Consider the following 57671-nt stretch of genomic DNA (forward strand, 5'->3'; position numbering starts at 1 on the left):
GGCGTGTGGTGCCCACCAGGCGGAGGCGTGTGGTGATCGCCCGGTGGAGGCGTGTGGTCGCCGTAGCCGCCGCCCTCCTCGTGCCCGGGATTGTCGCCGTACCCGCCGCCCCCCTCCTGCCCGGAGTCGTCGCCGTAACCCGAATCGTCGCCGTGCGACGCGCTACGGGAACCGTGTCTGCCCGAACTCGGCTTTACGGCACAGGAGTTGCCGAACGCAGGGTTGAGCGCGGCGACCACGTCGACGGAGTCGCCGCAGGCGTTGACGGGGATGTCGACGGGCGCCGCCACACTGTCGCCGGACAGGACGCCGGCCGAATCCGTGGCGACGCCGCTCGCGTGCGTGTCGGCGAGGACAGGGCTGCTGCACAGGGACAGAATGCTTGTCGCGGCGGCGGCCGCGACCATTCCCCTACTCAGGGTCTGTCGCAATCTCGTTGTCTTCCTGCTTGTAGAAGTGGGAAAAGCCGGCCTCGGACGGAATCGAGCGGTCCAAGGCCGGCCAGGACAGCCGGTACGGCTGAGGTGTTACGTGGTCAGTCGTTCACGCACACGTTGCCGAACGCCGGGTTCAGCGCACCGATGACGTTGACCGTGTTCCCGCACACGTTGATCGGCACGTGGATGGGGACCTGGACCACGTTGCCCGAGAGGAAGCCGGGGGAACCGATGGCGGCACCCTCGGCTCCGGCGTCCGCGAAGGCCGGGGCGGCCACGCCGAAGGCCATGATCACGCCCGCGGCGACAGCGGCGGTCTTCTTCATGAGATTTCCCTTCTCTGCGGTCATGCCCCTTTGTCGGCGTGTGACCGAGCGAGCACAGACGGAGCGGCTCGCGCCATGACCTGCAGGCTGTAGAACGAGGGATAGCCGATGGAGAAACTACCGAACGCGTGGCGCGGGTGAATTCACTCGATTGCCCTGTGCCGTCACTCATTTCACCCTCGACCAGGCGGGGAAAGGCCCACGCAAAAAACCCGGACGGCCCGTAGACAATGCCACGGGCCGCCCGGTCGGTCGGATTCGCCTTAGTCCTCGGTGGCGGACGACAGAACCGACAGGTCCTCGAGAACGTGCGACAGCGCGCCGTCCCGCTTGGACTGGGTCGAGTTGTCGGAGCACTGCTGGGTCAGCTGGTCCGACAGGATCGGCACGTCCTGGACGTTGACGATCTGCAGGACGCCGACGTTGGTGTCGCTCAGGCCGAGGCACGGCTTGTTGAGCGTGCCCTGGACCAGCGAGAGCTGGGGGCTCATGTCACCCTTGGTCGCCGAATTGCCGAACGACGACGTGGCGCCGTTACCGTTCTGCACGGTCGGTCCGTTGTCGTTGCCGATGGCAAGCGCCGTCGGAGCTGCCGCCACCGACATTCCAACGACAGAAGCGGCGGCCGCCGCGGCGGCCATTGCCTTCTTAAGCACTTCGCGTTCCTTTCCTCGTAGCGACACAATGCCCTACGGCCACATCAACCCGGCACGTGAGGAATGGTTGCGGGCGTTCACTCCATTGGCCCTGTCGCCGACTTGGGCGCCCCTCGGCCACCAGGGTTCCGGCGAGGCTCTCGACCGCCCGCCGCTATCGGCCGTCGGAGTGAACGGGAGAAACCTCGTCGCGGGCGCGCAGTTAGCCAGAACGCTCCGGTCCACGGGGCTTCCTCAGAAAGGACTGGCCAGTGATCAAGAAGATTGTTGCCACCGCGGCGATCGCCGCGTCAGCCGTGGGTGCCTCCGCCGCCGCGGCTCCGCAGGCACTCGCGATCGGCAACGACCAGGGACCGACCGCGGCGAACGGCAACGGTTCTTGGCAGAGCTTCGGCAATTCGAGCACCTACGGGAACATGAGCCCGCAGATGGCGCTGATCCAGGGGTCCTTCAACAAGCCCTGCCTCGCTGTCAGCGACCTGCCCATCGGTGTGCTTCAGGTCGTCAACGTCCAGGACGTGCCGATCCTGTCGGACCAGCAGACCCAGCAGTGCGCCGAGAACTCGACCCAGGCCAAGCGGGACGGTGCGCTGGCCCACCTGCTGGAGGACGTGTCGATCCTGTCCACCGCCCAGGAGTCCGCCGACAAGAAGTCCGACGACTGATTCCGGGCTTCACCGGTCGAGGCCGAAGGGGCCGCCGAGCATCTCGGCGGCCCCTTCGGCGTGTCAGCGCCGGTACAGCGCCTCGACCTCCTCGGCGTAGGCCGCAGTCACCACGTGCCGCTTGACCTTCAGGGACGGGGTGAGCATGCCGTTGTCCTCGGTGAACTCCCCCTCGACCAGCCGGAAGGCGCGGATCGACTCGGCGCGGGAGACGGCCGCGTTGGCGTGGTCGACGGCCTTCTGGATGTCGGCGCGCAGCCGTTCGTCCTCGACGAGTGCGGAGTGCGGGGTGTCGGCGGGCAGCCCCCGCACCGACAGCCAGTGGGTCATCGCCTCGGGGTCGAGGGTGATCAGGGCGGCGACGAAGGGACGGTTGTCGCCGACGACCAGGCACTGGCCGATTGGGGCCCGGCTGCGCAGGCGGTCCTCCAGGACGGCCGGGGAGACGTTCTTGCCGCCGGAGGTGACGAGGAGGTCCTTCTTGCGGCCGGTGATGGTGAGATAGCCGTCCTCGTCGAGGGCGCCCAGGTCGCCGGTGGCGAACCACTCGTCCTTCAGGACGGCGTCGGTGGCCTCGGGGTTGTTCCAGTAGGCGCCGAAGACGATCCCGCCCTTGATGAGGACCTCGCCGTCGTCGGCGATGCGGATCGCGGTGCCGGGAACCGGCTGTCCGACCGTGCCGGGGCGGGGGCCGAGGGGCGGGACGACGGTGGCGGCGGCGCTGGTCTCGGTGAGGCCGTAGCCCTCGTAGATGATGATCCCGGCCGCGGAGAAGAACAGGTTGAGTTCGCGGTCCAGGGGGGAGCCGCCGCTGATGGCGTAGCGCATGCGGCCGCCGAGTTCCTTGCGGATACGGCGGTAGACCAGCAGGTCGTACAGGCCCCAGGCGGCGTAGAGGCCGGGGCCCGGCCCTTTGCCCTGGCCCAGGAACTTGTCCAGGTACGCCTCGCCGAAGCGGACGCCGATGCGGTGGGCGCGGTCGAAGGAGGCGGCGCGGCCCAGCTTCTCGGCGGTGGCGCGGCCGGTGGCGTGGATCTTCTCGAAGAGGTACGGGACGCCGACGAGGAAGGTCGGGCGGAACTCCTTGAGCGCGGGCCGCAGTTCGTCGGGCTTGATGCTCGGGCAGTGGCCGATCTCGATGCGGGCCATCAGACAGGCGATCTGGAGGGTGCGGCCCATGATGTGGGCGAGCGGGAGGAAGAGCAGGGTGGAGGCGGTCTGGTCGGTGACCTCCTTGAAGATGGGGTGGAGCAGTTCGACGGTGTTGGCGGCCTCGGCGTGCAGGTTGGCGTGGGTGAGGACGCAGCCCTTGGGGCGGCCGGTGGTGCCGGAGGTGTAGCAGACGGTGGCGATGGTGTCGGGGCTCAGGGCGGCCCGGCGCTTGGTGACCTCCTCGTCGGGGACGCCGAGCCCCTTGCTCTTGAGGGCGGCCAGGTCGTGGCTGTCGATCTGGAAGTAGCGCACGAAGTCGGGCGAGGGGTGGTCGGCGGCGGTCGCGGTGGCCAGGTTGTCGTCGGTCTCCACGAAGAAGTGGCGCACGCCGGAGTCCCGGACGATCCACTCCACCTGCTCGGCCGATGAGGTGGCGTAGACGGGGACCGTCTGGCCGCCGGCCGCCCAGATCGCGAAGTCCAGCACCGTCCACTCGTAGCGGGTGCGGGACATCACCGCGACCCGGCCGCCCGGTTCGAGGCCTTCGGCGATCAACCCCTTGGCCACGGCGGTGACTTCGTCGGCGAATTCCCGGGCGGTGACCGGGCGCCAGCCTGTCGTCTCCCGGCGGCGCAGCACCACGGTGTCGGGGGTCTCTGCCGCGTTGGTGAAGGGGAGGTCGGCGATGCTGCCGGTCGTCGGGCGCGGGGCGAGGGGCGGTGTCCGTGCCTCTCGTACGGCACCGTCCTCGCCCCTGATGACCTCGACCGTGGTGCGAGTCGCCAGGTCGGTGCGCTGTTTCGCGCGCTTCAGGTCCTTGCGTACGCCCATCGTGGCTCCCCGGTCGGCTCCGACTGGGTGGTCAACTTACTCGCAAGTAAGGAAAGGTCAATGGGTCGGGCCTCAGTCCGCGAGGTGGCGTGCCTCGCGGATGGTACCGGCGAGCTGCCGTACCGCGCTGTCCTCGGTGCGGTCCCCCAACGTGTCCGCCCAGTCGGCGAGTTCGTTCAGGGACGGTCGGCCCGGCAGCCGGTCGTCGTCGTAGGTGTCGCGCAGGGCGTCGGCGAAGTAGGCGGCCACCGCGTCGACCTGGAAGCGGGGGTTCGCGTCGCGCAGCGAGTCGTCGAAGGTCTCCAGCCCGGCCGACTTCTCGTGCGGGGCCCGGGTCCTGGGGTCCTGCCAGCGGACGGTGGCGGTGGCGAGGTGGCCGTCGGCGCCGGGGCGGGTGCGTACCGCGTAGAGCGCGGTGACCGTGTGGCCGGGGCCGACCTCGCCGCCGTCCACGCGGTCGTCGCGGAAGTCGTCGTCGGCGACGCGGCGGTCGTCGTAGCCGACCAGGCGGAAGGAGGCGACGGTCTCGGGGTCGAAGGCGACCTGGGCCTTGGCGTCGCGGGCGGTCAGGTCGATGTTCTGCGGGAGCTGTTCGCAGAAGACCTTCTCGGCGTCGTCGCCGGAGACGTAGACGGTGTGGCCGTCGCCCTTGTCGGCGAGGCGTTCCATGAGGGCGTCGCCGTAGTCGCTGCCGACACCGACGCCGAAGAGGGTGATGCCGTGCTCGCGGCGGGCGGTGTCGATGCGGTCGAGGATGGCGTCGGGGTCGGTCTCGCCGTCGTTGGCGAGGGCGTCGGAGATCAGGACGACCCGGTTGGTGGCACCCTCGCGCAGGCCCTCGACGGCCGTCCGGTAGCCGGTCTCGACGCCCGCGCCGAGGTTGGTGGAGTACGTCGGCTCCAGGCTGTCGATCGCCTCGCGGATCCGGTGGCGGTGGTCGCCGAGGCGGGTCATCGGCAGGACCGTCTCGGCCCGGTCGCTGAAGGTGACGAGGGCGACCGAGTCGTCGTCGCGCAGCCGTTCCGTCATGGTGTCGAGGGAGCGCTGGGCGAGGTCGAGGCGGCCGGGTTCGGCCATCGAGCCGGAGATGTCGATGACGAAGGTGAGGGCGGCGGGCGGGCGTTCGTCCGTGTGCTCCTCGGCGCTCCTGGTGGCCAGGCCCACCCGGACCAGGGACCAGTCGTCCTTGTCGGTGCGGGCGCCGTCGACGGTGACCGTGAAGCCGTTGCCGTCGGGGCGGTCGTAGTCCTGGCGGAAGCTGTTGACGAACTCCTCGGGGCGGATCGTCGAGGGGTCGGGGCGGCGGCCCTCGGCGAGGGTGCGGCGGGCGTAGCCGTAGGAGGCGGTGTCGACGTCGAGGGCGAAGGTGGAGAGGTAGTCCGGGGACGGGGTGACGTAGTCGCCGCGGGACTCCTCGGAGTTCTGCTCGCCCTGGGGCTGGTTCGGGGCGGGGAAGGCCGGGGCGTTCGAGCCGCCCCTCGCTCCGTCCGCGCTGCTCTTGCTTCCTTCGTCACCCCCGCCGCATCCGGTGAGCAGCAGGCCGCCCGCCAGTGCGAGGGCGAGCATCACCTGTCGTGTCCGCTGTCGCTCCATCGTCCGTACCCCCTGGGCCTGTTGACGTCGGCTTCTGCGACTGTGACGGGCCGGGGGGCCGGAATGTGCGCTACGGAGCGTTGCGGATGGGTATCGAAGGGGGCACGGAGACGGGCCGTCGAGACCGGTGGGAGATCTTCCGTTGACCTAGGAGACCACGTCCTTGCGGGCGAAACCCCGGAAGGCCAGGGCGAACAGCACCAGAGCGAGCGTTATCGACAGGGAGGTGCCCTGGATCATGTCGGACCACTGCACCTTCGGCTGTACGGCGTCCAGCCACGCGTACTGCCAGTGCGAGGGGAGGAAGTCGCGCCAGTCGCCGAGGGCCGTCACCTGGTCCAGCACATTGCCGACGATGGTCAGGCCGACGGCGCCGCCGACCGCGCCGAGCGGTGCGTCGGTGCGGGTGGAGAGCCAGAACGCCAGGGCGGCGGTGACGAGTTGGGAGACGAAGATGTAGGCCACCGTGATCAGCAGACGCTGGGCCGCGGTCCCGGGTTCCAGTGCGCCGCCGGTGGGGAGCTGGAGCGGGCCCCAGCCGTAGGCCGCCGTGCCGACCGCGAGTGCGACCAGCGGGAGCAGGAGCATCGCGGCCAGGCTGAGAGCGAGGCCGACGACGAGCTTCGACCACAGCAGGCGGGCCCTCGGAACGGGTGCCGCCAGCAGGTAGCGCAGGGAGGACCAGCCGGCCTCCGAGGCGACCGTGTCCCCGCAGAACAGCGCCACGGGGATGATCAGCAGGAAGCCCGCGGAGGCGAACAGGTTCACCGCGGCGAAGTTGGCCCCGGACACCGTCGCGGTGTCCATCAGGTTGACGCGGGTGTTGCCCGAGCCCGGTCCGCCGCCCAGCTGGAAGGCGATCAGCAGGACGAAGGGCAGGGCGACCAGGATGCCGAACATGACGAGGGTGCGGCGGCGCTTCAACTGCCGTACCAGCTCGACCCGTATCGGCAGCGTACGGCCGGCGCGGTAGCCGTCGGCGACCTCCGCGCGCCCGGTCAGCGTGCTGCTGCTCATGCGGAGTCTCCGATCAGGGTGAGGAAGGCGTCTTCGAGGCGGCGGTGGGGCCCCACCGTCTCCACGGGGACCTCCAGCCGGACGAGGTCGGCGACCAGGCGTGCCGCGCTGCCGTCCGTGTCGAGTCGTACGAGGAGACCGTCGTCGGTGGTGAGCGCCGATGCCACGCCCGGCAGGGCCGCGACCTTCTCGGCCAGGGGCTCCTCGACCGGTACGGCCGTGCCGACCAGGAGGGTGTCGCCGGAGCCGACGATCTCGGCGACCGGGCCGGCCTGGACCAGCTTGCCGTGGTCCATGACGACGAGGTGGGTGCAGGACTGCTCGACCTCCGAGAGGAGGTGGCTGGAGACGATGACCGTGCGGCCGGCCGCCGCGTAGCGGATCATCACCTCGCGCATCTCGCGGATCTGCGGCGGGTCGAGACCGTTGGTCGGTTCGTCGAGGATGAGCAGGTCCGGCAGGCCCAGCATGGCCTGGGCGATGGCCAGGCGCTGGCGCATGCCCTGGGAGTAGGTGCGCACCGCGCGGGCCAGCGCGTCGCCGAGACCGGCGATCTCCAGCGCCTCCTCCAGATGGGCGTCCTCGGGCGGGCGGCCGGTGGCCCGCCAGTACAGCTCCAGGTTCTCCCGGCCCGACAGGTGCGGGAGGAAGCCCGCGCCCTCGACGAAGGCGCCGACACGGGAGAGCACGGGGGCGCCGGGCGCGATCGCGTGGCCGAAGACGCGTACCTCGCCGCCGTCCGGCCTGATCAGGCCCATCAGCATGCGCAGGGTGGTGGTCTTGCCCGCGCCGTTCGGGCCGAGCAGGCCGAGGACCTGGCCCTTCTCGACGCGGAAGGACAGGTCGCGGACCGCGTAACGGTCGGCGGACTTGGCGTACCGCTTGCTCAAGCCGGTGATCTGCAGGGGGACTTCGGCCAGCTCGGGCTCGGGGGCGGCGGGGGCGGTCGTACGGCGGCGGCCCGTCACCACGAGGATCAGGGCGAGCACGGCGCCGGCCAGCGGGAGCCACCAGACCCAGGCGGGCAGGGGGGCCTGGGCGTTCTTCTCGCTGAGGGCGGTCGGGACGTTCAGGTCGCTCTTCAGGGAGACGCTGTACGTCGCCGGGGCCGTCGGTGAGGCGTAGCCGAGGTCCGTGGAGGCGAGGACCAGGCGGAGGCGGTGACCGTCCTCGATGTCGTGGTCGATCGCCGGGAGGGTGATCGTGACGTCCTTGCCGGCCTTGGCTCCCTCGCCCCTGATGGGCTCGACGAGTTGGGAGGGCAGCGTCTGCCGGCCGTTCGCGCCGACGTCGTACAGCTTGGCGAAGAGGACCGCGGCGTCGGTCGTCGACTTCACGTGGACGGTGACGGTGGGCGAGCCGGTGATCTGGAGGTCGTCCCTGACCGGGGCCGACTCGAAGGCGGCGTACTGGCCCGGGAAGTCGAGGGAGACGCCGACGCCGAGGGAGGAGAGCTGGGAGAGGCCGCCCCCGCCGAGGCCGGGGAGAGCCGAGACGGCGGGCGGACTGGCTCCGGCCGGGTTGGCGAAGTCCTGCTCACGGCCGGTCAGGGCGATCCTGTGGTCGTCGCCCTCCAGGCCCGGGTAGGTGTCGGCGGTGACGCCGGTGAGGCGGGTCTCGCCGTCGCCGGTGTCGGTGCCGAGGGTGCGGGTGACACGGAAGGCGGGGCCGGTGCCGGCGCTCTTGTCGTCCTTGAGATAGCGGTCGAACCAGTGCGTCACGCGGGACTGGACACGGCTCGTCTCCAGGTCGCCGCCGTCATGGCCGCCCGCGATCCAGTCGACGTCGACGGGGGCGCCGTTGGCGCGGATCGCCTTCGCGGCGGCGTCGGCCTGGTTCAGGGGGAAGAGGGAGTCCGTCTGGCCCTGGACGAGGAGGGTGGGGACCTTGATGTCCTTGGCGACGGCAGACGGGGAGCGCTCCTCCAGTATCTTCTCGGCCTGCGCGTCCGGGACGCCGGACTGGGCCACCCGCTGGTACATCGCGCAGATCTGCGGCTCGAACTTGGCGCAGCCGCCCGCCGAGTTGACGAAGATGCCGGCCCACAGCTTCTTGAAGACGCCGTTCGGGAAGAGGGCGTCCGAGAGGTTCCAGTACGTGATCGACGGGGCGATCGCGTCCACGCGGTCGTCGTGGCCGGCGGCGAGGAGGGAGATCGCGCCGCCGTAGCTCGCGCCCGCCACGCCGACCCTGGGGTCGCCGGGCTTGTCGAGCTCGACCTGGGGCTGCTTCGCGAGCCAGTCGATGAGCCGGGAGACGTCGGCGACCTCGCCCTTCGGGTCGTTGAGGCCGACCTTGCCCGTCGACTTGCCGAAGCCTCGCGCCGACCAGGTCAGGACCGCGTAGCCGTCTCTCGCGAGGTCCTGTGCCTGTTGGCGTACGTCGTTCTTGCTGCCGCCGAAGCCGTGGCCCAGGAGGACCGCGGGGCGCCTTCCGGTGCCGTTCGTCGTGAAGTACGAGGTGTCGATGCGGACGCCGTCGATCGCCATGATCTGGTCCGCGCGGTGCACCGGGGGTGGGTCGTCTGAAGCGGCGGCCGTCCATGTCCCGGCGGCGGCGAGCACGACGACGGAGGCCGCGGCGGCGATCCACCGTGGCCTCCGGAGGCGTCGAAGATCCATGATTCAACGGTACGGGGTGAAGCTGTCGGGGACTTATCTACTGGGGGCTGAACTCGGGGCCATCCTGGGGGTGGATGGGGGTGCGTGGTGTACAGCAGGTGCGGTACGGCTACGAGCTCGGGGGGTCCTGCTTTTGGCCGTCTGCTGCGCCGTTGTGGCTGGTCGCGCCCACGCGGCGGAGCCGCAAATCGATACAGCCCCGCGCCCCTTTTCGCCCCTGCGGGGCGATCAAGGGGCGATCAGTCCTGCGGAATTGAGACCAGCCACCTGGTGTCCCGGCGGGGGCGGAGGTAGAGGGCCCAGTAGATAGTGGCCGCTGCCGTGATCCCTCCCGTCCATACCAAGTACTCCGTCTCCTGCTGGGTCAGGATGTAGGCCAGTACCGCTATCAGGAGGATCGGCATGGCCGGCCAGAGCGGCATGCGCCAGGCCGGGGTGTGCTTGTGGTGGGGGCGGCGGGAGAGAAGGGCCGCCACCGCGACCAGCAGGTACATGCCCGTCACCGAGACGCCGGTGACGCCGTACAACGTGTCCAGGTTCACGAAGCACAGGGCCGCTCCCGGGATGCCCACCGCAAGGGTGGCGACCCACGGGGAGCCGAAGCGGCCGAGCTTGGCGAAGACGGTGTTGACCGGGGAGGGCCAGGCCTTGTCCCGTGCCGAGGCGAAGAGGACGCGGGAGTTCTGGATGACCATGACGATGCCGGCGTTGATGATCGCGAGGGCGACGCACAGGCTGACGAAGGTGCCGACCGCGGAGTTGGACCAGGCCGTGACCATGGTGCTGATGTCGCCGCCGGTCAGTTCGGTCAGGTCGGAGGCGCCCAGGGTGATCGCGGCCACCGGCACCAGGATGATCACGGTGGAGATGGCGAGGGTGGCCAGGACCGTGCGGGCCACGTTGCGGCGGGGGTTCTCCAGTTCCTCCGAGAGGTAGACGGCGGTCGAGAATCCCTGGGTGACGAAGAGGGCGATGGCCAGACCGGAGACCACGAGCATGGCCGTCACCGGGTCCGTGCCGCCGTGCGCGTCCGCCACCTGCAGGGACAGGAGGCTGCTCGGGCCGCGTACCGCGTGAGTGAAGCCCAGCAGCGCCACCACGGCCGCCGCGATCACCTCCAGGACCAGGAAGACGCCGGTGATCCACGCGTTGGCGCGCAGGTCGAGGAGGCCGGCGAGGGTGGCCAGGAGCATGACTCCGGCGCCCGCCAGGGAGGGGTCGAGGTGGATCACCGGGGCCAGGTAGTCCGCCGTGCCCATCGCGATCACCGGCGGGACGATCATGACGACCAGGAGGGAGAGCACGAAGACGAGCCAGCCCGCGAGTCGTCCCGCCAGCGTCGAGACGATGGCGTACTCACCGCCCGCGCTGGGGATGAGGGTGCCCAGCTCCGAGTAGCAGAACGCCACGGCGATGCAGAGCAGGGAGCCGATGGCGATCGTCAGGGCGGTGGCGGTGCCGAGCGAGCCGAAGAGGTCGGGGACGACCACGAAGAGGGTCGAGGCCGGGGTGACGCACGACAGGGTGAGGAGGGTGCCGCCGACCACGCCGATGGAACGGTTGAGCTTGGCGTGGCCGTGCTCCGGTGCCTGGGCGACGACGGTGTCGGCGGGGCGGAGGGTGTCGGTCATGGTGCTGCATGCAACCCCGACGAAACCAGCACGTCAATGGCCCTCCTGCTACGGATTTCGTAGCTGGAGGGCCATTTAGTTGCCGTTTACGTCAGAAACTGGCCGTCACTGCCGCGCTTCGGTGTCCTGCGGGAACCGCAGGACACCGCCGGGAAAAAACCTCAGTGGTTGCGCGGGAAGCCCAGATCCACGCCGGTGGGGGCGTCGGCCGGGTCGGGCCAGCGGGTGGTGACGACCTTGCCGCGGGTGTAGAAGTGCGTGCCGTCGTTGCCGTAGATGTGGTGGTCGCCGAAGAGGCTGTCCTTCCAGCCGCCGAAGGAGTGGTAGCCGACGGGGACCGGGATCGGGACGTTCACGCCGACCATGCCGGCCTCGACCTCCAGCTGGAAGCGGCGGGCGGCGCCGCCGTCCCGGGTGAAGATCGCGGTGCCGTTGCCGAAGGGGGAGGCGTTGATCAGCGCCAGGCCCTCCTCGTAGGTGTCGACGCGCAGCACGCTCAGGACCGGACCGAAGATCTCGTCCTGGTAGGCCTTGGCGGTGGTGGGGACCTTGTCGAGGAGGGAGATGCCGATCCAGTGGCCGTCGTCGAAGCCCTCCACCGTGTGCCCGGTGCCGTCCAGGACGACCTCGCAGCCCTCGGCGGCCGCACCCTCGACGTAGGAGGCCACCTTGTCGCGGTGCACCTTCGTGATGAGCGGGCCCATCTCGGAGGCCGGGTCGTTGCCCGGGCCGATCTTGATCTTCTCGGCGCGCTCGCGGATCTTCTCGACCAGCGTGTCGCCGACGGCACCGACCGCGACGACCGCGGAGATGGCCATGCAGCGCTCGCCCGCGGAGCCGTAGGCGGCCGAGACGGCGGCGTCGGCGGCCGCGTCCAGGTCGGCGTCCGGCAGGACCAGCATGTGGTTCTTGGCGCCGCCCAGGGCCTGGACGCGCTTGCCGTTGGCGGAGGCGGTGGTGTGGATGTAGCGGGCGATCGGGGTCGAGCCGACGAAGGAGACGGCCTTGACGTCCGGGTGCTCCAGGAGCCGGTCGACGGCCACCTTGTCGCCGTGGACGACGTTGAACACGCCGTCGGGCAGGCCCGCCTCGGCGAGCAGCTCGGCGATCTTGATCGAGGCCGAGGGGTCCTTCTCGGACGGCTTCAGCACGAAGGTGTTGCCGGTCGCGATGGCGATCGGGAACATCCACATCGGCACCATGGCCGGGAAGTTGAACGGCGTGATGCCCGCGACGACACCGAGCGGCTGGCGGATGGACGCCACGTCCACGCGGCTGGCGACCTCGGTCGACAGTTCACCCTTGAGCTGCACGGTGATCCCGCACGCCAGGTCCACGATCTCCAGACCGCGCGCGACCTCGCCGAGCGCGTCCGAGTGCACCTTGCCGTGCTCGGCGGTGATCAGCTCGGCGATCGCGTCCCGGTTCGCCTCAAGGAGCGCCCGGAAGCGGAACAGGATCGTGGTGCGCTTGGCGAGCGAGGAGGTGCCCCAGGTCTGGAACGCGTCCTTCGCGGCGCCCACGGCGGCGTCGACCTCGTCGACCGACGCGAACGCGACCTTGGTGGTGACCGCGCCGGTCGCCGGGTCGGTGACCGGCCCGTAGTTCCCCGACGCGCCCTCGACGGTCTTGCCGCCGATCCAGTGGTTGACGATCTTCGTCATGACCGAGTACTCCTTTTCACAGATGGCGGCGTCGGGTTGAGACGTGCCGTTCGTACAGCTCACGGGCCTTCACCGCGGACGCGCGCGTCGCGGTCTCGGCCACAGGAACATCCCACCAGGCCTGCGCCGGAGGCGCGCCCGACACTGTGTCTGCCGTTTCCGTCTCGACGTAGACACATGTGGGAGTGTCGGCGGCCCGCGCCTCTTCGAGGGCGGCGCGCAGGTCCCGTACGGTCTTCGCGCGCAGCACACGCATGCCGAGGCTGGCCACGTTGGCGGCCAGGTCCACCGGCAGCGGAGCGCCCGTGTAGGTGCCGTCGTCGGACTGGAAGCGGTACGCCGTGCCGAACCGTTCGCCGCCGACCGACTCGGACAGGCCGCCGATGGAGGCGTAGCCGTGGTTCTGGATCAGGAGGAGCTTGATCGCGATGCCCTCCTGTACGGCCGTGACGATCTCCGTCGGCATCATCAGGTACGTTCCGTCGCCGACCAGCGCCCAGACGTTGCGGTCGGGAGCGGCCATCTTCACACCGATCGCGGCCGGGATCTCGTAGCCCATGCAGGAGTAGCCGTACTCCAGGTGGTACTGGTCCCTCGACCGGGCGCGCCACAGCTTGTGCAGGTCGCCGGGGAGGGAGCCGGCCGCGTTGATGATCACGTCGGACTCGTCCACGAGCGCGTCCAGAGCGCCGAGGACCTGCGGCTGGGTCGGCCTGATGTCGGGCTCGTCGGCCTCGTAGCAGGCGTCGACGCGCTGCTCCCAGCGCTCCTTGTCGAGCGTGTACTCGTCGACGTACACGTCCGGGACACGGTGCGCGTGCAGCTGGAGTGCCTCGGTGAGCTCCGTCAGACCGCTGCGGGCGTCCGCGACCAGCGGTGTCCCGGCGAGCTTGTGGCCGTCGTAGGGCGCGATGTTGAGGTTGAGGAAGCGGACGCCGTCGCCCGCGAAGAGGGTGCCGGAGGCCGTCGTGAAGTCGGTGTACCGGGTGCCGACGCCGATCACCAGGTCGGCCTGGCGGGCGAGTTCGTTGGCGGTGGCGGTGCCGGTGTGGCCGACGCCGCCGACGTCCTGGGGGTGGTCGTGGCGCAGGGAGCCCTTGCCGGCCTGGGTGGAGGCGACCGGGATGCCGGTGGCGTCCGCGAACTCGGCGAGGGCCTCCTCGGCGCGGCTGTGGTGGACTCCGCCTCCGGCGACGAGGAGGGGGCGCTGGGCGTTGCGGATCGCGTGGACTGCTTCGGCGAGTTCGGTCGGGTCGGCGCCCGGACGTCGTACGACCCAGGTGCGCTCGGCGAAGAACTCGTCCGGCCAGTCGTACGCCTCGGCCTGGACGTCCTGCGGGAGGGCGAGGGTCACGGCGCCGGTCTCGACGGGGTCGGTGAGGACGCGCATCGCCTGGAGGGCGGCCGGGATCAGGGCCTCCGGGCGGGTGACGCGGTCGAAGTACTTCGACACCGGGCGCAGACAGTCGTTGACCGATATGTCACCGGCGTACGGGACTTCGAGCTGCTGGAGGACCGGGTCGGCGACGCGGGTGGCGAAGATGTCGCCCGGCAGGAGCAGGACGGGGAGGTGATTGATGGTCGCGAGGGCCGCGCCCGTCACCAGGTTGGTGGCGCCCGGGCCGATGGAGGTCGTGACCGCGTGCGTGGAGAGGCGGTTCGACTGGCGCGCGTAGCCGACGGCCGCGTGCACCATGGACTGCTCGTTGCGGCCCTGGTGGAAGGGCATGACGGGGGGCGTGGGGGGTGTCCCCCCACTGGGCACGGTGCCGTACTCGACGAGCGCCTGGCCGAGGCCCGCGACATTGCCGTGGCCGAAGATGCCCCAGGTCGCGGAGATCAACCGCTGTCGTACGCCGTCGCGTTCGGTGTACTGGGCGGCCAGGAAGCGGACCAGTGCTTGTGCGACAGTCAGGCGGGTGGTCATCGGTACCCCTCCGTGTGGTCCGGGTGGAAGCAGATCCGCCACTCCCGCGTCTCACCCGGTCCCGCCATGACGTTGAGGTAGTACATGTCGTGGCCGGGCTGGGCGACGGACGGGCCGTGCCATCCGTCGGGGACGAGGACGGCGTCGCCGGAGCGGACCTCGGCGAGGACGTCGGATCCGCCCTCACGGGAGGGAGATACGCGCTGATAGCCGAAACCGTTCGGGCCGTCGATCTCGAAGTAGTAGATCTCCTCCAACTCGGCTTCCGCACCGGGCCGGTGCTCGTCGTGCTTGTGCGGCGGGTACGAGGACCAGTTGCCGCCGGGGGTGACCACCTCGACGGCGATGAGCTTGTCGCAGTCGAAGGCGTCGGCGGAGGCGAAGTTGCGGACGTGCCGCAACTGGGTGCCGCTGCCGCGGTCTTCGACGGGGACCTCCGGCGCGGGGCCGTAGCGGGCGGGGAGTCGTCGCTCGCACTTCGCTCCTGCCAGGGCGAAGCGGCCTCCCGCGCCGGAGGCGATCGATGCCTGGGCGTCCCGGGGCACGTACGCGAAGTCCGAGACTCCGGCGAACACGCTTTCCCGGCCCAGGAGTTGGAACTCTTCGGTACCTGTGCGGACGGTACAGCCGCCTTCCAGCGGAAGCACGATCCACTCGCTGTCACCCGTGGTGAAGGTGTGCGTGCCGCCGGCTGCCAGCTCGACGATCCGCAGGCTGCTGTGGGTCCAGCCGGCCCGCTTGGGGTCGATGTCCACGGTGTACTGGGCGTTGGTCGAGGCACCCTTGGGGACGTACAGCTCGTTCTGTGTCATGCGGCGGCCCTCACAGCAGTCCTACGGCGGTGTCCACGGCGGCGGCCACGTCGCCGTCCGCCGGATACAGCAGCGAGCGGCCGACCACCAGGCCGCGCACGGTGGGCAGTTGGAGGGCGCCGCGCCACTTCTCGTACGCGCCGTCCTGGTCGTCGCCGACCTCGCCGCCCAGCAGCACGGCGGGCAGCGTGGAGGCGGCCATGACCTCGCCCATGTCGTCGGGGTTGTCGCAGACCGGGACCTTGAGCCAGGTGTAGGCCGAACTGCCGCCCAGGCCGGAGGCGATGGCGATCGACTTGGTGACGGCCTCGGCGGACAGGTCGTTCCTGACCTTGCCCTCGGTGGTACGGCCGCTGATGAACGGCTCGACGAAGACGGGGAGCCGGCGTGCGGCCATGTCGTCGATGGCGCGGGCCGTGGACTCCATGGTGGTCAGGGAGCCCGGGTCGTCGTAGTCGATGCGCAGGAGCAGCTTGCCGGCGTCGAAGCCGAGGCGCTCCATGTCCTCGGGGCGGTGGCCGGTGAAGCGGTCGTCGAGTTCGAAGCTCGCGCCCTGGAGGCCGCCGCGGTTCATGGAGCCCATGACGACCTTGCCGTCGAGGGCGCCGAGCAGCAGCAGGTCGTCCAGGATGTCTGCGGTGGCGAGGACGCCGTCGACGCCGGGGCGGGACAGCGCGAGGCAGAGGCGTTCGAGCAGGTCGGCTCGGTTGGCCATGGCCATGCGGTTGCCGCCGACGCCGAGCGCGCCCCGGGCGGGGTGGTCGGCGGCGACGATCATCAGTCGGCCGCTGCCGTTCAGCAGCGGCCTGCGGGTACGGCGGGCCGCCGCCTCGGCGATCGCCTCGGGGCGTTCGGCGCGCAGGCGCACGAGTTCGGTGATGTCGACGGCCGGGGCGGGGGTCGTGCCAGGCGTCGCGGTCATGCCGAGGCAGCCCGTGTCGTACGTCTCGTCGGCGGCCTGACCGCGCTTGCGCCCGCTCACTTGACCGCTCCCGCCGCGACCGCGTCCTCGATCTCGGTGACCGTCGGCATCGCCGAGCTGCACTCGAGGCGGGAGGCGACGATGGCGCCGGCCGCGTTGGCGTGCCGCATGATCTTCTCCAGGTCCCAGCCGGCGAGGAGGCCGTGGCACAGGGAGCCGCCGAAGGCGTCACCGGCGCCGAGGCCGTTGAGGACGTTCACGGGCAGGGGCGGGACCTCGGCCTCGTTGCCCTTGCTGTCGACGGCGAGGACGCCCTTGGGGCCCTGCTTGACGACCGCGAGCTCGACACCGGCGTCCAGCAGCGCCTGGGCCGCCTCGCGGGGCGTGCGCACTCCGGTGGCGACCTCCACCTCGTCGAGGTTTCCGACGGCGACGGTGGTGTGCTTGAGGGCTTCGGCGTAGAAGGGGCGGGCGGCCTCCGGGTCCTTCCAGAACATGGGCCGCCAGTCCAGGTCGAAGACGGTGAGGCCCGCCTTGTCACGGTGGGCGAGGGCCGCCAGGGTCGCCGTACGGCTGGGCTCCTCGCTCAGTCCGGTGCCGGTGACCCAGAAGACGCTCGCCTCGCGGATCGCGTCGAGGTCCAGCTCGTGGGCGTCGATCTCCAGATCCGGGGCCTTGGGCTGCCGGTAGAAGTACAGCGGGAAGTCGTCCGGCGGAAAGACCTCGCAGAAGGTGACCGGGGTCGGCAGGCCCGGGACCGGGGTGACCCAGCGGTCGTCCACGCCGAAGCCCTGGAGGGCCCCGTGCAGATAGGTGCCGAAGGGGTCGTCGCCGGTGCGGGTGATCACCGCGGTGCGCCGTCCCAGGCGGGAGGCGGCGACCGCGACGTTCGTCGCCGAGCCCCCGAGGAACTTGCCGAAGGACGTCACCTGCGGCAGCGGGACACCGGTCTGGAGTGGATACAGGTCCACACCGATCCGCCCCATGGTGATCAGGTCGTACCCCATCGGCTTCCCTTCGTACCTGCGTCGGCTCTCCCGAGCGTTTGTAGCCCCGGACGGCGAGCCCTGTCAATGTTTTGTCCAGACATTCGGACGAGACCTTGACAGCGCTTGCTGTCCGAACCGAAGCTGACCGGCATGACAGCGCCCGCGCCTCTGCCCTCACTGTCCCGCATCCGGATCGGGTCGGCCCCCGACTCCTGGGGTGTGTGGTTCCCCGACGATCCCCAGCAGGTCCCCTGGCAGCGTTTCCTCGACGAGGTCGCGGACTCCGGTTACGAGTGGATCGAGCTGGGTCCGTACGGGTACCTGCCGACCGACCCCGCGGTCCTCACCGAGGAGGTCTCCCGGCGTGGCCTGAAGGTGTCCGCCGGCACCGTCTTCACCGGCCTGCACCACGGTGAGGCCGTGTGGGAGAAGACCTGGGCGCATGTCGCGGACAACGCGGTGCTCGCGCAGGCGATGGGCGCCGGGCACCTGGTCGTCATCCCGTCGTTCTGGCGGGACGACAAGACGGGTGAGGTGCTGGAGCCCGACACGCTCACGCCCGAGCAGTGGCGCAACCTCGGCTCGCTCACCGAGCGGCTGGGGCAGCGGGTGAAGGAGGAGTACGGCCTTCAGATCGTCGTCCACCCGCACGCCGACACCCACATCGACAGCGAGGAGAACGTGGTCCGGTTCCTGGACGCCACCGACTCCGGCCTGGTGTCGCTGTGCCTGGACACCGGGCACTACGCCTACTGCGGCGGGGACAGCGTCAAGCTGATCGAGACCTACGGGTCGCGGATCGGGTATCTGCACCTCAAGCAGGTGGACCCGGCGATCCTGGCCGAGGTGCGGGCCAAGGGGACGCCGTTCGGTCCCGCGGTGGCGCAGGGCGTGATGTGCGAGCCGCCTTCGGGTGTGCCGGCGCTCGGCCCTGTCCTGGAGGCCGCCCAGAAGCTGGACGTGGATCTGTTCGCGATCGTCGAGCAGGACATGTACCCGTGCGAGCCGGACAAGCCGCTGCCGATCGCTCAGCGGACCCGGGCGTTCTTGAGGTCCTGCGGGGCGTAAAAGGGTGTTGGTGAGCCCCTTTCGCTGAAAAGCTGGGGGGATGGTGTTGGTCCGTACCGGGCGTGGGTCCGGTGGGTTCTGGGAGTTCGCCCTCGGCTCGCCCCATCCCCGGCTGCGGCCCGGGGTGTTGAGTTATCGCGGGGTCCGGCTCGCCATGGACCGGCCCCGGCGGCGGCTCGAGACACCTGTCGGGGCCGCGACCCTGCTGCTGGGGTTCGAGCACCCCGTGCGGATCACGCGCGCGGGGCGGCCGCCCGACACCCTCGTGTCCGTCTTCTGCGGGCCCACCACCACTCCCGCCGTCGGGGAGCACGGCGGCCGACTCTCCGGTGTCGAGGTGATGCTGGCCCCCTGGGCCGCGTTCACCCTCTTCGGCACCCCTCAGTACGAGCTCGCCAACCGCACCGTCGATCCCGACGCACTCCCTCACGCCCTGGACCGGCGCGTCGGTGAACTCTCCGCCGCGCTGGCCGCGTTGCCCTCGTGGGAGGCACGGTTCCAGCTGCTGGACGAGGTGTTCGCGCGGTGGTGGGACGCCGGTACGCCGTCTTCGGCCCGGTTGGTGCGGGCCTGGTCGGAGCTCGTGCGGACGGGCGGGGCCATGCCGGTGCGGCGGCTCGCCGAGGAGGTGGGGTGGAGCGTGCGGCAGCTGGAGAACCGGTTCCGGGAGCAGATCGGGCTGGGGCCCAAGGCGGCGGCGCGGGTGCTGCGGCTGCAGCGCGCGCGGCGGCTGCTCACCGCGGGGCACGGACAGGCGGAGACCGCGGCGGCCTGCGGGTACTACGATCAGGCCCATCTGAGCGGCGAGTTCAAGGCGATGACCGGGTGTACGCCGCGGGAGTTCACCACGGCCCGGCGGCTGCCGTTCGCCGCCGCCCCGCCCGGGGACCGGATGGACGGCGAGGCGACGAGCCTGGTCCTCACCTGAGGGGGACCGGGGAGAAGTGCGGCTTTCTCCAAGACCGACAGCCCCGGCCGACTGCACGCTGTGCGCGTCCGACCGGTTGATCCGGGGGGACGGCCGGGGGAGCCGGTGGGCCGGCCCGACGCAGCGGGTCCGGCCCACTCGCGCCACGGGCAGCCATGACCTCGCGCCGTAAGTCAACGCGCCACGCCCGCACGCCCGCGTGCGCCTTTGCGTCACCTCTGTCACGAACTCCCCTTCCGTGTCACACATGTCCCGTGTACGCCAGATCCCCGTCACACCCGGCGCACAACCCCTGACCGACGGTCACCACGGGTCGTTCACGAGGCGCAGGCTTTGTGATCGCCAGCGCAGCGCCCGGTACCCCCGACGGCCGTTCCCGGCCGCCGCCGCGGTGCGCGCGAGGAGGTGCCCCACATGACCGACCGAAGGCTCTGGTCGTACAAGGAGATCGCGGCGCACATCCGTGTGCAGCCGGACACCGTGCGGTCGTACCGCAAGCACGGGCTGCTGCCGCCGCCCGACCATGTCGAGGGCGGCAAGCCCTTCTGGTACGCGGACACCGTGCGCGCGTGGGTCGCGTCCCGGCCGGGGAACCGGGGGCGGAGAGAGGACTGAGGCCGACTCGTGCGGGGGCGGGGGTGCCGGGCCGCCGAAAGTCACGGGCCGCGCCGTCACCGACCGCGCCACCGGGAAACCGATCGGCGAGGTCGTCCTGTACGAGGGGGACCCCGCCGCCCGCAGCCGCACCTTCCGCACGCCCATCGGGCCCGGGGGCCGTGGACGCGGGCCGGGCACCGAGGCCCCCGCCTCGTCGTCGGTCTACGAGGAGGCCGGCTTCACGGTCGAGGGGGTGCGGCGGGGGCCGATCCGCGGGACGGCGCGTGGGTGGACCGGGTGGTCATGGGCCTCCTCGACCGCGAGTGGACCGCCCTCAGGCCCACGGCTCGATGACCGTCACCCCCGCTCCGGGGGCCGTGCCCATCGCCGCGAGGGCGTCCGGGGCCGCGTCCAGGGTGATCGTGGAGGTGACCAGCAGATCCGGTCGCAGCACTCCCGACCCGACCAGCTCCAGCATCGGCGGGTAGGTGTGGGCGGCCATGCCGTGACTGCCGAGGAGTTCGAGCTCCAGGGCGATCGCACGGGCCATGGGGACCGGGGTCGTCCCGTCCGGCGAGGGCAGCAGCCCGACCTGGATGTGGCGGCCGCGCCGGCGCAGGCAGTCGACGGAGGCCGCGCAGGTGGCCGGGGAACCGAGGGCGTCCAGGGAGACCTGGGCGCCCCCGCCGGTCAGCTCGCGGATCGCCGCCGCGGTGTCCCGCACACCGGTCGCGTCCACGCACTCCGCCGCACCGAACTTCCTCGCCAGGGCCAGGGCCTGGGCAGACACGTCCACAGCCACCACGCGGGCTCCCTAGGCCGCCGCGATCATCACCGCGGACAGGCCCACGCCGCCGCAGCCGTGCACCGCGACCCACTCCCCCGCGGTGGCCCGCCCCTGCTGCACGACCGCCCTGAACGCCGTGGCGAAACGGCAGCCCAGGGAGGCGGCCGTGGCGAAGGACATGTCCTGCGGTACGGCCACGAGGTTCACGTCGGCGTGGTCCAACGCCACGTACTGGGCGAACGAGCCCCAGTGGGTGAAGCCGGGCTGGGTCTGGCGCTCGCAGACCTGGTGGTCGCCCCTCGCACAGGACGCGCAGGTGCCGCAGGCGCAGACGAAGGGGACGGTCACCCGGTCACCGGGGCGCCAGGTGCCCACCCGGGGGCCGACCGCCTCCACCACACCCGCGAGTTCATGACCCGGCACGTGCGGGAGGGTGATGTCCGGGTCGTGGCCCTGCCAGCCGTGCCAGTCGCTTCTGCACAGGCCCGTGGCCTTCACGCGGACGACCACTCCGTGGTCCGCCGGGCGGGGGTCGGGCACGTCCCGTACCTGTGCGGGTCCGCCGTACTGGTCGAAGACAACCGCTCGCATCCGCGTCTCCCTCGCCGTTCTCGTCTGCCGGTACATCGTGGCAGTCACGGCGGCTCTTGGAGAAATACCCCCTAGGGGTATAGGGTGTGATGCAGTAACCCCACACGCCTCCATGAGGAGAACGACATGACCGCCCAGACCGATACCCCGGGTTCCGTCACCGCCGTCTACAAGGTGAGCGGGATGAGCTGCGGGCACTGCGAGGGTTCCGTTTCCGGTGAGATCTCCGAGATCGCGGGGGTCAGCTCCGTGAAGGCGGTCGCGTCCACCGGTGAGGTGACGGTCGTGTCGGCGGAGCCGCTGGACGAGGAAGCCGTGCGGGCCGCGGTGGACGAGGCCGGCTTCGAGTTCGTCGGCAAGGCCTGATCGCCCTGGGAGCAGTGAACATGTCCACCACGGCCCCGATAGCACCCGTGTCCGAGGTCGAGCTCGTCATCGGCGGGATGACCTGTGCGTCCTGTGCCGCCCGGGTCGAGAAGAAGCTCAACCGGATGGACGGCGTCACCGCCACGGTCAACTACGCGACCGAGAGGGCGAAGGTCGTCCACCCCGCGGGGGTCGAGGTCGCCGATCTGATCGCGACCGTCGTGAAGACGGGCTACACGGCGCAGGAGCCGGCACCCGCGGTACAGCGGCCCGACGACACGGACCCCGAGCTCGCCGTCCTGCGGCAGCGGCTGTTCGTCTCCGTCGCGCTGGCCGTCCCCGTCATCGCGCTCTCCATGGTCCCCGCCCTCCAGTTCGACAACTGGCAGTGGCTCGCGCTCACCCTCGCCTCGCCCGTCGTCGTCTGGGGTGCGTGGCCCTTCCACCAGGCCGCCTGGACGAACACCCGGCACGGCGCGGCCACCATGGACACCCTCGTCTCGGTCGGGACCCTCGCCGCCTTCGGCTGGTCGCTGTGGGCCCTGTTCTTCGGTGACGCGGGGATGCCGGGCATGCGGGAGCGGTTCGAGCTCACCGCCGGCGGCATGGACGGTGCCTCGACGATCTATCTCGAAGTGGCCGCGGGCGTCACCGCCTTCATCCTGCTCGGCCGCTACCTGGAGGCCCGCGCCAAACGCCACGCGGGGGCGGCCCTCAGGGCCCTGATGGAGCTCGGGGCCAAGGACGTCAGTGTGCTGCGGGACGGGCGCGAGGTGCGGATCCCGGCGGAGCGGCTGGCCGTCGGGGACCGGTTCGTCGTACGGCCCGGCGAGAAGATCGCGACCGACGGCACCGTGGTCGAGGGCGCCTCGGCGGTGGACGCCTCGATGCTGACCGGCGAGTCGGTGCCGGTGGACGTCGGTGTCGGGGACGCCGTCACCGGCGCGACCGTCAACACCGGCGGACGGATCGTCGTGGCGGCGACCCGGATCGGGGCCGACACGCGGCTCGCGCGGATGGCGAAGCTGGTGGAGGACGCGCAGAACGGCAAGGCGCAGGTGCAGCGGCTGGCCGACCGGGTCTCCGCGGTCTTCGTGCCGGCCGTCCTCCTCATCGCGGCGGCCACCTTCGGGGCCTGGCTCGGCATCACCGGGGACACCGTCGCCGCGTTCACCGCGGCCGTCGCCGTGCTGATCATCGCCTGCCCGTGCGCGCTGGGCCTGGCCACGCCGACCGCGCTCATGGTCGGCACCGGGCGCGGCGCCCAGCTCGGCATCCTCATCAAGGGGCCCGAGGTCCTGGAGTCCACGCGGCGCGTCGACACCGTCGTCCTGGACAAGACCGGCACGGTCACCACCGGCCGCATGACGCTTCACGAGGTGTACGTCGTCCAGGACGCCGACGAGAAGCAGGTGCTGCGGCTCGCGGGCGCCCTGGAGCACGCCTCCGAGCATCCCGTGGCCCGGGCGGTCGCCCTGGGCGCCGAGGAGCGGGTCGGACCGCTGCCGGAGGCCGAGCGGTTCGAGAACGTCCCCGGGAAGGGCGTACGCGGCCGTGTGGAGGGCCGCGAGGTGGCCGTGGGACGGCTGTTCGACGTGCTGCCCGCCGAGCTGGCCCGGGCGAAGGAGGAGGCCGAGCGGGACGGTCGTACGGCTGTCGTCGTCGGGTGGGACGGTGTGGCACGCGGCGTCCTGGCCGTCGCCGACGCGGTCAAGGAGACCAGTGCGGAGGCGGTGCGGTCACTGCGGGCGCTGGGGCTCACGCCGGTACTGCTGACCGGGGACAACCGGACGGTGGCCGAGGCGGTGGCCCGGGCGGTCGGGATCGACGAGGTGATCGCCGAGGTGCTGCCCGAGGACAAGGTCGACGCCGTACGGCGGCTTCAGGGCCGGGGGCGGGTCGTCGCGATGGTCGGCGACGGCGTCAACGACGCGGCCGCGCTCGCCGCCGCCGACCTGGGACTCGCCATGGGGACCGGGACCGACGCGGCGATCGAGGCGGGGGACCTGACGCTGGTGCGCGGGGACCTGCGGGTGGCCGCGGACGCGATCCGGCTCTCCCGGCGCACCCTGGCGACGATCAAGGGCAATCTCGTGTGGGCCTTCGGCTACAACGTGGCCGCGCTGCCGCTGGCCGCGGCCGGGTTGCTGAACCCGATGATCGCGGGGGCGGCGATGGCGTTCTCCTCGGTGTTCGTGGTGACCAACAGCCTGCGGCTGCGGACCTTTCGTTGAGGATTCCTTTGACGGGCCCCTCTGGAGTCCGGAGCCACGCTCACATAAGCTCTTCACAAGACTCGTGCATCGTCCTTACGCTTGGGTCCCGATCGCTACATCCGGGCTCTTGCGTATCTAACGGACATTTGCAAGAGACGCAGATCACAGTGATGCGAACGTAACCATCGAAGGGGTTCGAAGGTCTAAGTTGGCGATGTCAGGCAGCGTCTTGGGGGGCGCCGACTGACGTCTGAGGATGTCTTGGGGGACTTCCTCGGAGCTGCGTTGCCGGGGCACGCACTTAGGGAAGCTTTGAGCGGCCCTCCCGACCGTGCGCTGTCCCGGCAGGCCGCACACTGGAGTAGTACGAGGAGTTCTGCTCGTTCTGCTCAAACAGCAAGACCGGAAAGACAGCGATTCAGGCGCTGGTCTCTCAGACGCCCGGCCGGATCCCGTGGGGGGAATCCGCACCGGGACATGGGAAGGCGCCCTGGACGCCGGCCCGTGGGGGGACCGTCGCCAGGGCGCCTTTCGCTTGGCGGATTCAGCCGGGGGTTCGTGAAGCTTCAGCTCGTCGCCCGGCCACCCGCCGGTGGGGGCTGGTCGCGCAGTTCCCCGCGCCCCTGAAAAAACAGGTCAGCCCCGGCACCGGCGTCTGTCAGCGCTGCTCGACCGGGACGAAGTCACGCTCGACCACGCCCGTGTAGATCTGGCGCGGGCGGCCGATGCGGGACCCGGGCTCCTTGATCATCTCGTGCCACTGGGCGATCCAGCCCGGGAGGCGGCCGAGGGCGAACAGGACCGTGAACATCTCGGTCGGGAAGCCCATGGCGCGGTAGATCAGGCCCGTGTAGAAGTCGACGTTCGGGTAGAGGCTGCGCGAGACGAAGTAGTCGTCGGAGAGCGCGTGCTCCTCCAGCTTGAGCGCGATGTCCAGCAGCTCGTCGGACTTGCCGAGGGCCGACAGGACGTCGTGCGCGGCAGCCTTGATGATCTTCGCGCGCGGGTCGAAGTTCTTGTAGACCCGGTGGCCGAAGCCCATCAGCCGGACGCCCTCCTCCTTGTTCTTCACCTTGCGGATGAAGGAGTCGACGTCACCGCCGGAGGCCTGGATGCCCTCCAGCATCTCCAGCACGGACTGGTTGGCGCCGCCGTGCAGCGGGCCCCACAGCGCGTTGATGCCCGCGGAGATCGACGCGAACATGTTCGCCTGGGACGAGCCGACGAGGCGGACCGTGGAGGTCGAACAGTTCTGCTCGTGGTCCGCGTGCAGGATGAGCAGCTTGTCGAGGGCGGAGACCACGACCGGGTCGGGCTCGTACTCCTGCGCCGGGACCGAGAAGGTCATACGGAGGAAGTTCTCGACGTAACCGAGGTCGTTGCGCGGGTAGACGAACGGGTGACCGATCGACTTCTTGTACGCGTACGCCGCGATCGTCGGAAGCTTGGCGAGCAGGCGGATCGTCGAGAGGTTGCGCTGCTTCTCGTCGAAGGGGTTGTGGCTGTCCTGGTAGAACGTGGACAGCGCGGAGACGACCGACGACAGCATGGCCATCGGGTGGGCGTCGCGCGGGAAGCCCCGGTAGAAGTTCTTGACGTCCTCGTGCAGCAGGGTGTGCTGCGTGATGTCGTTCTTGAACACCGAGAGCTCGTCGACGGTCGGAAGCTCACCGTTGATCAGGAGGTACGCGACCTCCAGGAACGTGGAGCGCTCGGCCAGCTGCTCGATCGGGTAGCCGCGGTACCGGAGGATGCCGGCCTCGCCGTCGAGATAGGTGATGGCGGATTTATAGGCGGCGGTGTTGCCGTAGCCGCTGTCCAGGGTGACCAGACCGGTCTGGGCGCGGAGCTTCCCGATGTCGAAGCCCTTGTCGCCGACGGTGCTGTCGATCACCGGGTAGGTGTACTCGCCATCGCCGTACCGCACTACTACAGAGTTGTCGCTCACGTCATCCCTCACCGACGTTGTGCCTCTTCTTCGAGGTTGCCCTGATTGTCTCTACCATCCCCCATTTGGCGCAGGAGAGTGCACTCGGGGTCGGCCGTTGGGCGTATCGGCGGCACTGAGTGCCGCCAACTTGCTCATCCTGCCCCTCTCCAGCCGCTTCCGGAAGGGCTCTGTGATCCACGTGACTCATTTGATCGATCATTTTTTGTGTTGCCTCACCATTGACGCTCGTCACCGGCCCGCGAGCCGGAAGTCCAGCGCCGTGCACCGCCGTCCCGCGGACACCGTGCGCACCGCCTGACCGATGGCCTTGCGCGAACCGACCAGGACGACGAGCTTCTTCGCCCGGGTGACCGCCGTGTACAGCAGGTTCCGCTGGAGCATCATCCAGGCGCTGGTGGTCACCGGGATCACCACGGCCGGATACTCGCTGCCCTGGGAACGGTGGATGGTCACCGCGTACGCGTGGGCCAGTTCGTCCAGTTCATCGAACTCGTACGGCACCTCCTCGTCCTCGTCCGTCAGCACGGTCAGGCGCTGGTCGACGGGGTCGAGCGAGGTGACCACGCCCACGGTGCCGTTGAAGACTCCGTTGGCGCCCTTCTCGTAATTGTTGCGAATCTGGGTGACCTTGTCGCCGACCCGGAAGACCCGGCCGCCGAACCGCTTCTCGGCGAGGTCGGGGCGGCCCGGCGTGATGGCCTGCTGGAGCAGGCCGTTGAGGGTGCCGGCGCCCGCGGGGCCCCTGTGCTTGGGGGCGAGCACCTGGACGTCCCGGCGCGGGTCGAGGCCGAATTTGGCCGGAATCCGACGGGCCGCCACGTCCACGGTGAGCCGGCCGACCTCCTCGGTGTCGTCCTCGACGAAGAGGAAGAAGTCCTTCATGCCCTCGGTGACGGGGTGCCGCCCGGCGTTGATCCGGTGCGCGTTGGTGACGACACCGGACTGCTGGGCCTGGCGGAACACGCGCGTGAGGCGCACCGCGGGGACCGGGCCGCCCTCGGCGAGCAGATCCCTGAGGACCTCCCCCGCGCCGACGCTGGGCAGCTGGTCGACGTCCCCGACGAACAGCAGGTGCGCGCCCGGAGGCACCGCCTTCACCAGCTTGTTGGCGAGCAGCAGGTCCAGCATGGAGGCCTCGTCGATAACCACCAGGTCTGCGTCGAGCGGGCGGTCCTTGTCGTAGGCCGCGTCGCCGCCGGGCTTCAGCTCCAGGAGCCGGTGGACGGTGGAGGCCTCGGCGCCGGTGAGCTCGGCGAGACGCTTGGCGGCGCGCCCGGTCGGGGCGGCCAGGACGATCTTGGCCTTCTTGGCGCGGGCGAGCTCCACGATCGAGCGCACGGTGAAGGACTTGCCGCAGCCGGGGCCGCCGGTGAGCACCGCGACCTTCTCGGTCAGCGCGAGCTTGACGGCGGCCTCCTGCTCGGGCGCGAGCTCGGTGCCGGTACGGGACTTCAGCCAGGCCAGCGCCTTGCCCCAGGCCACGTCACGGAAGTCCGGCATCCGGTCCTGGTCGGTGCGCAGCAGGCGCAACAGCTGGGCGGAGAGGGAGAGTTCGGCCCGATGGAAGGGGACCAGGTAGATGGCGGTGACCTCATGGCCGTCAGGGCCCGGGACCTTCTCGCGCACGACGCCTGGATCGCCCGAGTCCTCGTCGGGCAGGGCGAGTTCGGCGAGGCACTCGATGACCAGGCCGGTGTCGACCTGGAGGAGCTTGACCGCGTCGGCGATCAGCTGTTCCTCGGGGAGGTAGCAGTGGCCCTGGTCGGTGGACTGCGAAAGGGCGTACTGGAGGCCCGCCTTGACGCGCTCCGGGCTGTCATGCGGGATGCCGACGGACTGCGCGATCTTGTCGGCGGTGAGAAAGCCGATGCCCCAGACGTCGGAGGCGAGCCGGTAGGGCTGGTTCTTCACGACGGAGATCGAGGCGTCGCCGTACTTCTTGTAGATGCGCACGGCGATGGAGGTGGACACCTCGACGGTCTGGAGGAAGAGCATGACCTCCTTGATCGCCTTCTGCTCCTCCCAGGCGTCGGCGATCTTCTTGGTGCGCTTGGGTCCGAGGCCGGGGACCTCGACGAGCCGCTTCGGCTCCTCCTCGATGATCTTCAGGGTGTCCACGCCGAAGTGCTGGGTGATGCGGTCGGCGAAGACCGGCCCGATGCCCTTGACGAGCCCCGATCCGAGATAGCGGCGGATGCCCTGGACGGTGGCGGGCAGGACGGTCGTGTAGTTCTCGACGGTGAACTGCTTGCCGTACTGCGGGTGGGAGCCCCACCGCCCCTCCATCCGCAGGGACTCCCCCACCTGGGCACCGAGCAGCGCGCCGACGACGGTGAGGAGGTCGCCGCCGCCTCTGCCGGTGTCGACGCGGGCGACCGTGTAGCCGTTGTCCTCGTTGGCGTACGTGATGCGCTCCAGTACGCCTTCGAGTACGGCCAGTCGTCGTTCACCCGTGGAGGCCCCCGCCTGATCGGTCATGATCCGACGCTACATGCGGGGTCTGACAGCCGGCAGTCGCGCTCGGCAATCCGCGCATCCCTCAGTGGTGCGGGGAGCGCATCACCGACTCCAACGGCGCCTGGCCGGGCCGGGCGGTGGGTGCCTGGAGGGCGCGGAAGCGGTCCCACCGCACCGGCGGCCGGGACAGGCCCCGGCGCTCCAGATACCGGTCCATTGCGCGCCGGGTGCGGCGCAGGACCCGTATCGCGTCGCTCGGCCGCCCGAGCCCATGGGCTCCAGCACCTTCTCGGGGGCCAGCAGCCAGCCGTCGTCCGTCCGGGTCGGCCGCCCCGGACCAGCGCGTTGCGCATGCTGTTGAGCCGCTCGTCGTGGCAGTGCACCAGCAGCGAGGCGGGGCCCGGGGGCACCGCGCAGTCGTCCGGCGGCGTCACCAGGAAGCCAACGGCCGTCGGCACCGGGCGGGTGCGGGCCGACACGGGGGCTCCGGAGGGGTCCCGGGCGGCCAGGACAGCGGTGTCGTACCGGGCGAGCCGGCCCGCTCCGAGCGGCGGCGGCGACGGGGCGGGCGCCTCGGGGGCGGGTGGTGGTGCGGCGGACCGCACGATCGCCTGGTCCGGGGTGACGGTGATGAGGAGCCGCAGGTAGTACCAGTCCATCAACCGCCTCATGGGCCGGGAGAGACAGGCGCGGCTGTACGGCTGCCGTGCCCAGCGCCGGGAGGCCGAGCTGGAACCGGCCGTCCGCGAGGTGTACGAGTCCGTCGGCACCCCGGTCGCGGTGGCGCACGCCCTCGTCCTGGCCCGGCTGGGACGCCTGGACGAGGCCGCTGCGGTGCCCTTTCCCGCACGGCCGGTGACCGACCATCTGTGCGGCATGGAGCTCGACCACCGCGCCGAACTCGCGGTGCTGCCGGACGACCGGGACACGGCGGGGTCGCTGATCGCATCGCCGCTGCCGTTGCGGGAGCAGTTCGCCGGCACGCCGGGCGGGGCCTGCGCCACCCGGCCCCTCGCGCACGCCCTCGCGGACCTGTACCGGTTCCTCGGGGAGCGAGCAGCGGCTCGCGGCCGGCGCCTACGCCCTGGCCGCGCGGGTCGCCCGGGTCTGGGGCTCGCCGCACCACGAAGCCACCGCGCGCCGGGCCCTCGCGGAGGTCGCGGAGGTCGCGGAACTCACCGGTAGCTGAACGTCACGATCCGGTCTCGGGTCTTGCCAACCTCCCGTGGAATCGATTCCAATCCTCGGTACAGGAAGCCGTGTAATCGATTCCACAAGGAGGTGGAGCGGCGATGGCGAGCATCAAGGACGTCGCTGCCGAGGCGGGGGTATCCGTCGCCACGGTGTCGCGTGTCCTCAACGACCATCCGTCGGTCAGCGCGGACGCACGCACCCGCGTGCTGGCCGCCGTCGAGACCCTGGGCTACCGCCCGAACGCCGTCGCCCGCTCCCTGCGCACCGACCAGACCCACACCCTCGGCCTGGTCATCAGCGACGTGCTGAACCCCTACTTCGGCGAGCTGGCCCGCTCCGTCGAGGAGGAGGCCCGCGCGCTGGGCTACAGCGTGATCATCGGGAACGCCGACGAACGCCCCGATCTGCAGGATCACCACGTACGGAACCTGCTGGACCGGCGGATCGACGGCCTCCTGGTCTCCCCCACCGACGGCGGTTCCCCGCTGATGCTGGACGCCGTGCGCGCGGGGACGCCGATGGTGTTCGTGGACCGGTGGATCCCGGGCGTGGCCGTGCCGGTGGTCAGGGCCGACGGGCGGGCCGCCGTGCGCGATCTCGTCGCGCATCTGCACGGGCTCGGGCACCGCAGACTCGCCATCATCGCCGGGCCCGCCGCCACCACGACGGGCCAGGAGCGCGTGGCGGCCTTCCGCGAGGCCCTCCAGGCGTACGGCCTGGAGCTGCCCGAGGCCTACATAGGGCAGGGCGACTTCCAGGCCGAGAGCGGGCGGCGGGTCACCGAGGGCTTCCTCGACCTGCCGGAGCCGCCCGAGGTCGTCTTCGCGGCCGACAACCTGATGGCACTCGGCGCGCTGGACGCCGTACGCGCGCGTGGGCTGCGCGTGCCGGAGGACCTCGCCCTGGCCGCGTTCGACGACATCCCGTGGTTCGTGCACACCGATCCGCCGATCACCGCGATCGCCCAGCCCACGGGCGACCTGGGACGGGCCGCCGTGCGCGCGCTCGTCGACCGCATCGAGGGGCGGCCGCCGGAGTCGGTCACCCTGCCCGCCCGACTGGTCGTCCGCCGCTCGTGCGGTGAGAACCCCAACCCTGTGCAAAGGAGCACGTCGTGAGCAACGAGGACGAGTTGCTGCGCATCGAGGGCATACGGAAGTCCTTCCCCGGAGTGGTCGCGCTCGACGGCGTCGACTTCGACCTGCGCCGGGGCGAGGTGCATGTACTGCTCGGCGAGAACGGCGCCGGCAAGAGCACGCTGATCAAGATGCTGTCGGGCTCCTACCACCCCGACGAGGGCCGCGTCCTGGTGGACGGCGAGGAGGTGCGCATCCGCGGGGCGCAGGACGCCGAGCGGCTGGGCATCGCCACGATCTACCAGGAGTTCAACCTCGTCCCCGACCTGACGGTCGCCGAGAACATCTTCCTGGGCCGGCAGCCGCGCCGCCTCGGGATGATCGACCGGAAGCGGATGGAGGCCGACGCCGAGGTGCTGCTCAAGCGCGTCGGTGTCAACGTCTCGCCCCGCGCGCGGGTCCGCGAACTCGGTATCGCCCGGCTCCAGATGGTCGAGATCGCCAAGGCGCTCTCGCTGAACGCGCGCGTACTGATCATGGACGAGCCGACCGCGGTGCTCACCTCCGGGGAGGTCGACAAGCTCTTCGCGATCGTGCGCACCCTGCGCGAGGACGGCGTCGGCATCGTCTTCATCACGCACCACCTGGAGGAGATCGCCGCGCTGGGCGACCGGGTCACGGTCATCCGGGACGGGAAGTCGGTCGGGCAGGTGCCCGCCACCACGCCCGAGGACGAGCTCGTACGCCTGATGGTGGGGCGGTCGATCGAGCAGCAGTACCCCCGCGAGCGCGGCGACACCGGGGCGGCCCTGCTCAAGGTCGAGGGCCTCACCCGGGACGGCGTCTTCCACGACATCGGCTTCGAGGTGCACGCCGGTGAGGTGGTCGGCATCGCCGGGCTGGTCGGAGCCGGTCGTACCGAGGTCGTGCGGGCCGTGTTCGGCGCGGACCCGTACGACAAGGGAAGCGTGAAGGTCGCCGGGACCGCCCTCAGGGGCCATGACGTGGGCGCGGCCATGTCGGCCGGGATCGGCCTCATCCCCGAGGACCGCAAGGGCCAGGGGCTGGTGCTCGACCAGACCGTCGAGGAGAACCTGGGTCTGGTGACCATGCGGGCCCGCGCGCGGGCGGGGCTCGTCGACCTCAAGGGGCAGCGGGAGGCCGCCGCCCGGATCGCCGAGCAGCTCGGGGTGCGGATGGCGGGCCTGCACCAGCACGTGCGGACGCTGTCCGGCGGCAACCAGCAGAAGGTCGTCATCGGCAAGTGGCTGCTGGCCGACACCAAGGTGCTGATCCTCGACGAGCCCACGCGCGGGATCGACGTCGGCGCCAAGGTCGAGATCTACCAGCTCATCAACGAACTCACCGCGGCCGGTGCCGCCGTCCTGATGATCTCCAGCGATCTGCCCGAGGTGCTCGGCATGAGCGACCGGGTGCTGGTGATGGCCCAGGGCCGGATCGCCGGCGAACTCGATGCCGACGAGGCCACACAGGACTCCGTGATGGCACTCGCCGTCAGTACGAACACCGTCAAGACCGAGAAGGAGGCCCGTGGTGGCCACTGACACGCTCAGGAGCGGGGCGAGCGCGGGTGGCCTGCGCCGTCTCCTGCTCGACAACGGCGCGCTGACCGCGCTGATCGTCCTCGTCATCGCCATGTCGGCGCTGTCCGGCGACTTCCTGACCACCGACAACCTGCTCAACGTCGGCGTCCAGGCGGCCGTGACCGCCATCCTCGCCTTCGGTGTGACCTTCGTGATCGTCTCGGCGGGCATCGACCTGTCGGTGGGTTCGGTCGCGGCCCTGTCGGCCACCGTGCTCGCCTGGAGCGCGACGCAGCACGGGGTGCCGGTCTTCATAGCCGTCGTCCTCGCCGTCGTCACCGGCATCGCGGCCGGTCTCGTCAACGGCTTCCTGATCGCGTACGGCAAACTGCCCCCGTTCATCGCCACCTTGGCGATGCTCTCGGTGGCCCGCGGTCTGTCGCTGGTGATCTCCGAGGGCTCTCCGATCGCCTTCCCCGACTCCGTCTCGCACCTCGGTGACACGCTCGGCGGCTGGCTGCCGGTGCCCGTCCTCGTGATGGTCGTCATGGGGCTCCTCGCGGCCTTCGTGCTGGGACGGACGTACATCGGCCGCTCCATGTACGCGATCGGCGGCAACGAGGAGGCGGCCCGCCTCTCCGGTCTCCGCGTGAAGAAGCAGAAGCTCGCCATCTACGCCTTCTCCGGCGTGTTCGCGGCCGTCGCGGGTGTCGTGCTCGCCGCCCGGCTGTCCTCGGCGCAGCCGCAGGCCGCCGACGGCTACGAGCTGGACGCGATCGCCGCCGTCGTCATCGGCGGCGCCTCGCTCGCGGGCGGCACCGGAAAGGCGTCCGGGACGCTGATCGGCGCGCTGATCCTGGCGGTACTGCGCAACGGCCTCAACCTGCTCAACGTGTCCGCGTTCTGGCAGCAGGTCGTCATCGGTGTCGTCATCGCGCTGGCGGTGCTCCTGGACACCCTGCGCCGCAAGGCCGGGGCGACCCCGGTGGCCGGTGCCCCGCAGGGCGGCAAGGGGCGCCAGGCGACGACGTACGGTCTCGCGGCCGTGGTCACCGTGGCGATCGTCGGCGCGACCTCCTTCCTGCACAACGACTCGTCCTCGACGGCGAACCCGAAGGTGGGCCTGTCGCTGTCGACCCTCAACAACCCCTTCTTCGTGCAGATCAGGGCGGGCGCCCAGGCCGAGGCGAAGAAGCTGGGCGTGGACCTGACCGTCACGGACGCCCAGAACGACGCCTCCCAGCAGGCCAACCAGCTCCAGAACTTCACCAGTTCGAGCCTCGGCGCGATCATCGTCAACCCGGTGGACTCGGACGCGGCGAGCAACTCGGTGAAGGCCGCCGACACGGCGAAGATCCCGGTGATCGCAGTGGACCGGGGCGTCAACAAGGCGTCGGTGGACGCCCTGGTGGCCTCCGACAACGTGGCCGGGGGCGAGCTGGCCGCCAAGACCATCGGCGAGAGGCTCGGCGGCAAGGGCAAGATCGTGATCCTCCAGGGCCAGGCGGGCACGTCCGCGGCCCGTGAGCGCGCCGAGGGTTTCGCCAACGGACTCAAGGCGTACCCGGGCATCCAGGTCGTCGCGCAGCAGCCCGCCGACTTCGACCGCACCAAGGGCCTCGACGTGATGTCGAACCTGCTCCAGGCCCACCCGGACGTCCAGGGTGTCATCGCCGCCAACGACGAGATGGCGCTCGGCGCGATCAAGGCGCTGGGCTCCAAGGCCGGCGCGTCGGTCTCGGTGGTCGGCTTCGACGGCACTCCGGACGGCCTGAACGCGGTGAAGAACGGCACGCTCTTCGCATCCGTGGCACAACAGCCCTCCCAACTCGGCAAAATCGCGGTGGACAACGCGCTCAAGGCCCTTCAGGGCAAGAAGGTCGAGGAGACGATCAAGGTGCCGGTGAAGGTGGTCACGAAGGAGAACGTGGCCGGTTTCACGGGCTGACGACGGCGTAAGGGCGGGCGGTAGATTCGACCGCCCGCCCCGCGTCACTGACTAGGGGAGTCATTCATGTACGACTACGACCTTCTGGTCGTAGGGTCGGCCAACGCCGACCTGGTGATCGGCGTGGAACGACGGCCGGGGGCCGGCGAGACCGTGCTCGGCTCGGACCTGGCCGTGCACCCGGGGGGCAAGGGCGCCAACCAGGCGGTCGCGGCGGCCCGGTTGGGCGCGCGTACGGCGTTGCTGGCCCGCGTGGGCGACGACGGACACGGCCGGCTGCTGCTCGACTCGCAGCGGGCGGCCGGGGTCGACACGGTGGGAGTGCTGGTGGGCGGGGCGCCCACGGGGGTCGCGCTGATCACCGTCGACCCGTCGGGGGACAACAGCATCGTGGTCTCGCCGGGCGCCAACGGGCGTCTGACGCCGGGGGACGTGCGGGCCGCGGTCAGCCTCTTCCACGCCTCCCGGGTGGTGTCGACCCAGCTGGAGATCCCGCTGGAGACGGTCGTGGAGGTCGTACGGAACCTGTCGCCGGACAGCCGGTTCGTGCTGAACCCGTCGCCGCCGCGGCCGCTGCCCACCGAGATCCTGGCCGCCTGTGATCCGCTGATCGTCAACGAGCACGAGGCGAAGGTGATCCTCGGGGACGCGTGCGTGAGCGACGAGCCGGAGGACTGGGCGCGGCTGCTGCTCGCGAAGGGGCCGCGGTCGGTGGTCGTGACGCTGGGTGCGGAGGGGTCTCTCGTGGCGTCCTCGTCCGCGGGCGTGACACGGGTGGCGGCGGTGAAGGTGGACGCAGTGGACACGACAGGCGCGGGGGACGCCTTCACGGCGGCGCTGGCGTTCCGGCTGGGGTCCGGTGCCGGACTGGCGGAGGCGGCCGCGTACGCGTCCCGGGTCGGGGCGGTCGCGGTGACCCGGAAGGGTGCGCAGGACTCCTTCCCCACCGCGGAGGAGGTCGGGACGCCGTGAAGAAGGCCGGAATACTCAACCGTCAGCTCTCCGGCGCGCTGGCCGAGCTGGGGCACGGGGACGGGGTGCTGGTGTGCGACGCCGGCATGCCGATCCCCGACGGGCCGCGCGTGGTGGACCTGGCCTTCCGGGCCGGGGTGCCGTCCTTCGCGGAGGTCCTGGACGGGCTGCTCGCCGAGCTGGTCGTGGAGGGGGGCACGGCGGCCGCGGAGGTGCGGGACGCCAACCCGGCGGCCGCGGAGCTGCTGGACGCCCGCCTCCCCGCACTGCGCCTGGTCTCCCACGAGGAGCTCAAGGTGCTCTCGGCGGGCGCGCGGCTGGTCGTGCGCACGGGCGAGGCACGGCCGTACGCGAATGTGCTGCTCAGGTGCGGGGTGTTCTTCTGACGTCGGCCGGCTCAGGGCGCCGGGAAGGCGAGCCGTAGGCCGTACGTCCTCTCGGCGCGGCGCAGGGCCGGTACGAGAGCGGCGCGCAGCTCGCGGATCTCCTCGGCGTGGTCCGTGAGGAACCGCTCGCGCAGCTCTCGCCGGACCGGCTCCCGTGCGGCCTCGACCGGGCGCATGCAAGTGGCGTAGGCGCTGCCGAGGGCGCTGTCCACGCGCGCGTAGTCGGCCGCGGGGGCGTTCATCAGGCGGGAGTCGACGAGGGCGAAGAAGGCGTTCTCGTCGCGGACCCGGTAGCCCCGCTGGGCGAGACAGCCGGGCAGCCCGTCCAGGGCCCGGGTCGCGGCCGGGGCGCGGCGCGCGGCGGAGAGTTCGCCGAACCAGGCCCGCTGCAACGGCAGGTAGACCTCGCGTACCGCCTTGGCGGCGGCCTCTCCCCCGGCACGGCAGCGGCGGATCTGCGCGGGGCCGGCGGGCCGGGGCGCGGTCGTACCGGCGGCCGACGTGGGCGCGGGTGCGGGCGGGGGGACTTCGGTGCCGTGTCCGAATCCGTGGCGGCCGAGGAAGGCGAGGTCGGGCAGTTCGGCGTACGAGATGAAGGCGAGCGGGACCTCCTCGGGCAGCGCGGTCCTCTCCTCGCGGGCGCAGTCGGCGGCTGCGGTGCGTGCCACCTGCTGTCCGAAGACGTCCAGGCCCTGGGTCCAGCGGCTCTCGGCACCGGTCACCGGGAGCACCATGCGCACCGGGTCCTCGGGGAGGGCGTGGGTGACCCGCGCGGGGGCCGCGGCCGTCGTGGGCGCGGGCGGTGTGCTCGGCCCCTGCCCGGACGAGCCGGCCGCCGTGCCGCACGCGGCGGTGAGCAGGGCGGCGGCCGCGGCGGCCGCGGTACGGGCGAGGCTGGTCCGGTTCACGTCCGTCCTTCCGCCGGCCGGGGTGCCGCGCGGACGCGGCACCCCGGGACCGGGAGTCGAGGTCAGTGGGTGATGGTGACGTTGTCGTTGCCCTCGAGGAGGCTGGACACGCTGAACGGCGTGTTGTCGTTGACGTCGGTGCACAGCCAGTACGTGGAGTCGTTGACGCTGTGGTTGCCGTCGTAGGCCTGGACGTAGCGCTTGGCGCAGGTGAACCAGGTGCCGTCGGAGCGGCGCAGCCGGCCCGCGTAGTAGTCGTAGGTGCGGGACGTGGTGTTGAACGAGTAGGTCAGGTTGAGGTCGCCGCAGGAGCTGGTGGCGGACTTGTAGCGGACGGTGCCCTGGCTCTCGTACTCGCCGGTGACCAGCGACGAGGGGGTGCAGGCCTGGGGGGCCGCGGAGGCGGCGGGGGCGAGCACCAGGCCGGTCGCGGCGGAGACGAACACGAGTGCTCCTGCGACGACGGCCCGGCGGCTGCGGTCTCTGTTCGGCATGCTGGGATCTCCTCTTCCGGTGAGTGGTGGTGCCGCCGGAAACAGTCGCAGCGCGGGCCGGTTAGGACCACGACCTTCGAACAGTCTCGAAAGTCGCAGGCGGGACAGCGGAGTCCGTCGCTCCGGTGCGGCGGGTGGGGCTGCCGGGGTCCATGAGCCGGACGGTGCCTGTGGTGCTGAGGGCCGTTGACTAAAAGTCGCTCGGCACCGCCGCCCCGGCGCGCTCGGCCGGGGCCGGGCGGCGCAGCATCGCCGCGCCGAGCGGGGTGAGGGTGTGCAGCACGGTGTTCTGCAGGCGCCGGCTCGTGCTCAGACCGGCGTCGCGCAGCACCGTGGTGTGGTGGGTGGCCGTGGCCGGGGACACGCCCAGGAAGCGGGCCAGTTCCGAGGTGGTCATGCCGTGGGCCACGGCCCGCAGCGCGGCGGCTCTGGTTCGGCCCAGCAGCGCGGAGAGAGCGGCGTCAGGTGCGGCGGGGGCCGGTGGCCGGACGTCCAGCACGGAGTACACCAGCACCGGGCTCAGCGTGCCGTCGGCCAGGGACACCGGTGCCTTCCAGCAGAAGTAGGAGGGGACGAGGCGCAGGCCCCGCCCGTCGAGGTACAGGTCGCGGTCCTCGACGTAGTCGACGTGGAGCACGGGCGGGCACCAGCGCATGGCGGGCGAGAGGCCGTTGAGCAGGTCACCGACGCCGCCGTTGAGCGTCGAACGGGCGAGCAGGCCACGCTCCCCGGCGAGCGACTCGCACATCCGGTCGAGGTGGGGTGCGACGACGGTGTCGTGGTAGGCGCGCAGGACCCGCACGAGTTCGTCCCGCAGCTCGTGCTCCGCCAGCGCGGGCGCCCAGTCGGGAGCGCCGCTGCACCGGGCCAGCAGGCTCATCTCGTGCACGACCCGTTCGGGTGGGGTGTCCCGGACAGCGGCCAGCCCGGCCTCCAGGCCGTCCGCGCCCTCGGCCGGGGTGAGGAAGTCGGGCCAGTAGCGGGCCCTGGGCAGCACCGGGATGAGCAGTCCGCGCACGGCGGCGCCCAGTCTGGTGCCGGTGAGCGCGGCCAGTGTGCTGCGGTGCCAGTCCGCGTAGGCCCAGCGGCCCTGGGTGGTCTGGAGGCGGTGCAGGCTGAACGCGGTCTCCCAGAGCGGGTCCGGTGTACTCGCCACCCTGATGCGGGTCAGGTCATCGGGGGTGAAGTGGATGCGCAGCACGGAACGGTCCCCCAGGAGCGTCGGAAGTCGTGCTCGGCAGGCAGCAGCCTGGGGCCTCGGGCGTCACACGGGCAACGTATGGATTCGGCCGCTTCCCTCCGTCACCGCCTGTCACCGCCGGCTCCGCGAAGGCGGTGCGGAAAAAAGTCGGTGAGTCCGTACAACCCTCTCCCGACCTCGCGGGTCGTACTTGGCATCAGGACTCTTGGAGGGGGATCCGGGGGGATCGCGGGGGTTCTGACGGGGAGGGAAAAACGAAGGGGCCCGGTCATCGACCGGGCCCCTTCGAAGTGTCCGGCCACTTCACCCCGTGTGCGCCACGAACCGTTCCGCCGTCTCCGCGAGGACCTCGCGCCCGTCCCGGGCCCACAGCGCGTCGTTGAACAGCTCGACCTCGATGGCACCCGTGTACCCGGCCGCCTCGACGTACCGCTGCCACTCCCGCATGTCGATCGCGCCGTCGCCGATCTGCCCGCGGCCGTTCAGCACGCCCTCCGGCAGCGGGGTCGTCCAGTCGGCGAGCTGGAAGGTGTGGATACGGCCGCCTGCGCCCGCGCGGGCGATCTGCGCGGGCGCCTGGTCGTCCCACCAGATGTGGTACGTGTCCACCGTGACGCCGACCTGCCGGGCGGGGAAGCGCTCGGCGAGGTCGAGGGCCTGGGTGAGCGTGGAGACCACACAGCGGTCAGCGGCGTACATGGGGTGCAGCGGCTCGATGGCCAGCCTCACCCCGTGCTCCTCCGCGTACGGGCCCAGGACGGACAGCGCGTCCGCGATGCGCTCGCGGGCGCCGTGCAGGTCCTTCGAACCGGCCGGGAGGCCGCCGGAGACCAGGACGAGCGTGTCGGTGCCGAGGGTGGCCGCCTCGTCGACCGCGCGGCGGTTGTCGTCCAGGGCCGCGGCCCGCTCGTCCGGGTCGATCGCCGTGAAGAAGCCGCCGCGGCACAGGGTGGTGATGGTCAGCCCCGCGTCGCGGACCAGCTTGGCCGTCTCCTCGACGCCGTACGACCGGACGGGCTCGCGCCACAGGCCGAGGCTGCCGATGCCCAGTTCACGGCAGGCGTCGACCAGTTCCGGCAGGGACAGCTGCTTGACCGTCATCTGGTTGATGGAGAAGCGGGACAGGTCGGTCACTGGGTCACCCCGTACAGGGACAGCAGGTTCTTCATGCGCTCCTCGGCGAGCTTCGGGTCCGGGAACAGGCCCAGGGCGTCGGCGAGTTCGTAGGCGCGCGCGAAGTGCGGGAGGGAGCGGGCCGACTGGAGGCCGCCGACCATCGTGAAGTGCGACTGGTGGCCGGCCAGCCAGGCCAGGAACACCACGCCCGTCTTGTAGAAGCGGGTGGGGGCCTGGAAGAGGTGGCGGGACAACTCGACCGTGGGGTCGAGGAGTTCGCGGAAGCCCTTCGCGTCACCGGTGTCCAGGACGCGGACCGCCTCGGCCGCGAGCGGGCCCAGCGGGTCGAAGATGCCGAGCAGGGCGTGGGAGAAGCCCTGCTCGTCGCCCGCGATCAGCTCGGGGTAGTTGAAGTCGTCGCCGGTGTAGCAGCGCACGCCCTGCGGGAGCCGGCGGCGGATGTCGATCTCGCGCTGCGCTTCGAGGAGCGAGACTTTGATGCCGTCGACCTTGTCCGGGTGGGCCGCGATGACCTGGAGGAACGTGTCCGTGGCCGCGTCGAGGTCGCTGGAGCCCCAGTAGCCCTCAAGCGCCGGGTCGAACATCGGGCCCAGCCAGTGCAGGATCACCGGCTCGGCGGACTGGCGCAGGAGGTGGCCGTAGACCTCCAGGTAGTCCTCGGGGCCCTCGGCCGCCGCCGCCAGCGCCCGGGAGGCCATCAGGATGGCCTGGGCGCCGGACTCCTCGACGAGCGCGAGCTGCTCCTCGTAGGCGCCGCGGACCTCGTCCAGGGTGGCCGGGCCGGTGAGCTGGTCGGTGCCGACGCCGCAGGCGATGAGCCCGCCGACGGACTTGGCCTCGGCGGCGCTGCGGCGGATCAGTTCGGCAGCGCCCGCCCAGTCCAGGCCCATCCCGCGCTGGGCGGTGTCCATGGCTTCGGCGACCCCGAGCCCGTGCGACCACAGGTGACGGCGGAAGGCGAGGGTGGCGTCCCAGTCGACGGCGGCCGGGGAGTCCGGCGTCGCGTCGGCGAACGGGTCGGCGACGACGTGCGCGGCCGAGAAGACCGTACGGGAGGTGAAGGGGGTGCCGGAGGCGGCGGCGAAGGGCTCCTCGCGGGGCTCGTAGGCCCTGAAGCCGCCCTGGAAGCCGGGGAGTCGGATCGTCACAGCGAGATCTCCGGGACGTCGAGACGGCGGCCCTCCGCCGAGGACTTCAGGCCCAGTTCGGCGAGCTGGACACCGCGGGCACCGGCGAGGAGGTCCCACTGGTAGGGGGCGTCGGCGTAGACGTGCTTGAGGAAGAGCTCCCACTGGGCCTTGAAGCCGTTGTCGAACTCGGCGTTGTCCGGGACCTCCTGCCACTGGTCGCGGAAGACCTCGGTGGCGGGGATGTCCGGGTTCCAGACCGGCTTCGGGGTGGCGGAGCGGTGCTGGACACGGCAGTTGCGCAGACCGGCGACGGCCGAGCCCTCGGTGCCGTCGACCTGGAACTCGACGAGCTCGTCGCGGTTGACGCGGACGGCCCAGGAGGAGTTGATCTGGGCGATGGCGCCGCCGTCGAGCTCGAAGATGCCGTAGGCGGCGTCGTCGGCGGTGGCGTCGTAGGGCTTGTCGTTCTCGTCCCAGCGCTGCGGGATGTGGGTGGCGGTGAGGGCCTGCACGGACTTCACCCGGCCGAAGAGCTCGTGGAGCACGTACTCCCAGTGCGGGAACATGTCGACAACGATGCCACCGCCGTCCTCGGCCCGGTAGTTCCAGCTCGGGCGCTGGGCGGTCTGCCAGTCGCCCTCGAAGACCCAGTAGCCGAACTCGCCGCGGATCGAGAGGATCCGGCCGAAGAAGCCGCCGTCGATGAGGCGCTTCAGCTTGAGCAGGCCCGGCAGGAAGAGCTTGTCCTGGACGACGCCGTGCTTGATGCCCTTGGCCTCGGCGAGGCGGGCCAGCTCCAGGGCGCCGTCGAGACCGGTGGCGGTGGGCTTCTCGGTGTAGATGTGCTTGCCGGCGGCGATCGCCTTCGTGAGGGCCTCCTCGCGCGCGGAGGTCACCTGGGCGTCGAAGTAGATCTCGACGGTCGGGTCGGCGAGGACCGCGTCCACGTCGGTGGAGATGTTCGCCGGGTCCAGGCCGTGCTGCTCGGCGAGGGCCTTCAGCGCGTGCTCACGGCGGCCCACGAGGATCGGCTCGGGCCACAGCACGTTGCCGTCGCCGAGGTCGAGACCGCCCTGCTCGCGGATCGCGAGGATCGAGCGGACGAGGTGCTGGCGGTAGCCCATGCGCCCCGTCACACCGTTCATGGCGATACGCACCGTCTTGCGTGTCACGTCATTCCCTTCATAGGAGTCGTACGCGGTTGTGCGCGCCGCGCACGCCCTACTGATGAGCGTTACAGCAAGCGCTTTCTATCCAAGAAGAAGCTAGCCTCTCACCAGCGGTCTGGACAAGCCCGCGTACGGGGTGAGTTGTTCGAGGGGGCGAACAAGGGGGACCGGGGGGCTTAAGGTCGGCTCGGAACCGGGCCGTGGGGGCCCGCGTGTACGACGGAGTACGACTGAGATGCGCTGAGGCACGCCCGGGCACCACGCCAGGGCACGCCGAGGCGCGCGACCGGAGGACGACGAGATGACGGTGACCCTGGCGGACGTGGCGGCCCGCGCCCAGGTCTCCCCCGCGACGGTGTCGCGCGTACTGAACGGGAACTACCCCGTGGCCGCGTCCACCCGCGAGCGGGTGCTGCGGGCCGTGGACGAGCTGGACTACGTGCTGAACGGACCGGCCAGCTCGCTCGCCGCCGCCACCTCGGATCTCGTCGGCATCCTCGTGAACGACATCGCCGACCCCTTCTTCGGGATCATGGCCGGTGCGATCCAGTCCGAGATCGGGGGGCCGGGCGGGCGCGCGGGCGGTGAGCGGCTCGGGGTCGTCTGCAACACCGGGGGTTCCCCGGAACGGGAGTTGACGTATCTCACCCTGCTCCAGCGGCAGCGGGCGGCGGCGGTCGTCCTGACGGGCGGGGCGACGGAGGCCGCGCCGCACCAGGCCGCGATGTCCGCCAAGCTGCGGAAGCTGGCGGACGCGGGGACGCGGATCGTGCTGTGCGGGCGGCCGCCGGCGCCGGAGACCGGGGCGTTCGCGCTGACCTTCGACAACCGGGGCGGAGGGCGCGAGCTGACCGAGCACCTCATCGGTCTGGGCCACCGGCGCCTCGGGTACATCGCGGGCCCCGAGGAGCGGACGACGACCCGGCACCGGCTGGAGGGGCACCGGGCGGCGCTGGCGGCGCACGGCATCGAGGAGGACCCTCGCTGGACCGTGCACGGCCGCTACGACCGGCGCTCCGGGTACGAGGCCACGCTGGAGCTGCTGCGGCGGGACCCTTCGCTGACGGCTGTGGTGGCGGCGAACGACTCCGTCGCGCTGGGGGCATGCGCGGCGCTGCGGGATTCGGGGCTGCGGATTCCGGACGACGTGTCCGTCGCCGGGTTCGACGATCTGCCGTTCAGCATCGACGCGGTGCCCGCGCTGACGACGGTGCGGTTGCCGTTGGCGGAGGCGGGGGCGCGGGCGGGCCGGATCGCGATGGGTCGGGAGGAGCCGCCGCCCGGGGGGATCGCTACGGTGCGGGGGGAGTTGATGGTGCGGGGGTCTTCGGGGGTGCCGCGGGGCTGACTGGGCGCGGGGCTCGACCTTGCCGGTCTGCTTCTTGGCTGACGGGGGTGGGGGGTGTGGTCTGGAGCCGTGGGGGCTGGTCGGTGCTCGTTCGTTGAGGGGTGCGGGGGCTCAAGGAGCCGATCGGTGCTGGGCCGTGGGGGCTGGGCGCGCAGTTCCCCGCGCCCTCAGGGGGTTCGGCTGGGCCGGTGTCCGGGCGGGAGCCCGCTATCCCCCGGCCGCCTTCCTCGCCGCCTCCTCCACCCGGTTCCGGTGCTGCTCCCACCAGTCCCCGTCCCCCGGTGCCATGTTGTCCCCCTCCGACCGCTGTCCCACCGACCCGTCCACGAGTTCGCGTACGACGTCGGCGTGGCCGGCGTGCCGGTGGGTCTCGGCGATCATGTGGATCAGGATGCGCTGGAGGGTGAGTTCGGGGTGCGGGGGCCCGGGGACGCGGCCGAGGGTGTCCAGAGGGAGGGTGTCGAGGGTCTCGTCCGCGTGGACGCAGGCCCGGCGGTAGCCGTCGACTATCTGCTCGCGGGTCTCGTCGGGAGTCGCCCACAGGTCGGCGTTCGGTTCAACGGCGCCGGTGATCCAGAGGGGCTGGGCTCCGGGGAGCGGCCGGCCGAAGGTCTCGCCGAAGTAGCTCGCCTCGGCCCCGGTGAGGTGCTTGACCAGCCCCAGGAGGTTGGTGCCGGTCGGCGTCAGGGGGCGGCGGACGTCGTACTCGCAGAGGCCGTCGAGCTTCAGGAGCAGTGCGTTGCGGGCGTCCTGGAGGTAGAGGCGGAGGTCGGCCGTGGGATCCAGTGCGGTCATGGGGGCAGTCTCTCGGCGGCATGATCTTTGTTCAACGGAATTCGGCGGGCCCCCCGGGTGTCCCCTCCCGTGGCCGGAAGACGCCGTACGCTCCCCTCACCGATGAGTTCCGCGCCCCACCCCGGTCTGCACTGCCGTAACCGACCGGCCAGGAAATGGAGTGAGTCCCATGCGCATCGTCGTCAGTGAGTTCATCAGTCTGGACGGGGTCGTGCAGGCGCCCGGCGGGCCCGAGGAGGACACCGACGGCGGGTTCGCGCACGGCGGCTGGTCGCACCCGTACTTCGACCCGGAGGTGCTCGGCCCGGCGTTCAGCGAGGGGATGGAGCGGGCCGAGGCGCTGCTGTACGGGCGGCGGACGTATCTGACGATGGCGGGGGCCTGGCCGGAGCGTGCCGGGGACCCGTTCGCCGACCGGCTGAACTCCCTGAAGAAGTACGTCGTCACGGACACCCTCGGCGACTCCGACCTGACGTGGAACAACACCGAGCGCATCCCCGGCTCCGAGGCCGTCGCGCGGATCCGTGAGCTGCGCGAGCGCGAGGGCGGCGAGCTGGCGATGATGGGCAGCCCCACCCTCGTCCGCACCCTGATCAGCGAGGGGCTCGTCGACGAGCTCCAGCTGATCGTGATGCCGGTGGTGCTCGGCGGCGGCAAGTCGATCTTCCCGGAGGACGGGGCGAAGCGGCCGTTCGAGCTGGTGTCGACCGTCAGCGGGAAGACCGGCGTGCAGGTGTGCGTGTACCGGCCCGCCGCCGAGGGGTAGCCGCGGCGGGCGCGGCGTCCTACGCTCGGTCCAGCGATATCTCTGACTGAGTCAAGCATTCGGGGGTCGACCGCCATGACCGTCCAGGACGTCCGCGCCTTCAACCGCTTCTACACGAACGTCATCGGCGCCCTCGACTACAGCCGCCAGCTGTACGCGCCGTACACGCTCACCGAGTCCCGCGTCCTGTACGAGCTCGCCCACTCGCCGCGCACCGACGCGGCCGATCTGCGCACCGAACTCTCGCTGGATGCCGGGTACTTGAGCCGGATCCTGAACAAGTTCGAGCAGGACGGGCTGATCGAGCGCACCACCTCGCATCGCGATCCGCGCCGACGCCGGGTCACGCTCACCGCGCGCGGCCGGGAGACCGCCGCGCTGCTCGCCGAGCGCGCCGACGAGTCCGTGGGCGCGCTCCTCGCGACCGTCCCCTCCGCCGACCGGCCCCGGCTCACCGAGGCGATGCGGACCGTCCGCACCCTCCTGTCCGACGGCCGCCCTCCCCGCCGCGAGGACGTCCTGCTGCGCGAGCCGGGACCTGGTGACCTCGGCTGGATCGTGGCCCGGAACGCGGCCCTCTACGCCGCCGAGTACGGCTTCAACGCCGACTACGAAGCCCTGGTCGCGAGGATCGTCGCCGACTTCGCGGAGGACCACGATCCGCATCTGGAGCGGGTGTGGATCGCCGAGCTGGACGGGCGGCCGGTGGGGTGCGTGATGTGCGTACGGGACGACGCGCCCGCCACCGCCCGGCTCCGGCTGCTCCTCGTCGAGCCCGAGGCGCGCGGACTCGGCATCGGGGACCGGCTGGTGTCCGCCGTCGTCGACTTCGCACGCGGTGTCGGCTACCGCGACCTGGTGCTGTGGACCAACGACGTCCTCACCGCCGCCCGCCGCGTCTACCAGCGGCACGGTTTCGTCCTGGCCGCCGAGAAACCCCACCGCTCCTTCGGCAAGGACCTGAACGGGCAGGACTGGCGACTGGAGCTGACGGGCACGCGAGAGTGAGGGAGCGGTCGAGAGGCGGCCCGGCTCATCCGGGCGCCCGGCTGGACCTCACCGAGGTCACCGGGCGAGAGTAGGGCGCATGAAACTGGCGTTCTCCACCCTCGGTGTCCCCGGCCTCCCCCTCACCGACGTGCTGCGGCTCGCGAGCACGCACGGCTATCACGGAGTAGAACTGCGCGCCCATCCGGAGGAGCCGGTGCACCCCGGTATCGGGCTCGGCGAACGGGCCGACGCGGTCGCCGAGTTCAAGGCGGCCGGCGTGGAGGTGCTGGGGCTGGCCGGGTACGCGCGCGTGGCCGCCCCCGGCGACGACGAACCCGTGATCGAGGAGATCCACCGCCTCCTGGACCTCGCCCGCGACCTCGGCGCCGGCTTCGTGCGCGTCTTCCCCGGCGCCGCCTCCGACCAGTCCCGCGAGGAGGCCGACGCCACGGCCGCCCGGCGGCTCGGTACGGCCGCGGAGTACGCCGGCGACCTCGACGTACGCATCCTCCTCGAAACCCATGACTCGCACCGCACGGCCGCCGACGCGATCCGTGTCCTCGGCCCCGTCGGCCACCGTCAGGTCGGCGCGCTCTGGGACGTCATGCACACCTGGCTCGGCGGCGAACAGCCCTCCGAGACCTACGCGGCCCTCGCCCCGCACCTCGGATACGTGCAGGTCAAGGACATCGCCTCGGCCACGGACACCACCCCGGTCGCGCTCGGCACCGGTGTCCTGCCGCTCGCGGAGTGTGTGGAGGTCCTGTCCCGGCACGGCTGGGACGGCTGGCTGTGCTGGGAGTACGAGAAGCGCTGGTACGAGGCGGCCGCACCGCTGGAGGAGCTGCTGGGCGCGGGCCGCGAGCACCTGGCCAGGCTCCTGAACGACTCCGCCTGACAGCGAATAACCGGATGGCAGGGGCGGCCCCTGCCCGGTACCGTCCCCGGGTGCCTCAGCCCGCCCCTCCCCCGCTCCCCGTGTCATGAGCCTCAGCCGTACGTTGCTCGATGTACGGCCGCTGCGCACCTCACCGGTCTTCCGGCGGCTGCTGTTCGGGCGCACGGTGTCCACGCTCGGCACCTTCATGACCATGGTGACCGTCATGTACCAGGTCTGGGACATGACCCACAGCACGGTCTGGAGCGGCGCGGTCGGGATCGCGCAGGCGGTGCCGATGGCCGGGGTCAGTCTGTTCGCGGGTTCCTGGGTCGACCGGGCCGACCGGCGCCGGGTGTACCTCACCGGCACGGTCGGCTCGGCGGTCTGCTCCCTGCTGCTGGCCGTGCAGGGCTTCGCCGGGCACGCGCCGGTGATGGTCGTCCTGCTGCTGGTGGCGGTGCAGACCTCCTTCGCCGCGCTCGGAGCGCCCGCGGCCGGTGTGTTCGTGCCGCGGCTGCTGCCCCGCGAGCAGGTGCCCGCCGGTCTCGCGCTCCAGCAGGTCACCGGTCAGGCGATGATGCTGGTCGGTCCGGCCGTCGCCGGGGTCGTGCTCGGCTGGTGGGGCATCGGCGTCTGCTACCTCCTGGACGCCCTGAGTTTCTCGATGTCCTTCTACGGCGCCTACGGGCTGCCCGCGCTGCCGCCCGAGGGCGAGAAGTCCCGTCCCGGGCTGCACGGCGTCCTGGACGGGCTGCGCTTCCTGACCGGTCACCGGGTGGTGCGCGGCGCGCTGCTGACCGATCTGGCCGCCACCGTCCTGTCCATGCCGGTGAGCCTGTTCCCGCTGGTCAACGAGGAACGCTTCGGCGGCGATCCGCGCACGCTCGGCCTGTTCCTGTCCGCGCTCGCCGTGGGCGGTGTCGCGGCGACGGTCTTCTCCGGCCCGGTCACCCGCCTGGCCCGCCCCGGCCCGGTGATGCTGTGCGCGTCGGCAACCTGGGGCGCGGCCCTCGCGCTGTTCGGCCTGACGACGAGTGCGTGGGCGGGCCTCGGCATGCTGGCGCTGGCCGGCGCGGCGGACGCCCTCGCCGTCCTCTCCCGTACGACCATCGTCCAGACCCGCACCCCCGACGCACTGCTGGGCCGGGTCACGGCCGCCGAGACGATCGTCGGCCAGGCGGGCCCGCACCTGGGCAACCTGCGCGCCGGCCTGGTCGCGGGCTGGAGCTCGGGCGGGACGGCACTGATCACGGGCGGGCTGATGTGCGTGGCGGCGGTGGGGTATGTCAGGGCGAGCACACCGGAGTTGCGGGCGGTTCCGGTTGCGGGCGAGGGGTGATCGCCGGGTCCGGGCCAGCGCCTGTCGCGTTCCACCCACGGCAGGTGGTGGAGGTGGTGTTGGAGGTGGTGCTGGATCAGTTGCACACCAGCGCGCGAGCCCAGACCGACTTCCTGCGGTCGATGGCGGGCGCTGTCCTGACGTAGCCGACGCGGGTCGGGCGGGCTGATGGAGGAGGACGGGAGTGCTCAGGCGGGGGGTAGCGTCGCACGCCTGATCCCCCGAACGGCCTGCCAGGCCGCGACAGGCGCCGGGGGAGGGCTTGCCATGGAAGACATGTCCCGACTCACCAGCGCATGCCCGCCCTCACTTCGCTCCGCCGCGGCACTCGGCCTGGTCGCCGCTCTGGCCGCCGGCTGTACCGCGGCCGATGCCGACACCACCGTCGCAGGCCCCGCTGCCGGAGTGACGTCGCCGCTGCCCACCGTCCCGCCCGCCCAGCCACCGGCACAGCTCACCCCGGCCAAGGTCGAGAAGGCGGTGAACCGGCTCGACGACGTCGTACGGGACGCCATGCACCGCACCGGTGTGCCCGGAGTCGCCGTGGGCGTGGTGTACGACGACAAGGTGGTGTACCTGAAGGGGTTCGGCGTGCGGAAGGTGGGCACGAAGGACCAGGTCGGAGCGGACACGGTCTTCCAGCTCGCCTCGGTCTCGAAGCCGCTTGCCTCCACCGTGGTCGCCGCGGCCGTGGGCGAGAAGACCGTCGGGTGGGACGACCCGGTCGTCAAGTACACCCCCGGCTTCGCACTGAAGGACCCGTGGGTCAGCCGCCATGTCACGCTGGCCGACCTGTTCTCGCATCGCAGCGGACTGCCCGACCACGCCGGAGACCTCCTGGAAAACCTCGGCTACGACCGCTCCTACATCCTGGACCACCTGCGCTACGAACCGCTGGCCCCCTTCCGGGCCCACTACGCGTACACCAACTTCGGGCTGACCGAAGCCGCCGTGGCCACCGCGCGGGCGGCGGGGACCAACTGGGAAAAGCTGTCCGCCGACAAGGTGTACCGGCCGCTGGGGATGAACTCCACCAGCTCGTCGTTCGCCGACTACGAGAAGGCGGGCAACAAGGCCGTCCTGCACGTGAAGACCGACGGCACCTGGCGTGCCGCGTACGTGCGCAACCCGGACGCCCAGAGCCCGGCGGGCGGGGCCAGCTCCACGGTCCGGGACATGACGAAGTGGCTGCGCCTGCAATTGGGCAACGGAAAGTTCGAGGGGCGGCAGGTCGTCGACGCCGGCGCTCTGGAGGAGACCCACGTGCCGCACATGGTCTCCGAGCCGCCGCACTCGCCCGCGGGCAGGACCGGGTTCTACGGGCTCGGCTGGAACGTGAGCTACGACGACCAGGGCAGGCTGAGGCTCGGCCACTCCGGTGGCTTCGCGCTGGGGGCGGCCACCAACGTCGCCTTGCTGCCCTCCGAGAAGCTCGGCATCGTCGTCCTCACCAACGGCGAGCCCATTGGTGTGCCGGAGGCGATCTCCACCACGTTCCTCGACACCGCGCAGACGGGCGGGCCGACCGTGGACTGGCTGAAGTTCCTCGGGTCGATCTTCCAGCAGACCCTGCAAGGGGAACACTCGAAGGTCGACTACAGCAAGCCCCCGGCCTCGCCCGCACCGGCCAAGGCAAACAGCGCCTACACCGGGACATACGCCAATGCGTACTACGGCCCGTTGACCGTCAGCGCCCAGGGCAACAAACTCACCATGCAGCTCGGGCCCAAGAAGCAACGGTTCGTCCTGACCCACTACGACGGTGACACCTTCAGCTATCGCACCACGGGCGAAATGGCCGTCGGCCTCGCCGGTGTGACCTTCACCGTCGGCTCCGGCGGACGCGCCGACAAGGTCCGGGTCGAGAACCTCGACACGAGCGGTCTCGGCACCTTCACGAGGAAGGGCTAGCCTCGATCTTGCATGACGGTCCGCCGACCGAGTCGGTGGGCCGTTTCATTTTCGGTGGCGGGTGAAGGGCAGGCCAGGGACCCGGGTGCCGCCTGGGGTGGGCGCCGGGTTCCACTGCTCCGGACTGAGCTGGTGTTCTCGCAGAGGCTGGAAGTTGCTGTTCGATCGGGCTTCGGCGGCTGCGGAGAACAGGCGGAATCGCGGGCGGCGGGGTTCCCGGAGTCGGGCCTTGCCGTTGAGGGCGTGCATGGGAATCCAGGTCGGCAGGTCGAGGGCGATCTGGACGGTCTCCAGCCAGATCTTGTTCTGGGCTGTTGTGTGGAGTGGCAGGTTGCGCAAACCGGTAGGGCGGCGATCGGCCGGTGGGGGTGTTGGTCGCGAAGCACGTGATCCAACGAGCGCACGCAGAGTCCGCCACTACCCCCGCCGTGCCAAGAACCCCGCCACCCGCCCCTCCAGCCGCTCGCGACACCGCGGCCACTCCTCCGCCGTGACGGAGAAGATCGCCGAGTCGCGCAGCAGTCCGTCCTCCCCGGGCGCCCAGGAGCGGGACCAGTTGCGCAGGACGCCCTCGAAGCGGGCGCCGACGCTCTGGATCGCGGCCCGTGAGCGGGCGTTGCGCGCGTCCGTCTTCAGGTCGACCCGGGAGACGCCCGCCTTGATTGGTGCGACACGCAAGGCCCGTCCGACACGCGGACGGGCCTTGCGATCAAGCACTCAGCAGGTGTTGCACGAGCACTTCCTAACAGGAGGCGGAGGGTCGCCCTCTTCTCGCGATCCGACCAACCACGGATTTTCCGCTTAGAGTCCCCTGCTACTGAATTCAAGCCTCCTGGATCGAGCTCAACCGTCAGAATCCCAACAGAGACGGCACCTTCTGAGGGTTACCGTAAGTGAGAACTCTGCGCAGTTCTGTACGAAAATTCTCCACTTGCGCTTCGGGAGCGATACCGACGATCAAGTCTTGCGAAGACAGGGAGAGCTTCTCGACCGCGGCCAAGCTGAATCGAAATGAGACTCTTGCGGGTGAAAAAGTGACTACTTCAACTCCCCCGTAGGCGATTCCACCCGTTTCGTTAAGGACGCAATAGCTGTCCTGGCCCAGCCTCTGCTCCTGCTCGTCAGGTTCCTGCAGGCTGCACTGGAAAACGAGTTGGCGCCCCTCGCCGGAATCGTCCTCGGCGAGCCCCACGACGAGAGCGGAATCCAGCACATTCTCATCTACGGCCGCGACCCTCGCGACCCAAGTGGGACTACTCACTTCGTACTCCATGTCTGTTGTTTCCATTCATACACAAAGGTTGCCCCTGTTTCATCTGCCGCTCGACGCATGGCCCCCTTGCATGTAGAGCACGCTTCGTTAGTGCCCTGGATGGTCACGGTGTCGCCCGATTTTACAAGGGCCAGGTTAGCGTACGGGTCCCCCGACACTTCGCTGGAAGCACCCGACATGCGAGTCACTCGATTCTCCGTGTGGCTCGCCGACATGCTTTTCGGGAAACCAAGAGCTTTTTCCTCAGCTGTCTGGGTTCCACTTCGAACGGTGTAAGCGTTGGTCAGCTTGCCATCCGAGTCCCGAATTGTGACTTCGGCCCAGTGAGTGGACTTCCGAGTCGGCCCGACCATCGATCCCGCGAAGAACCGATTGCTACTCCCATAAGTTGGCGTGTGCCCGAATATGGCGGCCAGGGCGGTAGGGACTTGGTATGCATCGCTTGAAGTGTCATAACCGCCTTGTTCGGCGATCCAACTGTCGAATTGCGCCCCGTAGTCGCAGCCGGGAGTTCCGGGTCCGCCATCGCCGCGGCAGTCACCGTCCCAAATCCAGCCAGCCTGCTCAGCCAAGTGGGGAAAATTGCTGACTACTCCGTAGAAGGTCTCTCCGACGCCCTTGCAGATGCCACTAAAAACGCCCCAGGCATTGCACCCGTTGGGTTTTTGGGCTGCCTGCTGTCCGCTGCCGGTATTGCCGGAACTGTCGGTGGAGGCTGTGCCGTTACCGCTGTAGGTCACTGAGCAGGTACCGCTGTGGCACGAGCCGGCGCCAGGGTTGCTTGGGTCGATCGGGCCTGTGGTGATGATGCCGCTTCGCCCGCCGACCACATTCCCCTTGGGGGTGCCGACACCGCAGACGTCTGCCATGCACAGGCCCGTGGGGTCGCTGTGGGTGACGGGGTTGTTGTCGGTGTAGGTGTAGCCGTTGAGGGACTGGGCGTCGCTGGTGTCGAGAACGGGGTCGACGCTGATGAAGCGGGCGAGGACCGGGTCGTATTCGCGGGCGCCGATGTGGGTGAGGCCCGAAGAGGAGTCGGCGCTCTTGCCGAGGAAGGACTTGTCGTCCGGCCAGGTTCCCGTACCGCCGGTGCGGGAGGCTCCGAAGGGGGTGGAGTAGCGCTTGGTGATGGTCTGGGTGGTGGCGTCCAGGGCGAGGTTGGATGTGCCGTGGTGGTCGGCGGCCAGGTAAGAGAGGGTCGCCGTGCCGGACTTGTTGCTGCGGACGACGATGGTGGCGGAGCCGGCCGAGTAGTAGCGCTGGGCCCAGTACTTGGAGGTGCTGGTGTCCAGGTGGACCTCGGTGGCGCCGAGGTAGAGAACTGTCTCGCCTGCGGTGTTGCGGCGGATGAGGAGGCTTCCATCGGCGTCGTAGATGTAGCCGGTGGTGCTGCTGCCCTCCACCAGTTGGTTCAGCCGGCTTTCGTTGTCCCAGATCAGGGTCTGGGAGGTGGTGCTGTCGAGGCGGGTGGTGGTGTTGCCGGTGTCGTCGTAGACGTACGTGGCGCTGACGCCGGTGCAGGTATTGCCGCTCGTGGTGGCCGCTAGCTGGTGGGGTTTGGTGGCGCTGTAGCAGTAGGTCTTGGTGGTGTCGGCGCTGGTGGCGTGCATGGTCTCGGTCTTGCGCAGACCGGCGTCGGTATAGGTGTAGGAGGTCCAGTACGGGCTGGCGCCACCGAGGTTGGCGTTGGTGCGATTGCTGGCCGAGCAGTCTGCGGTGGACGGGGTCCAGGCGTTGGTCACGCGGCGGTAGCCGTCGTAGGTGAAGCACTGGTTGTCGGCTGCTGTGCCGCCCAGGGTGGCCGGGTCAGTGATCGCGGTGACGTTGCCAGCGTCGTCGTAGGTGTAGTTGAGGTCCTGCACCTGGTAGCTGTGGGTCTGGTCGGTGACCATGGATTGGGTCAGCCGGTCGGTGCCCTCCTGGTACTTGTTGGTGATGTACGCCTTTTTGGTGCCGGATGCGGATGATGTGCCCAGGGTGAGCTGTTCGGCCTGGCCGAGTGCGGAATAGCTGGCGCCGAGCAGATATCCGGCGGTGCCGCTGACAGCGGTGGGCAGTCCGAGCCCGTTGTAGTCGGTGTTGATGGTTTCGGCGCTGAGACCGCCGGCGGCGGGCTCAGATGTGTACTGCTGGGTGCCGTCGATGTTGTAGTAAGTCGAGAAGGCCAGCGTCGAGGATGGGACCGCGCCGGACTTGACCAAGGCGTCGCCGGTGGGCAGGACCACCTGTGTGGTGGTCGCGCGGTAGAGGCTGTCGTACGCCGTGACCTGCTTGGTGTAGGCACTTCCACTCGCGGTGGCTCCTCCGACATAGCGGGTGGAGGAGTCCGGCTGGCCCTTGGCCAGGGTGTCGTAGGCGTAGTGGGTGAGCTTGTTCGCGTCGACCCGTTCTTCCAGAGTGGAGGTGAGGTCGGCGGTGGAGGCGGCGCTCCAGGTGTCGGTGGTACGGCCGAGGGTGTCGTAGGCGAAGACGGTGACGCGGCCCGCGCCGTCCTTGGTCCACGAGGTCCGGTCGAGGTTGGTGTAGCCGGTGGTTGCGGTGCCCTTGTCCGGGTCGGTGGCAGAGATCTGGCGGCCAAAGAGGTCGTAGGTGTACGTCCACGTGCTGTCGGGGCCAGTGATCGTGGCTTGCTTGCCGTCGCGGGTGTAGGTGTACGCGGTGGAGGTGTAGGCGGCCCCGACGGTAGACCCGTAGCTGGCGTCGGCCGGGGAGGCGCCGGCATATTCGCGGCGCTGTACTGTACGACCCTGCGCGTCGGTGATGGTCCGGACCGCGGAGCCGCCTGAGCGCGCGTTGGTGGCGGTGGAGTCACCGGTGTAGCTGCTGGTGGTGGACCATTTCTGCACGCCGTAGACGAGCAGGGTGCTGGATGTGGGGCGCCCGGCGCCGTCGAAGACGATCTCGGTCTGCTTGGGCGCTTCGCCGTACTCCGCGCGCGTGTAGCTGCCTGACGGGGTTGCCGTGGAGTCGAAGATGTCGGCGTACGTCTCGTAGGCCAGGCCCCGGCTGTCGTAGCGGGTGTCCGTCAGCAGCCGGCCCCCGAGGGGCGTCGGGGACTGCGTCTGGAGGGTGCGCAGCATCGAGTCGTAGAGAGTGTAGATGGTGTTGTACGTGCTGCCGTCGGCCTTGAGCGTCGATGAGGACATCCAGGACGGTGCGGTCTTCGAGACGGAGTAGGCGTAGGTGTAGTTGGGGGTCTGCTCGAGCGACCTGGAGCGGTTGGGCAGCCAGGTGGCGGTCTTGCGGCCGAGCGCGTCGTAGGTGCTCTCGGTGATCTTGTTGTTCGCGTCGTAGACCTTGGTGGGTGTGCCCCGGGCGTAGTCGGCGTAGGTGTAGACGTTCTGGGACTTCGGATTGGTGACCTTGGTCTTGGTCAGGGGGCCGGCAGCGGTGGGTGTGTAGACCGTGGTGGTGGTGTTGCTGCCGGCGTCGGTCGAGGTGGCGACGCGGCCGAGCGTGTCGTAGGTCAGCTTGGAGAGCGTCTGCCATGAACTCGGGGCGCGCTCACCGCTCGTGGCCGTGACCGGATACGCGGAGGCGCGGCCGGTCCAGGTCACCTCGCCCTTGGTAGGGGTCTGCGAGGCGGCCCAGGAGGTGGCGGTGGTGCTGTCGTAGACGGTGGCGGAGTCCGACAGGACGTCACCGCGCGTGGCGGAAGAGGCCGGCAGCGACAGGGAGGTTTCGGCGACCGAGCAGGGCTGGCCGACCGTGCGAGTGCGGGAGACGAGGGAGTTGATACCCAGGGTGTCGTTGCGGGCGTACCAGGTGCGGGTGCAGGTCTCGTCACCGGTGACAGAGGTGTCGCCCTCGTCGTAGACCTTGGTGGGCATGCCGTAGTCATCGAAGGCTGTGGTGGAAGAGGCACTAGTGCGCCACTTCGCCACGGCGGTGAGGTAGGTGTGGGTGTAGGTCTTCGCGGTGCGGACGTAGTACGCCTCGGTGTCGGCGTACGACTTGTGCTGGGTGGCTGTCTTCTTCAGCCAGGGGTCGTTGACCGTGACTGTCACCGGCGTGGAGCCGTTGTAGGTGATCTGCTGGCGCAGCTGGCCGGCGTAGGGGTCGCTGTCGGTCTGGTCGGCCACGTCCAGGCCGGTGAAGTCGATGCCGGCGACGGACGCGGTCCGTGTTGTGCCGTTCTTCTGTTTGTCGCCGTTCATGCCCTGCAGGTAGAGCGACACGGTCTTGGACTGGGTGCCGCCGGAGGCGCCGGTGATGTCGGTGACCTTGCCGTAGCCGCGCCAGATGGACCAGGTGCGCTCGTCTGCGGGGGTCATGGGGTCGTCGTTGTAGTGCCAGGCCGGGTCGGAGTAGGTGTAGGCATGCTCGACCGCGAGGTTCTTGCCGGTCGGGTCCGAGGAGACGACCGCAGTCACGCGGTACTTGTGGAACCAGTCGAGCGACGACTCGGCGGCGCCGTTGATGTGCCAGTAGGTCGGGTAGCAGCTCTTGGTGTCGTTGTCTTCGGCGGCTGGCATGTTGGAGCCGCGCACGCATTCCGGGTCGGACAAGGTGACGGTGGTGATCGCGCCGGTCTCGGACGTAACGGTCTCGATGCGGGGGCGGGTCAGCGGGAGGATGTCGTCGGAGTTGGAGTCGACCCGGTTGGCGCGCATCTGGTAGTCGAAGGTCACCGGGTCCAGCGCGATGTCCGTGCCGTTCTTACCGGTGTGCCGGATGGACTTCAGCACCAGCGTCTGGTCGGAGGTGTCCCCGATATCGCCGCCGTCGAGAAACGCCTGGGTGAGAGTCCAGGAGTCGACGGCGGTGAAGGCGCTCGCTGCGGCCGACCAGGCATAGGTGTCGATGCCGGTCAAGCGCATACGAGTGAAGAAGGACGGGCTCTTTGCATCACAGTCCGCGTCCTTCGCACAGACGGAGTCGTACGGCACGTCGGGCCAGTTGTCGGCGGTGGCGTCCGTCAGGGAGGAACAGTCCGAGGCGGTGCAGCGCTCGTCATAGGAGAAGGTGACCTTGTCCGAGGTGACCCCGCTGAACAGGGTGTCCTTGTTCTGCCCGTAAAGGATCTTGGAGAGGTAGCCGCCCCGGGTGTATGCCGTAGTGGCGGTGGCGGCGCCGTTCTTGGCGTAGTAGTTGGTCTCGGCGGTGTACCAGTAGGTCATCGCATTGCCATGCGGGTCTACGACGTAGTCCAGGTTCCAACGCCAGGCTTGGGTGAGGGAGCGGCCAGAGAACGAGTCGCCCTGGTCGTAGCCGGGCTCGCCGGAGTCGTCACCGAAGACTGGCACGGTCCATACGGAGTTGGTCTGCTCGGTATCGGCACCGGTGAGCTTGTTGAGGCCGAAGACGTACCTCGTGCCGTCACCCGTGATCACCGTCCAGTACTCACCATCGTTGTCGCCGTTGTCAGCGCCGGTGGAGTGGGTGACGGTGGAGGCGTCGTCGTTTTTCAGCCGCCACTTGCCGTTGGTGTCGTCCTTGACCAGTTCGCTGGACTTGCCGTTGAGGACCAGGGAGGCGTTGTCGTACTTCCAGCACTGGTTGTACTTGTCGTCCTGGCCATCGTCATCGCAGGCACCGTAGGAACGGTCGATGTAGGAGGACGTGAGGCCGAAGCCCTCGCCGACCTGCGTGGACTGGTTGTTCGTGGATGCTGTCTTGCCGTCGGAGCTGCCGGAGTCGTACGACAGCGACAGGGTCGGGGCAGGGCCTGCCGCGGCGGGGGGCGTGCTCAGTGGATAGGACCAGGTGAATGCGCCGGAGGAACCTCCCGCATTCCAGGTGGAGGACGACGACAGCGGCGAGGCGGCGTAGTTGCCCGCACCCGAGGCGGACTCGCCGGCTGCCGCGGTCAGCGCGAGGACGGTGGCCGAGGACGTAGTGGCGGCCGACGCCTGGGATGTGCTCTGCAGGCTGGTGGTGGTCGTGGACGAAGCAGAAGCGAGGTCTACCTTGGCCGACACGGCCTGGGCGGAGACGTCATTGCTCGAATCGAGCGGAGTCTCAACCCGACATGCCGCCTTGTTCGGCGTGGTGAGGGCGCACGCCGGCAGCTGGACCAGGCGGAGGCGGCCGGACCAGCCGCCGCCGTACCCTGATGCGAACGCCGAGTAGTCGACACTCACCTCGGCCGTGCCGGGATCGGCGGCTTCGGCGGTGAGCAGAATTCCCTTGATACCGGCCGTCTTGGCGGCCTCACGGCTCAGGACGCGTACCCGTGCCTCGCCCGAGGCTGCGTTCTTCATGCCGGGCCGGGTGATTGTGACGGGCAGCCCGCCGGCGGTGACCTTAACTTTCCCGTGTTCCGGGATCTGCGCGGTCTTCTCGGCAGCCGTGGGCCAGGACGCCTTCTGTTCCGCCGAGGCCCGCTTGGCCTGCGCGGCGTTGGCCGCCTTAGCCTTGGCGGCCGTAGCGCGGGCCTTCTTGGCCCCCAGCCCGGTCACGGCCCGCACCTTGCTCACGCGCTGCTCAGCCACCGCGGGCTTGCCCAGGCCACCGCTCGTGGCGGCAGCCGCCACGGGCGTCAGCGCGACCGGCACAGTCAAAGCCAGGGACAGGGTCACCACGAGTGGCGCCCATCGGGCTGGTATTCGGGTACGCACGAAACCCCCAGGTGAAGAAGGATCGGGAAACCTCGAGAGTGCGGCGGTGAGATAAAGACAGCGACGCAGCAGACTCAGTGGTGGCACGAGCGGGTGGCAACCCTCGCCACGGGTGCCGGCAGCAGAAGAGAGGCAGAGCAGGGCGGGCGGCGGTGCCTGCCGCCGCCCGACCCGTGCGCGGGGTCAGTCCCTGACGGTGTTGGCGATCTGATCCTGGCTGGCCATGGTACCGGCCCAGATCTGGATGTCGGTGATGGATCCGGGCAAGTAGTGGCCCCAGGCGGAGTTCACGAACCCTTTGCCGACCGCGAAGTCACCGGATCCCACCACGGCCGTGTAGGCGGTGTCGGCACCGTTCTGATTGAGGCCCAGATAGAGGCTGACCGTGCCAGACTGTGCGTCGTACACCCCGGTCATTCCCACCGGACTGCCGAACGTGGCTGCCG

General features: G+C 70.3%; 45 protein-coding genes and 4 pseudogenes (1 of these 49 running past the window's edge). 20 read left to right on the forward strand and 29 right to left on the reverse strand.

Annotation, left to right across the window (positions count from 1 at the left end):
* The 3 genes from H293_RS48985 to H293_RS0103555 form a co-directional block, all read right to left on the reverse strand.
* Nucleotides 1–407: chaplin (locus tag H293_RS48985; RefSeq protein WP_020116500.1), on the reverse strand; the 407-nt coding region annotated here is incomplete at its 3' end.
* A gap of 128 nt (nucleotides 408–535) precedes the next feature.
* Nucleotides 536–763, reverse strand: coding sequence for a chaplin (locus tag H293_RS0103550; protein WP_020116501.1), 228 nt, complete (start codon nucleotides 761–763; stop codon nucleotides 536–538).
* Nucleotides 764–1026: 263 nt separating this feature from the next.
* The gene (locus H293_RS0103555) at nucleotides 1027–1419 is read right to left on the reverse strand and encodes a rodlin (RefSeq protein ID WP_028807517.1); all 393 of its coding nucleotides are present in this window, start codon (nucleotides 1417–1419) and stop codon (nucleotides 1027–1029) included.
* 251 nt (nucleotides 1420–1670) lie between these two features.
* Between H293_RS0103555 and H293_RS0103560 the strand changes: the two genes are divergently transcribed.
* Nucleotides 1671–2084, forward strand: coding sequence for a rodlin (locus tag H293_RS0103560; protein WP_020116503.1), 414 nt, complete (start codon nucleotides 1671–1673; stop codon nucleotides 2082–2084).
* 63 nt (nucleotides 2085–2147) lie between these two features.
* On the opposite strand, the gene H293_RS0103565 is transcribed toward H293_RS0103560, so the two are convergent.
* The 10 genes from H293_RS0103565 to iolC all read right to left on the reverse strand — a co-directional run bounded on the left by H293_RS0103565 (nucleotide 2148) and on the right by iolC (nucleotide 17261).
* Entirely contained in the window at nucleotides 2148–4067 is a 1920-nt protein-coding gene (locus H293_RS0103565) for an AMP-dependent synthetase/ligase (protein WP_020116504.1), read from the reverse strand.
* 72 nt (nucleotides 4068–4139) lie between these two features.
* Nucleotides 4140–5660 carry a vWA domain-containing protein gene (locus H293_RS0103570; RefSeq protein ID WP_028807518.1) on the reverse strand — a complete coding sequence of 507 codons (1521 nt, stop codon included), beginning with the start codon at nucleotides 5658–5660 and terminating at the stop codon, nucleotides 4140–4142.
* A gap of 147 nt (nucleotides 5661–5807) precedes the next feature.
* The gene (locus H293_RS0103575; RefSeq protein WP_020116506.1) at nucleotides 5808–6677 is read right to left on the reverse strand and encodes an ABC transporter permease; all 870 of its coding nucleotides are present in this window, start codon (nucleotides 6675–6677) and stop codon (nucleotides 5808–5810) included.
* Nucleotides 6674–9298 (reverse strand): CocE/NonD family hydrolase, encoded by a 2625-nt coding sequence (locus H293_RS0103580; protein WP_028807519.1) that lies wholly within the window; start codon nucleotides 9296–9298, stop codon nucleotides 6674–6676. Before H293_RS0103580 ends, H293_RS0103575 begins: the two co-directional genes overlap by 4 nt.
* A gap of 239 nt (nucleotides 9299–9537) precedes the next feature.
* Nucleotides 9538–10929: an APC family permease gene (locus H293_RS0103585; protein ID WP_020116508.1), complete on the reverse strand. Its 1392-nt coding sequence runs from the start codon at nucleotides 10927–10929 to the stop codon at nucleotides 9538–9540.
* 161 nt (nucleotides 10930–11090) lie between these two features.
* Complete coding sequence (gene mmsA, locus H293_RS0103590) at nucleotides 11091–12593, reverse strand: CoA-acylating methylmalonate-semialdehyde dehydrogenase (RefSeq protein ID WP_020116509.1); 1503 nt, start codon at nucleotides 12591–12593, stop codon at nucleotides 11091–11093.
* Nucleotides 12594–12609: 16 nt separating this feature from the next.
* A complete protein-coding gene (gene iolD / locus H293_RS0103595) occupies nucleotides 12610–14520 on the reverse strand; it encodes a 3D-(3,5/4)-trihydroxycyclohexane-1,2-dione acylhydrolase (decyclizing) (RefSeq protein WP_020116510.1) in 1911 nt (636 codons plus the stop codon).
* The gene (gene iolB, locus H293_RS0103600) at nucleotides 14517–15332 is read right to left on the reverse strand and encodes a 5-deoxy-glucuronate isomerase (RefSeq protein WP_020116511.1); all 816 of its coding nucleotides are present in this window, start codon (nucleotides 15330–15332) and stop codon (nucleotides 14517–14519) included. The genes iolD and iolB overlap by 4 nt, the downstream gene beginning before the upstream one ends.
* 10 nt (nucleotides 15333–15342) lie before the next feature.
* Nucleotides 15343–16254, reverse strand: a complete 912-nt coding sequence (locus H293_RS0103605) for a Cgl0159 family (beta/alpha)8-fold protein (protein WP_051138058.1) — start codon at nucleotides 16252–16254, stop codon at nucleotides 15343–15345.
* Between the two features lie 56 nt (nucleotides 16255–16310).
* Nucleotides 16311–17261 carry a 5-dehydro-2-deoxygluconokinase gene (iolC, locus tag H293_RS0103610; protein ID WP_020116513.1) on the reverse strand — a complete coding sequence of 317 codons (951 nt, stop codon included), beginning with the start codon at nucleotides 17259–17261 and terminating at the stop codon, nucleotides 16311–16313.
* 132 nt (nucleotides 17262–17393) lie between these two features.
* On the opposite strand from iolC, the gene H293_RS0103615 reads away from it, so the two are divergent.
* The 4 genes and pseudogenes from H293_RS0103615 to H293_RS59850 all read left to right on the forward strand — a co-directional run.
* Nucleotides 17394–18311 carry a sugar phosphate isomerase/epimerase family protein gene (locus tag H293_RS0103615; protein WP_028807521.1) on the forward strand — a complete coding sequence of 306 codons (918 nt, stop codon included), beginning with the start codon at nucleotides 17394–17396 and terminating at the stop codon, nucleotides 18309–18311.
* 40 nt (nucleotides 18312–18351) lie between these two features.
* Complete coding sequence (locus H293_RS0103620) at nucleotides 18352–19239, forward strand: helix-turn-helix domain-containing protein (RefSeq protein WP_028807522.1); 888 nt, start codon at nucleotides 18352–18354, stop codon at nucleotides 19237–19239.
* Between the two features lie 414 nt (nucleotides 19240–19653).
* Nucleotides 19654–19854: a helix-turn-helix transcriptional regulator gene (locus H293_RS0103625; RefSeq protein ID WP_020116516.1), complete on the forward strand. Its 201-nt coding sequence runs from the start codon at nucleotides 19654–19656 to the stop codon at nucleotides 19852–19854.
* Between the two features lie 52 nt (nucleotides 19855–19906).
* A pseudogene (locus H293_RS59850) lies at nucleotides 19907–20190 on the forward strand (GNAT family N-acetyltransferase); the annotation flags it as partial.
* Here H293_RS59850 and H293_RS52515 read toward each other — a convergent pair.
* Nucleotides 20171–21214 (reverse strand): annotated as a pseudogene (locus tag H293_RS52515) (zinc-dependent alcohol dehydrogenase family protein). The pseudogenes H293_RS59850 and H293_RS52515 overlap by 20 nt on opposite strands.
* A 126-nt stretch (nucleotides 21215–21340) precedes the next feature.
* Here H293_RS52515 and H293_RS0103635 point away from each other — a divergent pair.
* Together H293_RS0103635 and H293_RS0103640 are read left to right on the forward strand one after the other, a co-directional pair.
* A complete protein-coding gene (locus tag H293_RS0103635; protein WP_020116519.1) occupies nucleotides 21341–21580 on the forward strand; it encodes a heavy-metal-associated domain-containing protein in 240 nt (79 codons plus the stop codon).
* 20 nt (nucleotides 21581–21600) lie between these two features.
* Nucleotides 21601–23814: a heavy metal translocating P-type ATPase gene (locus H293_RS0103640; RefSeq protein ID WP_028807523.1), complete on the forward strand. Its 2214-nt coding sequence runs from the start codon at nucleotides 21601–21603 to the stop codon at nucleotides 23812–23814.
* 640 nt (nucleotides 23815–24454) lie between these two features.
* On the opposite strand, the gene H293_RS0103645 is transcribed toward H293_RS0103640, so the two are convergent.
* From H293_RS0103645 to H293_RS59855, 3 genes are all read right to left on the reverse strand, one after another.
* Nucleotides 24455–25744, reverse strand: coding sequence for a citrate synthase (locus H293_RS0103645; RefSeq protein ID WP_028807524.1), 1290 nt, complete (start codon nucleotides 25742–25744; stop codon nucleotides 24455–24457).
* Between the two features lie 231 nt (nucleotides 25745–25975).
* A complete protein-coding gene (gene recD2, locus H293_RS0103650; protein WP_020116522.1) occupies nucleotides 25976–28225 on the reverse strand; it encodes an SF1B family DNA helicase RecD2 in 2250 nt (749 codons plus the stop codon).
* 61 nt (nucleotides 28226–28286) lie between these two features.
* Complete coding sequence (locus tag H293_RS59855; RefSeq protein ID WP_020116523.1) at nucleotides 28287–28421, reverse strand: hypothetical protein; 135 nt, start codon at nucleotides 28419–28421, stop codon at nucleotides 28287–28289.
* A gap of 134 nt (nucleotides 28422–28555) precedes the next feature.
* Between H293_RS59855 and H293_RS59070 the strand changes: the two genes are divergently transcribed.
* The 7 genes from H293_RS59070 (at nucleotide 28556) to rbsD (ending at nucleotide 35324) form a co-directional block, all read left to right on the forward strand.
* Nucleotides 28556–28852 (forward strand): hypothetical protein, encoded by a 297-nt coding sequence (locus H293_RS59070; protein ID WP_020116524.1) that lies wholly within the window; start codon nucleotides 28556–28558, stop codon nucleotides 28850–28852.
* A gap of 21 nt (nucleotides 28853–28873) precedes the next feature.
* A complete protein-coding gene (locus H293_RS0103665; RefSeq protein ID WP_020116525.1) occupies nucleotides 28874–29389 on the forward strand; it encodes a hypothetical protein in 516 nt (171 codons plus the stop codon).
* Nucleotides 29390–29496: 107 nt separating this feature from the next.
* On the forward strand, nucleotides 29497–30516 hold the full coding sequence (locus H293_RS0103670; RefSeq protein WP_020116526.1) for a LacI family DNA-binding transcriptional regulator: 1020 nt from the start codon (nucleotides 29497–29499) through the stop codon (nucleotides 30514–30516).
* Nucleotides 30513–32039 (forward strand): sugar ABC transporter ATP-binding protein, encoded by a 1527-nt coding sequence (locus H293_RS0103675; RefSeq protein WP_020116527.1) that lies wholly within the window; start codon nucleotides 30513–30515, stop codon nucleotides 32037–32039. The genes H293_RS0103670 and H293_RS0103675 overlap by 4 nt, the downstream gene beginning before the upstream one ends.
* Nucleotides 32029–33966, forward strand: a complete 1938-nt coding sequence (locus tag H293_RS0103680; RefSeq protein WP_020116528.1) for an ABC transporter permease/substrate-binding protein — start codon at nucleotides 32029–32031, stop codon at nucleotides 33964–33966. The genes H293_RS0103675 and H293_RS0103680 overlap by 11 nt, the downstream gene beginning before the upstream one ends.
* 66 nt (nucleotides 33967–34032) lie before the next feature.
* Nucleotides 34033–34938 carry a ribokinase gene (locus tag H293_RS0103685; RefSeq protein WP_020116529.1) on the forward strand — a complete coding sequence of 302 codons (906 nt, stop codon included), beginning with the start codon at nucleotides 34033–34035 and terminating at the stop codon, nucleotides 34936–34938.
* Nucleotides 34935–35324, forward strand: a complete 390-nt coding sequence (gene rbsD / locus H293_RS0103690; protein ID WP_020116530.1) for a D-ribose pyranase — start codon at nucleotides 34935–34937, stop codon at nucleotides 35322–35324. The genes H293_RS0103685 and rbsD overlap by 4 nt, the downstream gene beginning before the upstream one ends.
* A gap of 11 nt (nucleotides 35325–35335) precedes the next feature.
* Here the strand turns inward: rbsD and H293_RS0103695 are convergent, their stop codons facing one another.
* The 6 genes from H293_RS0103695 to H293_RS0103720 all read right to left on the reverse strand — a co-directional run bounded on the left by H293_RS0103695 (nucleotide 35336) and on the right by H293_RS0103720 (nucleotide 41366).
* Complete coding sequence (locus H293_RS0103695; protein WP_020116531.1) at nucleotides 35336–36232, reverse strand: hypothetical protein; 897 nt, start codon at nucleotides 36230–36232, stop codon at nucleotides 35336–35338.
* A gap of 62 nt (nucleotides 36233–36294) precedes the next feature.
* A complete protein-coding gene (locus H293_RS0103700; RefSeq protein ID WP_020116532.1) occupies nucleotides 36295–36726 on the reverse strand; it encodes a hypothetical protein in 432 nt (143 codons plus the stop codon).
* Nucleotides 36727–36916: 190 nt separating this feature from the next.
* Nucleotides 36917–37927 (reverse strand): ArsR/SmtB family transcription factor, encoded by a 1011-nt coding sequence (locus H293_RS0103705; RefSeq protein WP_020116533.1) that lies wholly within the window; start codon nucleotides 37925–37927, stop codon nucleotides 36917–36919.
* Between the two features lie 303 nt (nucleotides 37928–38230).
* Nucleotides 38231–39061 carry a sugar phosphate isomerase/epimerase family protein gene (locus H293_RS0103710; RefSeq protein WP_020116534.1) on the reverse strand — a complete coding sequence of 277 codons (831 nt, stop codon included), beginning with the start codon at nucleotides 39059–39061 and terminating at the stop codon, nucleotides 38231–38233.
* Nucleotides 39058–40212, reverse strand: coding sequence for a dihydrodipicolinate synthase family protein (locus tag H293_RS0103715; protein ID WP_020116535.1), 1155 nt, complete (start codon nucleotides 40210–40212; stop codon nucleotides 39058–39060). The genes H293_RS0103710 and H293_RS0103715 overlap by 4 nt, the downstream gene beginning before the upstream one ends.
* A complete protein-coding gene (locus H293_RS0103720; protein ID WP_020116536.1) occupies nucleotides 40209–41366 on the reverse strand; it encodes a Gfo/Idh/MocA family protein in 1158 nt (385 codons plus the stop codon). Before H293_RS0103720 ends, H293_RS0103715 begins: the two co-directional genes overlap by 4 nt.
* 298 nt (nucleotides 41367–41664) lie before the next feature.
* Here H293_RS0103720 and H293_RS0103725 point away from each other — a divergent pair, with 298 nt between their 5' ends.
* On the forward strand, nucleotides 41665–42711 hold the full coding sequence (locus tag H293_RS0103725; RefSeq protein WP_020116537.1) for a LacI family DNA-binding transcriptional regulator: 1047 nt from the start codon (nucleotides 41665–41667) through the stop codon (nucleotides 42709–42711).
* A gap of 207 nt (nucleotides 42712–42918) precedes the next feature.
* On the opposite strand, the gene H293_RS0103730 is transcribed toward H293_RS0103725, so the two are convergent.
* Entirely contained in the window at nucleotides 42919–43506 is a 588-nt protein-coding gene (locus H293_RS0103730; protein WP_020116538.1) for a DinB family protein, read from the reverse strand.
* A 169-nt stretch (nucleotides 43507–43675) separates the two neighbouring features.
* Between H293_RS0103730 and H293_RS0103735 the strand changes: the two genes are divergently transcribed.
* From H293_RS0103735 to H293_RS0103760, 5 genes are all read left to right on the forward strand, one after another.
* Nucleotides 43676–44272 (forward strand): dihydrofolate reductase family protein, encoded by a 597-nt coding sequence (locus H293_RS0103735; protein WP_020116539.1) that lies wholly within the window; start codon nucleotides 43676–43678, stop codon nucleotides 44270–44272.
* Between the two features lie 75 nt (nucleotides 44273–44347).
* Complete coding sequence (locus H293_RS0103740) at nucleotides 44348–45280, forward strand: bifunctional helix-turn-helix transcriptional regulator/GNAT family N-acetyltransferase (RefSeq protein ID WP_020116540.1); 933 nt, start codon at nucleotides 44348–44350, stop codon at nucleotides 45278–45280.
* 79 nt (nucleotides 45281–45359) lie between these two features.
* Complete coding sequence (locus H293_RS0103745; RefSeq protein WP_020116541.1) at nucleotides 45360–46160, forward strand: sugar phosphate isomerase/epimerase family protein; 801 nt, start codon at nucleotides 45360–45362, stop codon at nucleotides 46158–46160.
* Between the two features lie 85 nt (nucleotides 46161–46245).
* The gene (locus H293_RS0103750; RefSeq protein WP_028807525.1) at nucleotides 46246–47481 is read left to right on the forward strand and encodes an MFS transporter; all 1236 of its coding nucleotides are present in this window, start codon (nucleotides 46246–46248) and stop codon (nucleotides 47479–47481) included.
* Between the two features lie 267 nt (nucleotides 47482–47748).
* A complete protein-coding gene (locus H293_RS0103760; RefSeq protein WP_020116544.1) occupies nucleotides 47749–49392 on the forward strand; it encodes a serine hydrolase in 1644 nt (547 codons plus the stop codon).
* Nucleotides 49393–49568: 176 nt separating this feature from the next.
* Here H293_RS0103760 and H293_RS54475 read toward each other — a convergent pair.
* The 5 genes and pseudogenes from H293_RS54475 to H293_RS61310 all read right to left on the reverse strand — a co-directional run.
* Nucleotides 49569–49743, reverse strand: a pseudogene (locus tag H293_RS54475) (IS1380 family transposase); the annotation flags it as partial.
* 66 nt (nucleotides 49744–49809) lie between these two features.
* Nucleotides 49810–50046 (reverse strand): annotated as a pseudogene (locus H293_RS49000) (GNAT family N-acetyltransferase); the annotation flags it as partial.
* A gap of 196 nt (nucleotides 50047–50242) precedes the next feature.
* Nucleotides 50243–50665, reverse strand: a complete 423-nt coding sequence (locus H293_RS0103775; protein WP_020116547.1) for an Imm10 family immunity protein — start codon at nucleotides 50663–50665, stop codon at nucleotides 50243–50245.
* Nucleotides 50650–57162, reverse strand: coding sequence for an RHS repeat-associated core domain-containing protein (locus tag H293_RS0103780; protein ID WP_020116548.1), 6513 nt, complete (start codon nucleotides 57160–57162; stop codon nucleotides 50650–50652). The genes H293_RS0103775 and H293_RS0103780 overlap by 16 nt, the downstream gene beginning before the upstream one ends.
* A 246-nt stretch (nucleotides 57163–57408) precedes the next feature.
* Nucleotides 57409–57671 carry the 3' end of a LamG-like jellyroll fold domain-containing protein gene (locus H293_RS61310; protein ID WP_310591865.1) on the reverse strand. It continues 1672 nt past the right edge of the window, so 263 of the gene's 1935 nt are visible here — the last part of the coding sequence; its start codon lies beyond the right edge, outside the window; the stop codon is at nucleotides 57409–57411.

Source organism: Streptomyces canus 299MFChir4.1 (assembly GCF_000383615.1).
Classification (GTDB): domain Bacteria; phylum Actinomycetota; class Actinomycetes; order Streptomycetales; family Streptomycetaceae; genus Streptomyces; species Streptomyces canus_C.

Excerpts from the sequence above, each read along its gene's own strand:
- H293_RS0103580 (WP_028807519.1), bottom strand. The coding sequence starts at position 9,298 with ATGGATCTTCGACGCCTCCGGAGGCCACGGTGGATCGCCGCCGCGGCC.
- iolD (WP_020116510.1), bottom strand. The coding sequence starts at position 14,520 with ATGACCACCCGCCTGACTGTCGCACAAGCACTGGTCCGCTTCCTGGCC.
- H293_RS0103670 (WP_020116526.1), top strand. The coding sequence starts at position 29,497 with ATGGCGAGCATCAAGGACGTCGCTGCCGAGGCGGGGGTATCCGTCGCC.
- H293_RS59855 (WP_020116523.1), bottom strand. The coding sequence starts at position 28,421 with ATGGACCGGTATCTGGAGCGCCGGGGCCTGTCCCGGCCGCCGGTGCGG.
- H293_RS0103725 (WP_020116537.1), top strand. The coding sequence starts at position 41,665 with ATGACGGTGACCCTGGCGGACGTGGCGGCCCGCGCCCAGGTCTCCCCC.
- H293_RS0103635 (WP_020116519.1), top strand. The coding sequence starts at position 21,341 with ATGACCGCCCAGACCGATACCCCGGGTTCCGTCACCGCCGTCTACAAG.
- H293_RS0103605 (WP_051138058.1), bottom strand. The coding sequence starts at position 16,254 with ATGACCGCGACGCCTGGCACGACCCCCGCCCCGGCCGTCGACATCACC.
- recD2 (WP_020116522.1), bottom strand. The coding sequence starts at position 28,225 with ATGACCGATCAGGCGGGGGCCTCCACGGGTGAACGACGACTGGCCGTA.
- H293_RS0103740 (WP_020116540.1), top strand. The coding sequence starts at position 44,348 with ATGACCGTCCAGGACGTCCGCGCCTTCAACCGCTTCTACACGAACGTC.
- H293_RS59070 (WP_020116524.1), top strand. The coding sequence starts at position 28,556 with ATGCTGTTGAGCCGCTCGTCGTGGCAGTGCACCAGCAGCGAGGCGGGG.
- mmsA (WP_020116509.1), bottom strand. The coding sequence starts at position 12,593 with ATGACGAAGATCGTCAACCACTGGATCGGCGGCAAGACCGTCGAGGGC.
- H293_RS0103750 (WP_028807525.1), top strand. The coding sequence starts at position 46,246 with ATGAGCCTCAGCCGTACGTTGCTCGATGTACGGCCGCTGCGCACCTCA.
- H293_RS0103685 (WP_020116529.1), top strand. The coding sequence starts at position 34,033 with ATGTACGACTACGACCTTCTGGTCGTAGGGTCGGCCAACGCCGACCTG.
- H293_RS0103550 (WP_020116501.1), bottom strand. The coding sequence starts at position 763 with ATGAAGAAGACCGCCGCTGTCGCCGCGGGCGTGATCATGGCCTTCGGC.
- H293_RS0103730 (WP_020116538.1), bottom strand. The coding sequence starts at position 43,506 with ATGACCGCACTGGATCCCACGGCCGACCTCCGCCTCTACCTCCAGGAC.
- H293_RS0103575 (WP_020116506.1), bottom strand. The coding sequence starts at position 6,677 with ATGAGCAGCAGCACGCTGACCGGGCGCGCGGAGGTCGCCGACGGCTAC.
- iolB (WP_020116511.1), bottom strand. The coding sequence starts at position 15,332 with ATGACACAGAACGAGCTGTACGTCCCCAAGGGTGCCTCGACCAACGCC.
- H293_RS0103665 (WP_020116525.1), top strand. The coding sequence starts at position 28,874 with ATGGGCCGGGAGAGACAGGCGCGGCTGTACGGCTGCCGTGCCCAGCGC.
- H293_RS0103700 (WP_020116532.1), bottom strand. The coding sequence starts at position 36,726 with ATGCCGAACAGAGACCGCAGCCGCCGGGCCGTCGTCGCAGGAGCACTC.
- H293_RS0103565 (WP_020116504.1), bottom strand. The coding sequence starts at position 4,067 with ATGGGCGTACGCAAGGACCTGAAGCGCGCGAAACAGCGCACCGACCTG.
- H293_RS0103775 (WP_020116547.1), bottom strand. The coding sequence starts at position 50,665 with ATGGAGTACGAAGTGAGTAGTCCCACTTGGGTCGCGAGGGTCGCGGCC.
- H293_RS0103615 (WP_028807521.1), top strand. The coding sequence starts at position 17,394 with ATGACAGCGCCCGCGCCTCTGCCCTCACTGTCCCGCATCCGGATCGGG.
- H293_RS0103585 (WP_020116508.1), bottom strand. The coding sequence starts at position 10,929 with ATGACCGACACCCTCCGCCCCGCCGACACCGTCGTCGCCCAGGCACCG.
- H293_RS0103735 (WP_020116539.1), top strand. The coding sequence starts at position 43,676 with ATGCGCATCGTCGTCAGTGAGTTCATCAGTCTGGACGGGGTCGTGCAG.
- H293_RS0103625 (WP_020116516.1), top strand. The coding sequence starts at position 19,654 with ATGACCGACCGAAGGCTCTGGTCGTACAAGGAGATCGCGGCGCACATC.
- iolC (WP_020116513.1), bottom strand. The coding sequence starts at position 17,261 with ATGGGGTACGACCTGATCACCATGGGGCGGATCGGTGTGGACCTGTAT.
- H293_RS0103640 (WP_028807523.1), top strand. The coding sequence starts at position 21,601 with ATGTCCACCACGGCCCCGATAGCACCCGTGTCCGAGGTCGAGCTCGTC.
- H293_RS0103620 (WP_028807522.1), top strand. The coding sequence starts at position 18,352 with ATGGTGTTGGTCCGTACCGGGCGTGGGTCCGGTGGGTTCTGGGAGTTC.
- H293_RS0103570 (WP_028807518.1), bottom strand. The coding sequence starts at position 5,660 with ATGGAGCGACAGCGGACACGACAGGTGATGCTCGCCCTCGCACTGGCG.
- H293_RS0103760 (WP_020116544.1), top strand. The coding sequence starts at position 47,749 with ATGGAAGACATGTCCCGACTCACCAGCGCATGCCCGCCCTCACTTCGC.
- H293_RS0103745 (WP_020116541.1), top strand. The coding sequence starts at position 45,360 with ATGAAACTGGCGTTCTCCACCCTCGGTGTCCCCGGCCTCCCCCTCACC.